General features: G+C 28.5%; 64 protein-coding genes (1 of these 64 running past the window's edge). 1 reads left to right on the forward strand and 63 read right to left on the reverse strand.

The window, feature by feature from the left end; all coding sequences use genetic code 11:
* Positions 1-24: 24 nt before the first annotated feature.
* From pnp to flgB, 59 genes are all read right to left on the reverse strand, one after another.
* Positions 25-2,145, reverse strand: coding sequence for a polyribonucleotide nucleotidyltransferase (gene pnp, locus N4A48_RS04180; RefSeq protein ID WP_293664548.1), 2,121 nt, complete (start codon positions 2,143-2,145; stop codon positions 25-27).
* Positions 2,146-2,296: 151 nt separating this feature from the next.
* Positions 2,297-2,563: a 30S ribosomal protein S15 gene (gene rpsO, locus N4A48_RS04185; RefSeq protein WP_293664549.1), complete on the reverse strand. Its 267-nt coding sequence runs from the start codon at positions 2,561-2,563 to the stop codon at positions 2,297-2,299.
* A gap of 128 nt (positions 2,564-2,691) precedes the next feature.
* Positions 2,692-3,606, reverse strand: coding sequence for a bifunctional riboflavin kinase/FAD synthetase (locus tag N4A48_RS04190; RefSeq protein WP_293664550.1), 915 nt, complete (start codon positions 3,604-3,606; stop codon positions 2,692-2,694).
* Between the two features lie 15 nt (positions 3,607-3,621).
* Entirely contained in the window at positions 3,622-4,524 is a 903-nt protein-coding gene (truB, locus tag N4A48_RS04195; RefSeq protein WP_293664551.1) for a tRNA pseudouridine(55) synthase TruB, read from the reverse strand.
* Positions 4,525-4,536: 12 nt separating this feature from the next.
* Entirely contained in the window at positions 4,537-5,487 is a 951-nt protein-coding gene (locus N4A48_RS04200) for a DHH family phosphoesterase (protein ID WP_293664552.1), read from the reverse strand.
* A complete protein-coding gene (rbfA, locus tag N4A48_RS04205; protein WP_293664553.1) occupies positions 5,480-5,845 on the reverse strand; it encodes a 30S ribosome-binding factor RbfA in 366 nt (121 codons plus the stop codon). The genes N4A48_RS04200 and rbfA overlap by 8 nt, the downstream gene beginning before the upstream one ends.
* Positions 5,846-5,861: 16 nt before the next feature.
* A complete protein-coding gene (infB, locus tag N4A48_RS04210) occupies positions 5,862-7,793 on the reverse strand; it encodes a translation initiation factor IF-2 (RefSeq protein ID WP_293664554.1) in 1,932 nt (643 codons plus the stop codon).
* 5 nt (positions 7,794-7,798) lie between these two features.
* Entirely contained in the window at positions 7,799-8,101 is a 303-nt protein-coding gene (locus N4A48_RS04215; protein WP_293664555.1) for a L7Ae/L30e/S12e/Gadd45 family ribosomal protein, read from the reverse strand.
* Positions 8,091-8,363 carry an RNase P modulator RnpM gene (gene rnpM, locus N4A48_RS04220; protein WP_293664556.1) on the reverse strand — a complete coding sequence of 91 codons (273 nt, stop codon included), beginning with the start codon at positions 8,361-8,363 and terminating at the stop codon, positions 8,091-8,093. The genes N4A48_RS04215 and rnpM overlap by 11 nt, the downstream gene beginning before the upstream one ends.
* A gap of 20 nt (positions 8,364-8,383) precedes the next feature.
* The gene (gene nusA, locus N4A48_RS04225) at positions 8,384-9,427 is read right to left on the reverse strand and encodes a transcription termination factor NusA (RefSeq protein WP_293664557.1); all 1,044 of its coding nucleotides are present in this window, start codon (positions 9,425-9,427) and stop codon (positions 8,384-8,386) included.
* Positions 9,428-9,442: 15 nt separating this feature from the next.
* Positions 9,443-9,904, reverse strand: a complete 462-nt coding sequence (gene rimP / locus N4A48_RS04230) for a ribosome maturation factor RimP (RefSeq protein ID WP_293664558.1) — start codon at positions 9,902-9,904, stop codon at positions 9,443-9,445.
* Between the two features lie 150 nt (positions 9,905-10,054).
* Positions 10,055-14,335, reverse strand: coding sequence for a PolC-type DNA polymerase III (locus N4A48_RS04235; protein WP_293664559.1), 4,281 nt, complete (start codon positions 14,333-14,335; stop codon positions 10,055-10,057).
* A gap of 77 nt (positions 14,336-14,412) precedes the next feature.
* Positions 14,413-15,459, reverse strand: a complete 1,047-nt coding sequence (gene ispG, locus N4A48_RS04240) for a flavodoxin-dependent (E)-4-hydroxy-3-methylbut-2-enyl-diphosphate synthase (protein WP_293664561.1) — start codon at positions 15,457-15,459, stop codon at positions 14,413-14,415.
* Positions 15,460-15,470: 11 nt separating this feature from the next.
* Positions 15,471-16,478: an RIP metalloprotease RseP gene (rseP, locus tag N4A48_RS04245; RefSeq protein WP_293664562.1), complete on the reverse strand. Its 1,008-nt coding sequence runs from the start codon at positions 16,476-16,478 to the stop codon at positions 15,471-15,473.
* Between the two features lie 136 nt (positions 16,479-16,614).
* Positions 16,615-17,781 (reverse strand): 1-deoxy-D-xylulose-5-phosphate reductoisomerase, encoded by a 1,167-nt coding sequence (locus N4A48_RS04250; protein WP_293664563.1) that lies wholly within the window; start codon positions 17,779-17,781, stop codon positions 16,615-16,617.
* Between the two features lie 158 nt (positions 17,782-17,939).
* On the reverse strand, positions 17,940-18,716 hold the full coding sequence (locus N4A48_RS04255; protein WP_293664564.1) for a phosphatidate cytidylyltransferase: 777 nt from the start codon (positions 18,714-18,716) through the stop codon (positions 17,940-17,942).
* A 10-nt stretch (positions 18,717-18,726) separates the two neighbouring features.
* Positions 18,727-19,461 carry an isoprenyl transferase gene (locus N4A48_RS04260; RefSeq protein ID WP_293664565.1) on the reverse strand — a complete coding sequence of 245 codons (735 nt, stop codon included), beginning with the start codon at positions 19,459-19,461 and terminating at the stop codon, positions 18,727-18,729.
* 32 nt (positions 19,462-19,493) lie between these two features.
* Complete coding sequence (locus N4A48_RS04265; RefSeq protein ID WP_293664566.1) at positions 19,494-19,694, reverse strand: hypothetical protein; 201 nt, start codon at positions 19,692-19,694, stop codon at positions 19,494-19,496.
* Position 19,695: 1 nt separating this feature from the next.
* Positions 19,696-20,253: a ribosome recycling factor gene (gene frr, locus N4A48_RS04270; protein WP_293664567.1), complete on the reverse strand. Its 558-nt coding sequence runs from the start codon at positions 20,251-20,253 to the stop codon at positions 19,696-19,698.
* Between the two features lie 2 nt (positions 20,254-20,255).
* Positions 20,256-20,969: a UMP kinase gene (pyrH, locus tag N4A48_RS04275; protein WP_293664568.1), complete on the reverse strand. Its 714-nt coding sequence runs from the start codon at positions 20,967-20,969 to the stop codon at positions 20,256-20,258.
* 63 nt (positions 20,970-21,032) lie between these two features.
* On the reverse strand, positions 21,033-21,947 hold the full coding sequence (gene tsf, locus N4A48_RS04280; RefSeq protein WP_293664569.1) for a translation elongation factor Ts: 915 nt from the start codon (positions 21,945-21,947) through the stop codon (positions 21,033-21,035).
* Positions 21,948-21,999: 52 nt separating this feature from the next.
* Positions 22,000-22,716, reverse strand: coding sequence for a 30S ribosomal protein S2 (gene rpsB, locus N4A48_RS04285; protein ID WP_293664570.1), 717 nt, complete (start codon positions 22,714-22,716; stop codon positions 22,000-22,002).
* 152 nt (positions 22,717-22,868) lie between these two features.
* A complete protein-coding gene (locus tag N4A48_RS04290) occupies positions 22,869-23,450 on the reverse strand; it encodes a hypothetical protein (RefSeq protein WP_293664571.1) in 582 nt (193 codons plus the stop codon).
* 4 nt (positions 23,451-23,454) lie between these two features.
* The gene (locus N4A48_RS04295; protein WP_293664573.1) at positions 23,455-23,808 is read right to left on the reverse strand and encodes a hypothetical protein; all 354 of its coding nucleotides are present in this window, start codon (positions 23,806-23,808) and stop codon (positions 23,455-23,457) included.
* 9 nt (positions 23,809-23,817) lie between these two features.
* Positions 23,818-24,567 carry a sigma-70 family RNA polymerase sigma factor gene (locus tag N4A48_RS04300; protein WP_293664574.1) on the reverse strand — a complete coding sequence of 250 codons (750 nt, stop codon included), beginning with the start codon at positions 24,565-24,567 and terminating at the stop codon, positions 23,818-23,820.
* A gap of 16 nt (positions 24,568-24,583) precedes the next feature.
* A complete protein-coding gene (locus N4A48_RS04305) occupies positions 24,584-24,916 on the reverse strand; it encodes a hypothetical protein (protein ID WP_293664575.1) in 333 nt (110 codons plus the stop codon).
* A gap of 17 nt (positions 24,917-24,933) precedes the next feature.
* Complete coding sequence (locus N4A48_RS04310) at positions 24,934-25,419, reverse strand: chemotaxis protein CheD (RefSeq protein ID WP_293664576.1); 486 nt, start codon at positions 25,417-25,419, stop codon at positions 24,934-24,936.
* A complete protein-coding gene (locus N4A48_RS04315) occupies positions 25,412-26,035 on the reverse strand; it encodes a chemotaxis protein CheC (RefSeq protein WP_293664577.1) in 624 nt (207 codons plus the stop codon). Before N4A48_RS04315 ends, N4A48_RS04310 begins: the two co-directional genes overlap by 8 nt.
* A 37-nt stretch (positions 26,036-26,072) precedes the next feature.
* Positions 26,073-26,504, reverse strand: coding sequence for a chemotaxis protein CheW (locus tag N4A48_RS04320; protein ID WP_293664578.1), 432 nt, complete (start codon positions 26,502-26,504; stop codon positions 26,073-26,075).
* Positions 26,505-26,516: 12 nt separating this feature from the next.
* Positions 26,517-28,559, reverse strand: coding sequence for a chemotaxis protein CheA (locus N4A48_RS04325; RefSeq protein WP_293664579.1), 2,043 nt, complete (start codon positions 28,557-28,559; stop codon positions 26,517-26,519).
* A 3-nt stretch (positions 28,560-28,562) separates the two neighbouring features.
* Positions 28,563-29,633: a protein-glutamate methylesterase/protein-glutamine glutaminase gene (locus N4A48_RS04330; RefSeq protein WP_293664580.1), complete on the reverse strand. Its 1,071-nt coding sequence runs from the start codon at positions 29,631-29,633 to the stop codon at positions 28,563-28,565.
* A 1-nt stretch (position 29,634) separates the two neighbouring features.
* Positions 29,635-30,282: a flagellar brake protein gene (locus tag N4A48_RS04335; protein WP_293664581.1), complete on the reverse strand. Its 648-nt coding sequence runs from the start codon at positions 30,280-30,282 to the stop codon at positions 29,635-29,637.
* A gap of 8 nt (positions 30,283-30,290) precedes the next feature.
* Entirely contained in the window at positions 30,291-31,178 is an 888-nt protein-coding gene (locus N4A48_RS04340) for a MinD/ParA family protein (RefSeq protein ID WP_293664582.1), read from the reverse strand.
* Positions 31,162-32,346: a flagellar biosynthesis protein FlhF gene (gene flhF / locus N4A48_RS04345; protein WP_293664583.1), complete on the reverse strand. Its 1,185-nt coding sequence runs from the start codon at positions 32,344-32,346 to the stop codon at positions 31,162-31,164. The genes N4A48_RS04340 and flhF overlap by 17 nt, the downstream gene beginning before the upstream one ends.
* Before the next feature lies 1 nt (position 32,347).
* Positions 32,348-34,339, reverse strand: a complete 1,992-nt coding sequence (flhA, locus tag N4A48_RS04350) for a flagellar biosynthesis protein FlhA (protein WP_443081744.1) — start codon at positions 34,337-34,339, stop codon at positions 32,348-32,350.
* A 64-nt stretch (positions 34,340-34,403) separates the two neighbouring features.
* Positions 34,404-35,492 carry a flagellar biosynthesis protein FlhB gene (gene flhB, locus N4A48_RS04355; protein WP_293664585.1) on the reverse strand — a complete coding sequence of 363 codons (1,089 nt, stop codon included), beginning with the start codon at positions 35,490-35,492 and terminating at the stop codon, positions 34,404-34,406.
* A gap of 5 nt (positions 35,493-35,497) precedes the next feature.
* Positions 35,498-36,283: a flagellar biosynthetic protein FliR gene (gene fliR / locus N4A48_RS04360; RefSeq protein ID WP_293664586.1), complete on the reverse strand. Its 786-nt coding sequence runs from the start codon at positions 36,281-36,283 to the stop codon at positions 35,498-35,500.
* 13 nt (positions 36,284-36,296) lie between these two features.
* Complete coding sequence (gene fliQ / locus N4A48_RS04365) at positions 36,297-36,566, reverse strand: flagellar biosynthesis protein FliQ (protein WP_293664587.1); 270 nt, start codon at positions 36,564-36,566, stop codon at positions 36,297-36,299.
* A gap of 15 nt (positions 36,567-36,581) precedes the next feature.
* Complete coding sequence (gene fliP, locus N4A48_RS04370) at positions 36,582-37,337, reverse strand: flagellar type III secretion system pore protein FliP (protein WP_293664588.1); 756 nt, start codon at positions 37,335-37,337, stop codon at positions 36,582-36,584.
* The gene (locus N4A48_RS04375) at positions 37,324-37,584 is read right to left on the reverse strand and encodes a flagellar biosynthetic protein FliO (RefSeq protein WP_293664589.1); all 261 of its coding nucleotides are present in this window, start codon (positions 37,582-37,584) and stop codon (positions 37,324-37,326) included. Before N4A48_RS04375 ends, fliP begins: the two co-directional genes overlap by 14 nt.
* Positions 37,585-37,610: 26 nt before the next feature.
* Positions 37,611-37,973, reverse strand: a complete 363-nt coding sequence (locus N4A48_RS04380) for a response regulator (protein WP_293664590.1) — start codon at positions 37,971-37,973, stop codon at positions 37,611-37,613.
* A 32-nt stretch (positions 37,974-38,005) separates the two neighbouring features.
* Positions 38,006-39,178, reverse strand: a complete 1,173-nt coding sequence (gene fliY, locus N4A48_RS04385) for a flagellar motor switch phosphatase FliY (RefSeq protein WP_293664591.1) — start codon at positions 39,176-39,178, stop codon at positions 38,006-38,008.
* The gene (gene fliM, locus N4A48_RS04390; RefSeq protein WP_293664592.1) at positions 39,168-40,172 is read right to left on the reverse strand and encodes a flagellar motor switch protein FliM; all 1,005 of its coding nucleotides are present in this window, start codon (positions 40,170-40,172) and stop codon (positions 39,168-39,170) included. The genes fliY and fliM overlap by 11 nt, the downstream gene beginning before the upstream one ends.
* Positions 40,173-40,187: 15 nt before the next feature.
* Positions 40,188-40,604, reverse strand: coding sequence for a flagellar basal body-associated FliL family protein (locus N4A48_RS04395; RefSeq protein ID WP_293664593.1), 417 nt, complete (start codon positions 40,602-40,604; stop codon positions 40,188-40,190).
* Positions 40,605-40,632: 28 nt separating this feature from the next.
* Complete coding sequence (locus N4A48_RS04400; protein WP_293664594.1) at positions 40,633-41,358, reverse strand: flagellar motor protein MotB; 726 nt, start codon at positions 41,356-41,358, stop codon at positions 40,633-40,635.
* A gap of 1 nt (position 41,359) precedes the next feature.
* Positions 41,360-42,133 (reverse strand): flagellar motor protein, encoded by a 774-nt coding sequence (locus N4A48_RS04405; protein ID WP_293664595.1) that lies wholly within the window; start codon positions 42,131-42,133, stop codon positions 41,360-41,362.
* Positions 42,134-42,136: 3 nt separating this feature from the next.
* Entirely contained in the window at positions 42,137-42,343 is a 207-nt protein-coding gene (locus tag N4A48_RS04410; protein ID WP_293664596.1) for a flagellar FlbD family protein, read from the reverse strand.
* Between the two features lie 10 nt (positions 42,344-42,353).
* A complete protein-coding gene (locus N4A48_RS04415) occupies positions 42,354-43,901 on the reverse strand; it encodes a flagellar hook protein FlgE (protein ID WP_293664598.1) in 1,548 nt (515 codons plus the stop codon).
* A 21-nt stretch (positions 43,902-43,922) separates the two neighbouring features.
* Positions 43,923-44,531 (reverse strand): flagellar hook assembly protein FlgD, encoded by a 609-nt coding sequence (locus N4A48_RS04420; RefSeq protein ID WP_293664599.1) that lies wholly within the window; start codon positions 44,529-44,531, stop codon positions 43,923-43,925.
* 10 nt (positions 44,532-44,541) lie between these two features.
* Positions 44,542-45,960, reverse strand: coding sequence for a flagellar hook-length control protein FliK (locus N4A48_RS04425; RefSeq protein WP_293664600.1), 1,419 nt, complete (start codon positions 45,958-45,960; stop codon positions 44,542-44,544).
* Between the two features lie 18 nt (positions 45,961-45,978).
* Complete coding sequence (locus N4A48_RS04430) at positions 45,979-47,217, reverse strand: hypothetical protein (protein ID WP_293664601.1); 1,239 nt, start codon at positions 47,215-47,217, stop codon at positions 45,979-45,981.
* Positions 47,218-47,226: 9 nt separating this feature from the next.
* The gene (gene fliJ / locus N4A48_RS04435; RefSeq protein ID WP_293664602.1) at positions 47,227-47,667 is read right to left on the reverse strand and encodes a flagellar export protein FliJ; all 441 of its coding nucleotides are present in this window, start codon (positions 47,665-47,667) and stop codon (positions 47,227-47,229) included.
* 11 nt (positions 47,668-47,678) lie between these two features.
* Entirely contained in the window at positions 47,679-48,995 is a 1,317-nt protein-coding gene (gene fliI / locus N4A48_RS04440) for a flagellar protein export ATPase FliI (protein WP_293664681.1), read from the reverse strand.
* A 13-nt stretch (positions 48,996-49,008) separates the two neighbouring features.
* Positions 49,009-49,788, reverse strand: a complete 780-nt coding sequence (locus N4A48_RS04445) for a FliH/SctL family protein (RefSeq protein WP_293664603.1) — start codon at positions 49,786-49,788, stop codon at positions 49,009-49,011.
* Positions 49,781-50,797 carry a flagellar motor switch protein FliG gene (gene fliG, locus N4A48_RS04450; RefSeq protein ID WP_293664604.1) on the reverse strand — a complete coding sequence of 339 codons (1,017 nt, stop codon included), beginning with the start codon at positions 50,795-50,797 and terminating at the stop codon, positions 49,781-49,783. The genes N4A48_RS04445 and fliG overlap by 8 nt, the downstream gene beginning before the upstream one ends.
* A gap of 13 nt (positions 50,798-50,810) precedes the next feature.
* On the reverse strand, positions 50,811-52,376 hold the full coding sequence (gene fliF / locus N4A48_RS04455; RefSeq protein ID WP_293664605.1) for a flagellar basal-body MS-ring/collar protein FliF: 1,566 nt from the start codon (positions 52,374-52,376) through the stop codon (positions 50,811-50,813).
* Positions 52,377-52,407: 31 nt separating this feature from the next.
* Positions 52,408-52,707 carry a flagellar hook-basal body complex protein FliE gene (gene fliE, locus N4A48_RS04460; protein ID WP_293664606.1) on the reverse strand — a complete coding sequence of 100 codons (300 nt, stop codon included), beginning with the start codon at positions 52,705-52,707 and terminating at the stop codon, positions 52,408-52,410.
* A gap of 14 nt (positions 52,708-52,721) precedes the next feature.
* Positions 52,722-53,171, reverse strand: a complete 450-nt coding sequence (gene flgC / locus N4A48_RS04465) for a flagellar basal body rod protein FlgC (protein WP_293664608.1) — start codon at positions 53,169-53,171, stop codon at positions 52,722-52,724.
* Between the two features lies 1 nt (position 53,172).
* Positions 53,173-53,574: a flagellar basal body rod protein FlgB gene (gene flgB, locus N4A48_RS04470; protein ID WP_293664609.1), complete on the reverse strand. Its 402-nt coding sequence runs from the start codon at positions 53,572-53,574 to the stop codon at positions 53,173-53,175.
* A 615-nt stretch (positions 53,575-54,189) separates the two neighbouring features.
* On the opposite strand from flgB, the gene N4A48_RS04475 reads away from it, so the two are divergent.
* Positions 54,190-55,341 (forward strand): MFS transporter, encoded by a 1,152-nt coding sequence (locus N4A48_RS04475; protein WP_293664610.1) that lies wholly within the window; start codon positions 54,190-54,192, stop codon positions 55,339-55,341.
* A gap of 8 nt (positions 55,342-55,349) precedes the next feature.
* Here N4A48_RS04475 and N4A48_RS04480 read toward each other — a convergent pair whose 3' ends face one another.
* The 4 genes from N4A48_RS04480 to N4A48_RS04495 form a co-directional block, all read right to left on the reverse strand.
* The gene (locus N4A48_RS04480) at positions 55,350-55,646 is read right to left on the reverse strand and encodes a YerC/YecD family TrpR-related protein (protein WP_293664611.1); all 297 of its coding nucleotides are present in this window, start codon (positions 55,644-55,646) and stop codon (positions 55,350-55,352) included.
* A 144-nt stretch (positions 55,647-55,790) separates the two neighbouring features.
* On the reverse strand, positions 55,791-56,720 hold the full coding sequence (locus N4A48_RS04485) for a M15 family metallopeptidase (RefSeq protein ID WP_293664612.1): 930 nt from the start codon (positions 56,718-56,720) through the stop codon (positions 55,791-55,793).
* Positions 56,721-56,726: 6 nt separating this feature from the next.
* Positions 56,727-56,849, reverse strand: coding sequence for a hypothetical protein (locus tag N4A48_RS04490; protein ID WP_293664613.1), 123 nt, complete (start codon positions 56,847-56,849; stop codon positions 56,727-56,729).
* A 47-nt stretch (positions 56,850-56,896) separates the two neighbouring features.
* A protein-coding gene (locus tag N4A48_RS04495; protein WP_293664614.1) for an MATE family efflux transporter crosses the window boundary here: on the reverse strand, positions 56,897-57,671 show its 3' portion. The gene runs 608 nt beyond the window's last position; 775 of the gene's 1,383 nt are visible here — the last part of the coding sequence; its start codon lies beyond the right edge, outside the window; the stop codon is at positions 56,897-56,899.

Below are 57,671 nucleotides of genomic sequence, written 5' to 3' on the forward strand. Positions count from 1 at the left end.
AAAAATAAGCACTTTATAAAGTGCTTATTTTTCTTCTGTATCTTTCTTTTCAGTTTCTTTCTTTACAGGCTTTTCAATCAATGCTTTTCTTGAAAGATTTATTCTTCCTTGCTTATCTATTTCAGTTACTTTAACTTTTACTATATCCCCTATTTTTAGAACATCTTCAACTTTTTCTACTCTTTCATGAGCTATATTAGATATATGAATTAAACCTTCTTTTTTAGGTAATATTTCTACAAAAGCACCAAAATTCATTATTCTAGTCACTTTCCCTTCATATATTTCCCCTTCTTCAACTTCTTTAACAATAGTTAATATCATATCTTTTGCTCTTTGTCCTAATTCTTTATCTGGAGACATTATAAATACTTCTCCATCTTTTTCTATATCTATTTTAACTCCTGTTTCTTCTATTATATTAGTTATAGTCTTTCCACCAGGTCCTATAACATCTCTAACCTTATCTGGGTGTATTGTTAATTTTACTATTCTAGGAGCATATTCAGACATCTCTTCTCTATGAGTATCTATTGTCTTTTTCATTTCATTTAATATATGGATTCTACCTTCTTTAGCTTGTGCAAGTGCAGTTTTTAGTATCTCTTTATCTATACCAGCTATTTTTATATCCATTTGTATAGCTGTTATTCCATTTGGAGTACCTGCTACTTTAAAGTCCATATCTCCTAAAAAATCTTCCATCCCTTGTATATCAGATAGAATTGCTATGTTTTCATTTTCTTTTATAAGACCCATTGCTATACCTGCTACCATGTCTTTTATAGGAACTCCTGCATCAAGTAATGATAATGTACTACCACAAACACTTGCTTGAGATGTAGATCCATTAGAGCTTAACACTTCTGATACTAATCTTATTGTATATGGGAACTCTTCTTTACTTGGAATCATAGGTTCTAATGCTCTTTCTGCAAGTGCTCCATGTCCTATCTCTCTTCTTCCAGGACCTCTTAATGGTCTTGTTTCTCCTACACTATAAGCAGGGAAATTATAATGATGCATATATCTTTTATCTTCTTCATCTTCAAGTCCATCTATTATTTGTACATCACCTAATGCTCCAAGAGTTGCTACAGTTAAAACTTGTGTTTGTCCTCTTGTGAAAAGTCCTGAACCATGAGTTCTTGGAAGAACTCCAGCCTCTGACCATATAGCTCTTATTTCATCTGATTTTCTATTATCAGGTCTTATTTTTTCATTTACAATCATATCTCTTACTAACTCTTTTATGATACTATGTAAAACAGCATCCACATCTTTAATATTCTCTGGATACATTTCTTCAAAATGAGACAAAGTATCTTCTTTAACTTTTGCCATATTTTCAGCTCTTTCAAGCTTTTCAACTGTTTTTATAGCTTGTCTCATATTTTCACAAGCATATTCTCTAACAGCTGCTTCAACAAGCTCATCTGGTTTATATAAAATAACATCTTGCTTTTCTTTGCCGACCTCTTCTACTATTTTTTCAATAAATGCAACTATCTCTTTTATCTGCTCGTGAGCAAACATAATAGCATCTAGCATTAAATCTTCGCTTACTTCATTAGATCCTGCTTCAACCATCATAATAGCATCTTTAGTTCCAGATACCACTAGATTTAATTGGCTTTCTTTTTTTTGCTCTACAGTAGGATTAACCACAAACTCACCATCTATTAATCCTATGCATATAGATCCAGTTGGCCCATTAAATGGTATATCTGATATCGAAAGAGCAACAGATGAACCAATCATTGCCACTATATCAGTTGGACAATTAGGGTCTGTAGACATTACAGTTGTTACAACTTGTACATCATTTCTGTATCCCTTTGGAAATAAAGGTCTAATAGGTCTATCTATTAATCTAGATGTTAAAATGGCCTTTTCTGATGGTCTTCCTTCTCTTTTTATAAATCCTCCAGGTATTTTACCTACCGAGTAAAGTCTTTCCTCATAATCAACGCTAAGTGGGAAAAAATCGATTCCCTCTCTTGGTTGAGAAGATGCACATGCATTTACAAGTACAACACTATCACCATACTTGATCATACAACTTCCATTTGACATTTCACATACTTTGCCTATCTCCACAGAAAGTTTTCTTCCTGCTAAATCCATTTCGAAATTTTTATACATAATTTGCCTCCTCTCATACGTAAAAGATACTACAAATTTTAATTTTAGTAAACAATTTTATTTAAAATATGCCATATATCTATCATTCCCTATTATAAATAAATTATAATTTATTATGTACTTAAAAAGAGCAGGTAAACCCTGCCCTTTATTATTTTCTTAATCCTAATTTTCCGATTAAAGTCTTATATCTGTCTAAATCTTTTCCTTTTAAGTACTTAAGTAAACGTCTTCTAGTTCCAACCATCTTTAAAAGACCTCTTCTTGAGTGGTGGTCCTTCTTGTGCATTTTTAAGTGATCATTTAACTCATTTATTCTAGTAGTAAGTAATGCTATTTGAACTTCTGGAGAACCAGTATCTCCCTCATGAGTTTTGTAAGTTTCGATTATTTCTTGTTTCTTAGTTCCTTGTAACATATTAAAAACACCTCCATATTTTTTATCACCTATTGCTAAGCATTCGTCGGTGAATCAAATGCCGAGCAATGGTTTTGACATTAATCATTGTAACATAAGTCGCTTTATAAGTAAACTAATTTTTGTAATCAATAAGAAATTATATTTTTTATATCCATATTCATTTGTTTTTTTAAATCCTGTATTGTATCAAACTTTATTTCATCTCTAATTCTTCTTGTAAAATTAATATATACTTCTTTTTTATATAAGTTTCCACTATATTCAAGTATATGTGTTTCAACTGTAAACTCGTTTTGTTTAACGGTTGGACTATATCCTACATTAGTTGCACCATCATATATTTTACCATCTATATTCACCTTTGTATGATACACTCCAGTCTTAGGAACTAATATATTTGAATCATACTTTAAATTAATAGTTGGAAATCCTAAATCTCTACCTATTTTTTTACCATGTACCACAATTCCTTTAATTTCATAATCTCTTCCCAAAACCTGTTTAACTTTATGCACATCACCAGTTTGTATTAAATTTCTTATGTAAGTACTGCTTATTCTTGTATTTTTTAAACAAATAGGATTCATAATTTTCACATCAAAACCATAAGTTTTTCCTATATTTTCTAGGAACCTAGCATTTCCACCTCGATTTTGACCAAATCTAAAATCATGACCTATAACGACTTGCTTTGCATGTAATTTATCCACAAGAATCTCTTGTATGTATTCTTGTGGATTTAAATTTATTATATATTCATTAAAAGGTACAGAAACTATTATATCTATTCCCATTTTGTTTATAATTTCATATTTTTCTTCTTTAGTAATTATGTTTTTAAGTTTATTTTTTTCAAAAAAATTAACAGGATGATTAGTAAATGTAAAAAGTACACTTTTCATTTTTTTATTTTTAGCTATTAATATAGTATCTTTTATTATTTTTTGATGTCCTTTATGTACTCCATCGAAATTTCCAATAGTTACAACAGTATCCTGTTTTATTTTTACATTTTTTAAATCTGTTATTATTTTCATCATACTCAGCTCCAATAATTAAATAAATAATTTATGGCTTTTTAACAACATATTATTATCTTGTATTTTTATTTTTCCAATTGCACAAAACTTATCATCTATATATACTTTCACAAGTTCTTCATCATTATATTTATGATTAATTATTAGACCTTTTTGATATATAGTATTTCCATTAGAAAATGCCTTGTATGCACTTTGCTTTACATCTATCCTCCTGTAATTTACAAGAGGATAGTCTATTCCTAATATATAGTATTGTAATTTAGATTCTTTAGATGCTTGTTCAAGTTCTTCTAGTGTATATGTATTTTTTATATCAAAATTCCCAGATTTAGTTCTAAGTAAAAAAGACATATGAGCACCAACTCCAAGTTCATCTCCTATATCCTTACAAAGACTTCTAATATATGTTCCTTTAGACACTGTTGCTTCAAATAACACTTTTTGATTATCTATGCTTTTTATTTTTATATCTTTTACTAATACTTTTCTTGATTTAATTTCAACATCAGTCTGTCCACTTCTTGCCAGTTCATATAACCTTTTACCATTAACCTTTATAGCCGAATATATAGGCGGTGTTTGAGTTATCTCGCCCTTAAACTTTTCAAATACACTGTATATATCTTCTTCTGTTATATGAGTTGGATCTTTTTTTTGTATAACTTTTCCAAAAGAATCATACGTGTCTGTTTGTATACCAAGTGTTAACTCTCCTATATAAGTTTTTTCCTTATTTAGTATAAGCTCAGCTATTTTTGTAGCCTTCCCAAGACATATAGGTAAAACACCAGATGCATTTGGATCTAATGTACCTGTATGTCCTACCTTTTTCATATTTGCAATTCTTCTAACCCTTGATACAACATCATGCGATGTCATACCTGTAGGCTTTAGTATATTAAGTATTCCATTCATATTATCACTCTCTTAAATATGCTTTATAACTTCTTTTATAATCATCTTTTTAGCATTCTCTAAAGAATCATTTATTGTGCATCCAGAAGCCCTTACGTGGCCTCCTCCTCCAAACACTTTTGCTATCTCACTTACATTAACATATGATTTTGACCTTAAACTTATTTTGATTTGATTAAATCTCTTTTGCTTAAATAAAATCCCAACTTCTACTCCACTTATATCTCTGGCATAATTTACAAATCCATCTACATCATTAAATGTTATATTATTGTTTTTAAACATTTGAGTAGTAAGTTCTATAGTTGCTATTTTATCTTTTATAACCTCTAATGTATTTAAAGATTCTCCTAGTATTTTAACATAGTTTACAGGATTATTTTGATATATACTTTGTATTATATCTTGTTTGTCTATTCCTATTGTTAGCAAGTTACCTGCCATTTCAAAACTACTAGGATTAGTATTTGAATACATAAAATTTCCTGTATCAGTTATAAGACCAGTATAAAGACAATTAGCTATTTTTTTGTCTATAATATTTTTATCTATTTTCATAAGCATTTCATATACAACTTCGCATGTAGATGAAGCTTTATCATCTACATAGTTTAAATCTGCATACAAATCATTACTTGCATGATGGTCTATATTTATTGTTACACTTGCTTTGTTTTTTATAGTATCATTACAGCAAAGTCTGTTCTTATCACCACAATCAAGTGATATAAGTATATAGTCTTTAGTATCTATTTCTTCTGATTTGTATATCTTAATGTCTTTGTATAAAAAAGATAAATTAGCTGGAAGATTATCATCTAATAAAAATACAGCTTCTTTATTCATACTTTTAAGTGCATAATATAACCCTATTGATGACCCTAAATTATCTCCATCTGGACTATAATGGGAAGTAATAATAAAATTATTACTTCCCATTATAGTATTTATTATATTATTCATTTATATCATCTTCTTTTTTTGAATTTACATCTTTGATTAAACTAGACATGTATACTCCTTTTTCAATTGAATCATCAAGTCTAAATATTATTTCAGGAGTATATCTTAGTTTAACTTGTTTTCCTATCTCTTTTCTAACAAATCCACTTGCACTTTTTAGTCCTTTTAGGGTTTCATCTTTATCTCCTGTAAGTACACTAATATATATATAAGCATACTTTAAATCAGAAGTTACATTAACATCTGTAATACTTACTAGAGAAGATATTCTAGGATCTTTTAGATCTTCTAAAAGTAATCTACTTACAACCTTTTTTATTTCTTCTCCTATTCTTCTTGTTCTAGAATATGATGCCATAGTATCTACAACCCTTCTATCTATTTTCTTTTTCCTTCATTATAAAGGCTTCTATTACATCGCCTTCTTTTAAATCATTAAAGTTATTTAATGCAAATCCACATTCATAACCTTTAGCTACTTCTTTAGCGTCATCTTTAAATCTCTTTAAAGAACTAAGTTCACCCTCATGCACAACTATTCCATCTCTTACTAGTCTTACTTGAGCATTTCTTGCTAATTTTCCTTGAGTCACATATGCACCAGCTATAGTTCCAACTCCAGACACTTTAAATGTAGCTCTAACTTCTGCTTTTCCTAATTCTTCCTCTACAAACTCAGGATCAAGCATGCCCTTCATTGCATCTTGTATATCTTCTATAGCTTTGTATATTACTCTATATGTTCTTAAATCAACTTTTTCTTTTTCAGCTACATCAGATGCAGCTCCAACTGGTCTTACATTAAATCCTATTATTATAGCATTAGAAGCACTAGCAAGCATTACATCAGATTCAGTTATTGCTCCAACAGCACCGTGAATAGCTCTTACAGTTACCTCTTCATTACTTAATTTTTCTAAAGACTGTTTTACAGCTTGAACTGAACCTTGAACATCTGCCTTTATTATTATATTAAGCTCTTTAACATCACCTTGTTCCATTTGTTTAAATAAATCATCTAGTGATACCTTTTGACTAGACTTCATTTGTTTTGCCCTAGCTTTATCTTTTCTCTTTTCTGCTATAGTTCTAGCCGTCTTATCATTTGCAACTACAACAAATTGATCTCCTGCTTGTGGAACTTCAGAAAGGCCAAGTATTTCAACTGGTATAGATGGTGATGCTTGTTTTACTCTTCTACCTAAATCATTTACCATTGCTCTTACTTTACCATGTGCACAACCAACTACAACTGCATCTCCAACTTTTAGTGTTCCATTTTTAACAAGCACAGTAGCTACCGGACCTCTTCCTTTATCAAGTTGAGCTTCTACAACAGTTCCTACTGCTTTTCTATTAGGATTAGCTTTTAATTCTTCCATTTCAGAAACTAATAAAACCATTTCTAATAATGTATCTATATTTTCATTTTTAAGAGCTGAAACTGGAACAGATATTATATCTCCTCCCCAGTCTTCAACTAAAAGTCCATGCTCAGTCAATTCTTGCTTTACTCTATCTTGGTTTGCTCCAACCTTATCTATTTTATTTATAGCTATTATTATAGGTACCTCTGCTGCTTTTGCATGATTTATAGCTTCTATTGTTTGAGGCATTATACCATCATCTGCCGCAACTACAAGTATAGCTACATCTGTAACCTGAGCCCCTCTTGCTCTCATAGATGTAAAGGCTTCATGACCAGGAGTATCTAAGAATACTATTTTCTTACCATCAACTTCTACTTCATAAGCTCCTATATGTTGAGTTATTCCTCCAGCTTCTTTATCTGTTACTCTAGTGTTTCTAATTGCATCAAGTAATGAAGTTTTACCGTGGTCAACATGTCCCATAACTGTTACAATAGGCGGTCTTGGCTTTAAATCTTCTGGTCTATCTTCTTCTATTACTATTTCATCTTCATCTTCTTCATCAGCATCTAATATAGCTTTAAATCCATAATCCATAGCTATACATTCTGCTGTGTCAAAATCCACCTCTTGATTTATGCTTGCCATTATTCCTAATTTTATAAGTTTAGTTATAACTTCTGTAGGGCTTTTCTCTATTAATTTTGATAAATCTTGAACTGTTATTTTATCTCCTATTTTAATTTCATCCATATTACTGTCTTCACTACTTACAGCTTCTTCACTTGAAAGTTCCATTATTAATTCTGCTTCTTCATCAGTTAAGGTACTCATATGATTTGCTACATTTATATCTAGCGATTCTAATTTTTCCATAATTTCCTTAGTTGACATTCCTAATTCTTGTGCTATTTGATAAACTCTTGTCTTTGACAAAAGCTTCACCCCCTACTAATTTCTTTTATTTTCATTGCAAATTGCTCACTTTTTATGCCTATTACTGCTCTACTACTTTTTCCTATACTTCTTCCTAATTCTTCCTTAGTAAAAGCTACTATATAAGGTACATCTCTATATTCAGATTTATCTTTAAAAAGCTTTTTCGTATTTTCCGATGCGTCATTTGCTATTATAATTAATTTTATTTTCCCTTTTTTAAGATCAGATAATGTAGTATCATCTCCAGAAACTAAGTTCCCACTTTTTAAGACAATTCCTAATAACGAAAGAATTTTATTGTTCATATTTTTCTATTTCCTCCGATAAATTATCATATACTTCTTTTGGTATTTCTAATTTAAAGGCTCTATTTAATGCCCTAGTTTTTATAGCCTTTTCTAAGCATTCTTTACTAGCACAAATATAAGCACCTCTACCATTAGCTTTACCTGTATTGTCTACAAATATTTCTCCATCTTTATTTTTTACTATTCTCATCAAGGCTTTTTTAGAATTTCTATCCTGACAACTTATACATTTACGCTGAGGTATTTTCTTTTTACTCAAGAATATCGCCTCCTCTTTTATTAATTATTAGCTTGACTTTCACTTTTTATATCTATTTTCCAGTTAGTAAGTTTTGCTGCAAGTCTAGCATTTTGTCCTTCTTTCCCTATAGCTAGCGATAATTGATAATCTGGAACTACAACCTTTGCACTCTTTTCCTGCTCATCTAATTCAACAGAAATTACTTTTGATGGGCTTAGTGCACTAGATATAAATTCAGCAGGGTTTTCACTGTATTTTATTATGTCTATTTTTTCTTCCTTTAACTCATCTACTATATTCTTTACTCTAGATCCTTTAGCACCAACACAAGCTCCTATTGAATCTACATTCTCATCTATAGAATGAACTGCCATTTTAGTTCTAGATCCGGCTTCTCTTGATATTGATTTTATTTGAACAACTCCATCATATATTTCAGGTACTTCTAATTCAAATAACCTTTTAATAAGTCCTGGATGACTTCTAGATAAAAGTATTTGAGGACCCTTTGTTGTCTTTTTAACTTCTAGTATATATGATTTTATTCTTTGACCAACTTCATACATTTCACCTGGTATCTGTTCAGTTTGATTTAATACTCCCTCTATCTTTCCAAGTGAAATATATACCAAGCCTTTGCTTACTCTAGCTACTATTCCTGTAACTATTTCAGTTTCTCTATTTATAAATTCTTCATATATAACGTCTCTTTCAGCCTCTCTAATTCTTTGAACAACAACCTGTTTAGCTGTTTGAGCCGCAATTCTTCCAAAGTTTTTAGGCGTAACTTCAAATTCAACCATATCCTCTAATTCATAATTTTTATTAAACTCTCTAGCCTCATCTATTGATATTTCTAAAAAATCGTCATATACATCATCAGATTCTACTACTCTTTTTTGAGAGTAAACTTTAACGTCACCATTATCCCTATCTATTTCTGTTCTAACATTTTGGCAAGAACCAAAATTTCTTTTATATGCCGAAACAAGTGCTGCTTCAATAGTGTCTATTAGTATCTCCTTAGAAACACCTTTTTCTTTTTCTAATTGCTCTAAAGCTTCTATGAATTCTAAATTCATTATTTCTCCTCCTTGTTAAAATTTTACAGACAATCTGATTATAGATACTTCTTTTTTATTGAATTCTAATATTTCATCTTTATCTGTTTTTATCTTTATTATTCCTTCAAATAACCCTTCAAGCTTTCCTTCAAATTGTTTTTGACCATTTATAGCTTTGTAAAGTTTTAGTTCAACATCTCTACCTTTATATCTATCAAAGTCTTTGTCCTTTTTTAATGGTCTATCAATTCCTGGTGATGAAACTTCTAAAAAATAGTTTTCTTTTATTGGATCTTTTTCATCTAATAACTCGCTCAGTTCTTCACTTACCATTTTGCAGTCATTTAATCCAATTCCGCCTTCTTTATCTATATACACTCTTAAATAATAATGTCCCGCTTCTTTAACGTACTCTACATCTATTAATTCAAAGTTATTTTTTTCAACTATTGGTAAGACTATTTCTTCTATTGTACTTTCAACGCTTCTTTTCATATATGTATACCTCCTTTATTTAGTTTTTAATATTTCCTATTTCTTGCTATAGTATAAAAGAAAGAGTGGGCATCATCCCCACTCTATATTTTAATAGTATATATATTTTTCTATAACAGTATACCATATAATGTTTTTTTGTGCAACTTATCACAAAAGAGAGAGCTGATTGGTTTCATCAAGATCTTTAATACACCCATGACCTTTTAATGTTTCAACTACAGTTTTTGAAATCTTAGTTCTTTTTCTCAAATCCTCTATAGAAAGAAATTCTTCCTTTTCTCTTTCTTTAGCTATATTAATAGCAGCATTAGCTCCAACTCCTTGAAGAGCTATTAGAGGTGGTAATAATTTTTCATCTATGATTTTAAACTTTTTAGCATCTGATTTGTAAAGATCTACTCTTGAAATTTCTATATTTCTTGCAAACATTTCTACAACAACCTCAAGCACTGTTAACATGCCTTTTTCCTTGGCAGTTACATTATTACCTAAACTTTCTATTTCTTTTATTTTATAAATAACCTCATCCTTACCTCTTATAACTAAATCTGCATCGAAATCTTCTGCTTTAGTAGTAAAGTAAGTAGCATAAAAGGAATGTGGATAATAAACCTTGCAATACGCTATTCTAAATGACATCATAACATAAGCTACCGCATGTGCTTTTGGAAACATATATTTAATCTTATTGCACGAATCTATATACCATTGGGGTACCTCATTATTCTTCATCTCTTCTTCGTCTTCTGAGGTTAATCCTTTACCTTTTCTAACCTTCTCCATTATCTTAAATGAAAGCTTTGGCTTTAAACCTTTAAATATAAGGTAGTTCATTATATCATCTCTTGTTGATATAACATCTTTTAGTGTAACAACCCCATCTCTAACTAAGTCCTGAGCATTATTAAGCCAAACATCTGTCCCATGTGATAATCCAGATATTCTTACAAGTTCTCCAAAGGTTGTAGGCTGAGTATCTGTAAGCATCTGTCTTACAAATTTAGTTCCAAATTCAGGTATACCAAGACTGCCTATAGTACAATTAATTTCTTCACTAGTAACTCCTAAAGCCTCTGTAGATGTAAATATAGACATTGTCTTTTGATCATCAAGAGGTATTTTAGTAGCATTAATTCCTGTTATATCCTCTATCATTCTTATTATAGTAGGAACGTCGTGCCCTAGTATATCAAGCTTTAGAATTCTTCCACTTATTGAGTGATAGTCAAAATGTGTCGTTATAACTCCTGATGTAGAATCATTAGCTGGATATTGAATAGGTGAAAAATCATATATTTCTTTATAATGAGGTACAACCATTACGCCACCAGGATGCTGACCAGATGTCCTTTTAATCCCAGTACATCCTTTAGATAATCTATTTATTTCAGCTGATGTAGTTTTTATCTCATTTTCTTCAATATACTTCTTTGCAAATCCATAAGCTGTTTTATCAGCTATTGTTCCTATTGTTCCAGCTCTATATACATATCCTTCCCCAAATAGTATTTCTGTATACTTATGTGCATTTGGCTGATATTCTCCAGCAAAGTTAAGGTCAATATCAGGTTCTTTATCTCCCTCAAAACCTAAAAAAACTTCAAAAGGTATATCATGTCCATCTTTTATATAAGGTATTTTGCAAATAGGACACTCTTTATCAGGTAAATCAGCTCCCGATGTATAACTCCCAGTTTCAAAAAATTCAGATCCTAAACATTTTTCACATCTATAATGAGCCGGTAAAGGATTAACCTCTGTTATATCACTCATTGTAGCTACAAATGACGAACCAACCGAACCTCTTGATCCAACTAAATATCCATCTTGTAAAGATTTTGTAACAAGTTTTTGTGATATTATATATAAGACTGCATATCCATTACTTATTATAGAATTTAGCTCTCTTTCTAGTCGTTTTTCAACAACCTCGGGAAGTTTTTCGCCATACATACCGTGAGCCTTTTTGTAACACATTTCTCTAAGATCTTCCTCTGACCCTTCTATAACAGGAGTACACGTTTCATCTGGTATAGGTTTTATTTCTTCTATTAAATCTGCTATTTTATTTGTATTAGTTATAACCACTTCTTTAGCTAATCCATCCCCTAGATAGCTAAATTCATCCAACATATTGTCTGTTGTTCTAAAGTAAAGAGGAACTTCCTCATTAGCACTTTTAAATCCTTGAGAATGCTTTAGTATTTTCCTATATACTTCATCATGCGGATCTATGAAATGAACATCTCCTGTTGCCACAACTAATTTATCATATTTTTTACCAAGTTCTATAATTTTTCTATTTATATCTTTAAGTTCATCATAATCTTTAACAATTTCTTTTTCTATCATGAACTTATTATTATCGAGTGGCATTATTTCTAGATAGTCATATAGTTCTAGTATTTCCTCTATTTCATATTCTTCTTTATTTTTAAGTATACTTTGATATACCTCTCCATTTTCACATGCAGATCCTATTAAAAGTCCTTCTCTATATTCTTTCAAGACACTCTTTGGTATTCTAGGAGTTTTATAAAAATATTCTATATGTGATTTTGATATTAGCTTATATAAATTTTTAAGACCTGTATAATTTTTAACCAATATAGTTATATGGTTACTTCTTATTTTCTTAAAATCAGCAACTTTGAATAATTCGTTAACTTGATGCAAATGAGTAGCACCTTTTTCTTTTAACATATCTAGAAATTTTATAAATATATTTGCAGTAGCTTCAGCATCATCTACTGCTCTATGATGATTTTCAAGAGAAACTTTAAGTGCCTTAGCCACGGTGTTTAGCTTGTACCTCTTGATATTTAAAAGTAATTCTTTAGCAAGATTTATAGTGTCAACATATATATTATTAAAATCTAAAGACATTCTTTTGCAATTTTCTCTTATAAAACCTATATCAAACTCAGCATTATGAGCAACTAGCACACTATCTTTTATAAAATCTAGAAAATCAGGCAATACTTGCTCAATTATTCTCTCATTCTTAACCATGTCATTAGTTATACCCGTAAGTTCTTGAACTTTATGTGGTATTGGCTTCTCAGGATTTACTAAGACACTAAATCTATCTATAATCTCATAATTTTCTATTTTAACAGCACCAATTTCTGTTATCTTATCATTTTTATTTGAAAAACCTGTTGTTTCAAGATCAAACACTACAAAAGTTTGACTTAAAGGTAATTTATTAGGATTTTTTATAACAGGCTTAGTATCATCTACTAAATATCCTTCTACACCATAAATAGCCTTAACACCATGCTTTTTAGATGCATCCATCGCTTCTGGAAAAGCTTGAACTATACCATGATCAGTAATGGCTATAGCTTTATGTCCCCATTTTGCAGCTCTTTGAATTACCTTTGATACTGATGTTACTGCATCCATTGCAGACATTTGAGAATGCAAGTGTAATTCAACCCTTTTCTTATCACTTCTATCACGTTTTTCTTTTTTCTTTGACTTTTGTATATCTGAAATATTCACAATCAATTCCTGAGAATAATTATCAAACAAAGCATTCCCTCTAATTTTTAAATAGGACCCTTTACTTATATTATCTACTACACCATCTTTATTATTTTCTCTTAAAAATAATTTACATTTTATAGAGCTTGTATAATCTGTTATAGAAATAGTTAATAGAGTTCTACCTCCCTTTAACTCTCTATTTTCAACATCAAATACTTCTCCTTTTATACATACTCTTCCCGTCTCTGGAGTTACATTTTTAATAATTTCAATAGAATCATTAATCCCTTTGCCATATATAAGGTCTGTTTCCTCTTTTTCGTACCTATCGTTACTACTTTTAGTTTCAATTGTTTCAGGTTTTGGACTTGATATAATCCTATTCGACAGTATATTATCTGTCTCTTCATCTTTTTTAGTTATATATTCTCTTAAATTCATATTAGATTTGTTCTTAAGATCAAATTTAACACTTAAATCAAAGCCTAATTCCTCATTTATCATAGTTTTTATAGAATACGCAGCCATCTTTGACTCTAATATTTTATGTATTATTTCATTTTCTATCTTTATAGCTAAGCATTTATCTATATATTTCCATTTAATTTTTTCATTAGATGTTATAGATGGCACCATAGACTTCATTATAAACTCTATATTATTCCAGTATTTATTTATAACAGTATTTACATCATCTTCAATATCCGTATATCTAATTTTGAATTTCACATCATTAAAAAAGGTAAGTTCATTCTTTATCTTATCTTCTATATCTCTAAGTTCAGATATTCTGAGTATTTTTTTTGATTCTAAATAAAAATATACAATCTTATCTTCTTTAAAATAAACTATATTTTTCAATAAAATGTGTTCATATTTCTTATCTAAGTTTTTATATACTCCTATTTTCTCTAGATATTTTTTTATACTATCCATAACTCCTCCTAGACAGTTTTAATCTTTTTTAAAGCTTCAATATATAGATTAACAATGAAAATTCTAGACTAAAAAGTCTAGAATTTTTCTATTTCACTTATTAATTCATTTACTAAATCATCACTCTTTATTTTTTTTACAATTTCACCTTTTTTAAATAAAATTGCATTTTCATTTCCACCAGCTATACCAATATCAGCTTCCCTTGCCTCTCCAGGTCCATTAACAGCACATCCCATTATAGCTACAGTCATCTTTTTATCTATATCTTTTATTTCTTCTTCAACCTTTGATGCTATATTTATTAAATCTATATTGCATCTTCCACAAGTTGGGCAAGATATAACCTTAATCCCTTCCTCTAATAGTCCTATAGATTTTAAAATTTCTTTACCTACAAATATTTCTTCTTTAGGATCTCCAGTTAAAGATACCCTTATAGTATCACCTATTCCTTCAAGTAATAAATATCCTATTCCTATAGATGATTTAATTGTTCCTTTTTTTATACTTCCAGATTCTGTTATACCAATATGAAGTGGATAATCTACCTTTTCAGACATAAGTTCATATGCCTTTATAGTGGTATGTATATCACTAGACTTTAAAGATATAACTATATTATAAAAATCCATACCCTCCAAAATTCTTATATGTCTCATTGCACTTTCTACTAAAGCATCTGGTGTAGCCTTTTTATACTTTTCAAGTAAATCTTTTTCTAAAGATCCTCCATTCACACCTATTCTTATTTTTATATTTTTTTCTTTAGCTTTTTCAACTACCATTCTTACTCTTTGAGTACTTCCTATATTTCCAGGATTTATTCTAAGTCCATCCACCCCTTGATTTATAGCTTCAAGGGCTAATCTATAATCAAAATGTATATCTGCTATAATAGGTATGTTTATAGTTTTTTTTATTTCACCCAACTTTAAAGCTGCATCCATATCAGGAACAGCAACTCTAACTATATCACAACCTACTTTTTCAAGGTCTTTTATTTGATTTATCGTAGCTTCTACATTTCTGGTATCCGTATTAGTCATTGACTGAATAGATATAGGATTATTTCCTCCTATCTTAACATCACCACAATAAACCTCTTTTGTTAATTTTCTCAAAAAATCACCTTCTATTTAATTATTCTAGATACATCGTTATAAATCGTAAATACCATTAAAAGCATCAATGCAACAAATCCTATAAAATGTATAGATCCTTCTTTTTCTGGATCCATTTTCTTTCCTCTAATAAGTTCTATAAGCAAGAATACAATTCGTCCTCCATCTAAAGCTGGTACAGGAAGTAAATTAAATAATCCTAAATTTATGCTTATAACAGCTGCTAAGAATATAACATTTACTACTCCCGCATCTGCGGCTTTTCCTACCACATTTATTATACCTACAGGACCTGCAACTTCATCTTTTGATACATTTCCCTTTATAGCTTTTCCCAGGAAATCTATCATTTGCCCTAATATAGAAAATGTTTGCTTTACAGCATATTTAAAAGATGATACTATATTTTTTTCATATCTAGGCTCTATACCTATCATTTTTTTGCCATCGTCATATTTAGGTGTAATATTATATTCCAGTACATCCCCATCTCTTTTTACATGAATTTTTATAGTATCGGTAGTAGAAGAGGATATTGTTTTTCTTATATCATACCAATTTTTTATACTAGAATTGTTTATTTTTAATATCTTATCTCCCTCTTTAATTCCAGCTTGCTGAGCTGGTAAGTTATCAATAGTGTTTTCTATAATAGTTCCTGGAACTCCCTTATACATAAACATTATTGTGAATAGTAATATAGCTAGCATAAAGTTCATTAAAGGCCCAGCAAATACTATACTTATCTTTTGAAATATATTTTTATTATTAAAACTTCTAGGATCACTAGATTCTTCATCTTCCCCTTCCATTCTAACGTATCCACCTATAGGTAATACTCTAAGTGAATATTCTGTTTCATAACCCTTATATGAATAAATTTTAGGTCCCATTCCTATAGCAAATTCATGTATCTTAACCCCTGATTTTTTAGCAACTATAAAATGACCAAACTCATGAAATAAAACAAGTATTCCAAATACTATAAGCGCTATAATAATAGATATTATCATATTCATATTTTCACCTTCCTATTTTATTACTTAAGGTATTAAAATTTTTTGTTTTGTGAATAACATTGATTGAACAAGTGTACTTACAACTATTTTTGAGCAACGGAGCCTGTAAGGATCGCTGGCGACATGAGTCACCGCGTTAGCGAGTAGACGAATTTTTTATACTCTCTTTTACAAATTCTCTACTCCAATCATCTATATATAATATTTCTTCTAATGTAGGTTCTTTTATGCTAGAATGCTTTTCCAACGCTTTTTCTATATACATAGGTATATCATAAAACTTAATTTTATCATTTAAAAATTCACTCACCAAAATTTCATTAGCTGCATTTAAAACAGTAGAATAAGTTCCACCTTTTTCTAAACATTCATAAGCAAGCTTTAAGCATGGGAAAGTATTAATATCTGGCTTTTCAAATGTTAAGGAACTTATATTTGCAAGGTCTAACCTTTCATAGTCATTATATATTCTATCAGGATATGAAAGTGCATACTGTATAGGAAGCTTCATATCAGGATTACCAAGTTGAGCTATAACTGACCCATCTATAAACTGTACCATAGAATGTACTATACTTTGAGGATGCACTAATACATCTATATCACTTGAATCAACTCCAAATAACCACTTTGCTTCTATAACTTCCAGCCCTTTATTCATCAAAGTAGCTGAATCTATGCTTATTTTTCTTCCCATACTCCAGTTAGGATGTTTTAAGGCTTCATTCTTAGTTACATTTATAAGTTGTTCTTTTGTTTTATTTCTAAAAGGTCCTCCTGAGGCTGTTAATATTATTTTTTCAATTTCTTTATTTTTTTCTCCATTTAAGCATTGGAATATAGCACAGTGTTCACTGTCAACCGGAAGAATATTAACTCCCATTTTTTTTGCTTCATTCATAACTAATCTACCTGCAGTCACAAGTGTTTCTTTATTTGCAAGTGCTATTGTTTTTCTGTATTTAATAGCTTCTAAAGTAGGAACCAGTCCTATCATTCCTACAAGAGCTGTTAAAACTATATCTACACCATCTAAAGATGCTATGGTTCTTAAACCCTCCATTCCTGAATATATATCTACTCCTAATTCCTTTGGTAAAATTTCTTTTAACTCATCAGCTTTATCTTTATTATAAACAGCAACTACTTTTGGTCTAAACTCTATTATTTGCTTTTTTAGCATATCTATACTAGTATTTACAGCCAAAGCCTCTATTTTAAATTTTTCCTTATTATTTCTAACAACATCTAAAGCCTGTGTACCTATAGATCCTGTTGATCCTAAAATAGATATTTTTTTCATATTTTTCACCCCTTATTAAACAGCGTAATATAATAGCCTCAGAAAACTCTGAAGCTCTAAATTTAAATTTATTCTTTTAGTTTATCCGAAAGCTAAGAGTTCTAACACTCCATCCTCTTCAGGTTAGAGATGAGAACTCTACAACTTCTGGATAAGTTTCACTTGATACAAAAGTATATATAATAATAAACAAAAGGAGCTGTTAAAATTATACTATCAAATCTATCTAATATACCTCCATGTCCAGGTATTAATTTTCCATAATCCTTAACTTCTAAAAACCTTTTTATTGAAGATGCAAATAAATCTCCAATTTGAGCTATCATACTTCCTATAAGTCCTATTATTCCCATATGTATCAAATCAAACCCAAATATATATCCAAATACAATACAAGATAAAGAACTTCCGATAACTCCTCCTATACTTCCCTCTATAGTCTTCTTAGGACTAACCTTAGGTATTAATTTATGCTTACCAAAGAAATAACCACTAAAATAAGCGAATGTATCCGTCATCCATGCTATTACAAAAATCAAATATATGTAATTATAATTTGAAAATTTCGAAATCAATATAATATGGTTCAAAAGATATGGTATGTATATTATCCCAAGAAAAGTTATACTCATATCAATAATATTATACTTTCTCATAACAAGTAATATACATAATATAAAAAAAACAATAAAAAAACTACATGCTATATATCTACTATCTATTTTTGAAATTGATCCAAAATAAATACTTAAAGTTGATAAATACCCTAACCAACTAACTGAATTCAAATTTTTTTCTCTAAAAGCATCGTAAAATTCTTTTATAGCAATTAATGAAATAACTGTAACCCCTAAATACAAAGGAATTCCTCCATTAATTAAGATAATTACTAAAACTGGCAGTAATATTATCGAAGATACTATTCTAACAAACATATAAATCCTCCTATTTAAGTCCTCCAAATCTTCTTTCCCTACTTTGATAGTCCAAAATAAGTTTATGTAAATTTTCTTTTCTAAAGTCTGGCCAGTATATATCAGAAAACCAAAATTCAGAATAAGCTATTTCCCACAATAAAAAGTTACTAACTCTATATTCTCCACTAGGTCTAACTAATATATCAGGATCTGGTAATGATTTGGTACTTAAATAATTTCTAATAAATTCTTCATCAACATCATCTATATCAATTCTATTATTTTTATAATCTTTAAGTATATTAACAATAGCATTTTTTATATCATTTCTACTTCCATAATTTAAAGCCAATGTAAGTGTCAGCCCTGTATTGTCTTTAGTAACTTCTTTTGATTTTTGAATTTCCTCAATAGCAGCATTGGGCAAATAACTTATATCTCCTATAGTATTAAAGATAACATTATTCTCATGTAACTCTTTTATTTCTTTTTTTAAATATTGTATTAATAAATTCATAAGTGCACTCACTTCATCTTTAGGTCTCTTCCAATTTTCTGTAGAAAAAGCATACAATGTCAAATACTTAATCCCTAAACTACTACATTCCTTAACAATTTCTCTTATTGTTTCAACTCCAGCCTTATGTCCAAACGTTCTAGGTAAAAACCTTTTCTTAGCCCATCGCCCGTTTCCATCCATTATAATAGCTATGTGATTTGGTATATTATTTTTATCTATATAGTTTAATGTATTTTTCTCCATGTTTTCCTCCAATCAAATATTTTTCTAACTCCTTATAATAAGGAGTTAGAAAAATATGTGACAACAAGTTCTATATAATTATTTGATTCTTTAATATTGACAACTCTAGGACATACTAATAACTCTTTATCCTTATGTCCATTAGTCTCTTTTATTATATACTTTATATTTTTATTTTCAAGTACTTGTTTTGCTTTTGAAAGTTCAATTCCAAATAAATCAAAATAATTCAAACTAAACCTCCATTATTTCCTTTTCTTTCTTAGCTAAAAGTTCATCTGCTAATTTTATATTTTTATCAGTTATTTTTTGAACTTCATCTTGTGCCTTTTTCAAATCATCTTCTGTTATTTCAGAATCCTTTTGCATTTTCTTTAATTTATCATTAGCATCTCTTCTTTCATTTCTAAGAGCTACTTTAGCATTTTCTGATGTTTTACTAGCAAGTTTAAATAAATCTTTTCTTCTTTCTTCTGTAAGTTGAGGAATTACTATTCTTATCATCTTACCATCATTAGTAGGGTTAAATCCTAAATCAGCAAGTTGAATAGCCTTTTCAATACTTCCAAGAGCAGACATATCCCAAGGCTGTATAACTAAACATCTAGGTTCTGGAGCAGATACTGTAGCTACTTGTTTAAGTGGAGTCTGAGCTCCATAATAATCAACCATAACTCTATCAAGCATTCCAGGGTTAGCTCTTCCAGCTCTTATTACTCCTAATTCTTCTTTTAAAACAGACATTGTTTTTCCCATTTTTTCTTCTAAAACCTTATGAACTTCTAATTTCATTATTATTCCTCCTCTACTATAGTTCCTATCTTCTTTCCTTGAACCACATCAATTATATTTTTAGAATTATTTAATCCAAATACCCTTATAGGTATTTTATTATCCATACATAAAGAAGTTGCAGTTGAATCCATAACTTTAAGGCCTCTTTTAAGCACTTCCATATATGAAAGCGTATCAAACTTTTTAGCTTCTGGATTTATCATAGGATCACTATCGTATACACCATCTACTTTTTTTGCTAAAAGTATAACTTCTGCTTCTATTTCTGCTGCTCTTAATGCCGCTGCCGTATCAGTTGAAAAATAAGGATTTCCAGTTCCAGATGCAAATATAACAACTCTACCTTTTTCCAAATGTCTCATAGCTTTTCTTCTTATGTATGGTTCTGCAATTTGTCTCATCTCGATAGCATTTTGGACTCTAGTTAAAACCCCTATATTTTCTAGTGCATCTTGCATAGCTAAAGAATTCATAACAGTAGCAAGCATTCCTATATGATCAGCAGTAGTTCTATCCATACCTTCACTAGTTCTACCTCTCCAGAAATTACCACCTCCTACAACAATAGCAACTTCAACTCCCATTTCATGTAATTCCTTTATAGATAATGCTATTTCATTTACAACTTCATTATTTATTCCAGTTTTCATTTCTCCAGCTAAAGCTTCTCCACTTAACTTTAATAGTACCCTTTTATATATAGGTTTATCCATAAACAAAGTCCCCCATTCAATATTCTTCTAAAAAAGAGAACACAAAAGTGTTCTCTTTTTATATTATTTAAGTTGCTTAGCAACCTCTTCTGCAAAGTTTTCTTCTTTCTTTTCTATACCTTCTCCAACTTCAAATCTCATAACGTTAGCTACTTTAATTTCAGTACTTAATTTAGTAGCAACCTCTTTAATAAGCTTTTCAACTGTTAAATCAGGATTCTTTACGAATGTTTGATTAAGTAGGCATACTTCTTGTAATTGCTTATTTAATCTTCCAACTACCATTTTTTCAACTATTTGAGCTGGTTTTCCTTCATTTAAAGCTTGTTGCTTTAATATTTCTGTTTCATGAGCTATGTAAGCTTCATCAACATCATCTCTTGATATATATTTAGGATTCATAGCAGCAACTTGCATAGCTATGTCTTTTCCTAAAGTTATAACTTCTTCAGAATCAGATGCTGTTTCTAGAGCAACTAATACTCCTATTTTTCCACCACCATGAATATATCCTGCAATTTGTCCGTTCTCAACTTCAAACTTTTCAAATCTTCTTACATTCATGTTTTCTCCGATAGTCGCTATCTTAGAGTTAAGTGCTTCTTGAACTGTTTCTTCTGAATCTATATATTTTTGAGTCATTAAAGATTCAATATCAGTATTATCTGTTTTTAATACAGTAACAGCAACATCCTTAACAAACTTTTTAAAATCATCGTTTTTAGCAACGAAATCTGTTTCTGAGTTAACTTCAACTATAGATGCTACTTTATTGTCATCAGACATACACATATCTACTAAACCTTCAGCAGCTACTCTTCCTGATTTTTTAGCAGCTTTAGCAAGTCCCTTTTCTCTTAATAAATCTATCGCTTTTTCCATATCTCCATCAACTTCAGTTAAAGCCTTTTTACAATCCATCATTCCTGCACCAGTTTTTACTCTGATTTCTTTTACCATTGCAGCTGTAATTGCCATAAAATCGCCTCCCATATATTATTAAAGGTAAGGAACCAAGTTCCTTACCAGTTTATTGTTCTTGTACTTCTTCTTGCTCTTCCTCTATAACTTGTCTTCCTTCTACTATTGCATTAGCCATTGCAGCAGTTATCAATTTAACGGCTCTTATAGCATCATCATTACCTGGAATTGCATAGTCTACTTCTTCTGGATCACAGTTAGTATCAACTATAGCAACAACTGGAATACCTAATCTATGAGCTTCTTGTATAGCTATTTTTTCTTTTCTTGGATCAACTATAAATAAAGCTCCTGGTAATTCAGGCATTTCTTTGATTCCATTTAAGTATTTTTCTAGTTTTTCTTTTTCATGCTTTAACTTTATAACTTCTTTTTTAGGAAGAACTTCAAATACTCCTTCTTCTTCCATTTTTTCTAATTCTACTAATTTTTTGATTCTGTTTTTGATAGTTTTGTGGTTTGTTAACATTCCACCTAACCATCTCTCATTTACATAGTACATTCCAACTCTTTCTGCTTCATCTTTTATAGCATCTTGAGCTTGTTTCTTAGTTCCAACAAATAATATTGGCTTCCCAGTCTCAGCAACTTCTTTAACAAACTTATAAGCTTCCTCAACCTTTTTAACTGTCTTTTGTAAATCGATGATGTATATTCCATTTCTCTCAGTAAATATATACTTAGACATCTTAGGATTCCATCTTCTTGTTTGGTGTCCAAAGTGTACACCAGCTTCTAATAATTGTTTCATTGATATAACTGCCATTTACAGCACCTCCTATGGTTTTTTCCTCCGATTTAGTCATTTTCTTAAAAAACCCAAATAGGCACCTTCTTAAGAATTCTAAATCGTGTGTAATATTTTCGCCTCTGATAGTATAGCATATAGTAATTTCATTTACAATATGTTTTTCTAGTTTATTTTGTTAATATATCTATAATTTCTATATTAGATGACCCTTTTTTTATCTTTTTTTCACCATAAACTATTTTTTTGTTAGAATTAACAGAGTTTAAAATAGTATCAAGTCCATATTTATCATCTACTAATCCATCTTTATATAATATATCTACAACTTTATTTCTTTTAGATAAAATAATCTCAGTTAAAGTTTTTATTTTCCATCCTTTGCTTACAATTCCTTTTTCAGTCAATGAATCTCCTGCCCCGTATACATCAAACAACATAATATTATAAATTATTTTAAAATCTTCTTTATTAGATATTAATTCTTTTTGATAAAGAAGATCTGTAATTTCATTACAAGTATATCCACTTTTTATATTTATATTCACAAATTCATTTTCAATAGTATCTTCCTGTACTAATATTTGTTCTATATTCTCTTTTTTTTCTATTTTTTTTTCATTTTCTAAAATACTAACTTCTTTTGTTTTATTAAAATTTATATTAATTAAAGAAGATGTTATAAGCCCTATTGAAATTCCCATAAATAGTGTAAAAAAAATAATTTTTTGTATTTCATTATGCTTTTCCATGTTATTATCCTCTTTTTAGTCTTAAAATTAGTTCAACTTCACGAATACTTTTATTAGTTTTTTTTGCAATTTCTTCTTTTGAAAATCCTAGAGATTCAAGTTTTTCTACTTCATTTGAATATTCTATATTTTTTTTATAGGATTCATTTCTATAATCACTTGGCTTTTTCATATTATCCATTAACTCTTTTGTATTTTTATCAATTTTTTGCATATAGTTCATAATAGAATCATACTCTTTTAACTTTTCAACGTTACTCTGGCGTTGTACAAACTGTTTTAAAACTCTAAATAGCAAAATCATACTAACTATACACGTAATCAAAGCTATTATTATAATTACGTAATTTATGTTCATTTTTCCCTCCTAAGTTTGCAGAAATTCCAATTTTGATTTCATTTTTAATATTGACTTGCTATGAATTTGAGATATTCTAGATTCAGATATATTCAACACCTTACCTATTTCCTTATATGTTAATTCTTCATAATAATATAAATTAACTATTAACTGTTCTCTATCATTTAAAGTATCAAGTGCTAATTTCAAATTTTTTATTGTATCTTTTTTTAACAGCGATTCTTCAGGACTGATTTCAGTAGAAATGTCCTTTATTTGTATCTTTAAATTTTCATTTAATTCTTCTTCTAAAGAAACTAAATTATATATATTCGTTTCTTCTAACATTTTTAATACTTCTTTATCATCTTTTCCAAGTTCATTACTAATTTCTTTTATAGATGGCTCTCTTCCTAATTTATTCTCTAATTTAGAATAAGTATCTTTCAGAAGCTTTGATTTTTGTCTTATAGATCTTGGTATCCAATCTAAATTTCTTATTTCATCGATTATAGCACCTCTTATTCTAACAGATGCATATGTTTGAAATTTGATATTTTTTGTATAGTCATATTTTTCTATAGCATCTATAAGACCTATAACCCCATAGCTCATCAAGTCATCATATTCAATATTAGCTCCATAATAATTATAGAGTCTGCCCGAAATTATTTTAACTAAATTAATATATTCTAATATAATTTCTTTTTTCAATTCGCTTTTTTCTTCAAAATTTTTCGAGTTTTTGTATCTAACCCACACATCTTCTCTAACCATCTAAATACACCCCTATTTAACTGTTTAGATTTTCAAAATTTACTTCTTTAAATTCCTCATCTTCTATTTCATCTTCTAATTCATCTTCAGTCTGGTTATTTAACAAGTCTTTCAATTCTGATTCCATAGGAGGTATAGATATCTCTATACTTTGTTCTTTTTTATTAATATTTTTTAGTATAAGATTAAAAAATATTAATAGTATTGCATTTATTGCTACTGCCAGAGTTAAATATCTACTTATAAATTTGAAAAAACTAATGCGACTAATCAATACATATATTCCACACGTAAACAAGATAAAATAATTTATTATTAAAAATACATGCAATTTCTTAATTTTTTTCATATAATCACACCTTTAGATTATATTATTTTTTTGCCTTTTCCTATTGTCTTTATAGATAATTCTCCATTGATGCAATTAAATTCTATAGTTCTACCATGATTTCCTAATACATCTTCAGATATAATGTTTATTCTATATTCAGATAATATTCTTTTTACTGCTTCAACATTTCTTTTTCCTATATTTAATGTATCACTTTTTATTGATATATTAAACATCTGTGCTCCTCCTGCTATTTTAGCTACCATTCTATTTTTTGAAGCACCCTGTCTAATCATATCATTTAACATTTCTTCTAATGCAGTATCAGCAAACTTGGCTTTATTTGAATTGTTTTTTATATCCTTACTGTTCGGAAGCATTATATGTGCCATTCCTGCTATTTTTTTAAATTTATCGTATAGAATAATTCCAACACAAGATCCTAATCCTAAGGTTATTAAGGAATCATCATTTTTTCCTATTTTATAATCAGCCATACCAACTTTTATAAGATTATTCATCATTTAACACTCCTAGACTCTTAAATAACACCTTAAAAGAATCCATATCTGGCATCAAGAAAAAATTACCTACAATTTCATTTTTCCCTTCTTTTAACCTATTTTCTATTAAAATTATTTTATCACTAACTTGTCCATATTCTATAGCTGGAACACTAAGTATAGACCCTGCCATATCTATACTGACAGATGGTACTGATATATTGACCTTTAGATTAGAAAAAGCTGATATAGAGTTTATATATGAGCTAGCCAATATATTCCCAATTTCTTGAAGTGCCGACAATTCCATATCATTATAAAACTCACCCTCGCATGGTTTTTTAAATAACATACTCAATAAATTATCACTGGATAATTTGTCTAATATTAAAAGCATAGTTCCATTTATATCTCCATGAAACTCTATATAAACTCCTGCTACTATTAATTCTTCGCCACCTAAAATTTCAACTGTTTTTTCTATTTCTAATATTTCAATAGCAGGAACTTCCATATCTATTTTAGAACTAACCATTTTAGAAAGAGAAGTAGCAGCATTTCCTGCACCTATATTTCCAATTTCTTTAAGAATATCTATATATAAATCTTGTAAATTTTCCAATTTGAAATTCATTTTTTAGATTTTCCTCCTCCACCCCTAATATTAACTTTTAACTATTATCTAACACTTTATTAATATCTATTAATATTATTATTTGTTCTTCTATTTTACCAATTCCTTTAATAAATCCATCATTAAATCCTTCATCGACTATAGAATAATCTATATCTTCTTTGTATATTTCTTTTACCTCTGTTGCTGAATCTACTACAAATCCTACTAACATATCATCTATTTTGTTTACTATTATTCTAGAATCTTTATCATAACTTGAACTTTCTATATTGAACCTTTTTCTCAAATCTATTACTGGTACAATTTCTCCTCTTAAGTTTATAACTCCCTTTACATATGCATTTGCTTTAGGTACCCTTGTTATTTCAATCATCTTCTCTATGGTTTGAACATAATTTATATTAATTCCATAAAATTCACTTTTTAATTTAAAAATAACATATCTTTCTTGAGTATTTTCTACCATTTTTACCCCCCCTTAAAATAGAGAATTTGTATCTATTATAAGCGCTACGCTACCATTTCCTAAAATTGTAGCACCTGCTATAAAATTAATCCCACTTAAATATTTCCCTAATGATTTTATTACTATTTCTTGTTGTCCTATAAGCTGATCAACTATTACACCTAAATCTTTATCTCCTTTTTTTACAACTACAACAGTAGATTCTTCCGAATGTTCTATATCTTCCTTTTCTAACTCTATTACATTTGCTAAATCTACAAGTGGAAGAGTTTTTTCTCTATATAAAACAATATCTTTTCCTTCTACCTTTCTTATATCATTTCTGTCTATATTAGTTATTTCTTTTATGTTATTTAATGGTATTGCATATTTTTCTTCTCCAACCATAACTAATAAAGCTTGAATTATTGCTAATGTCAACGGTAGTCTGATTATAAATCTAGTACCCATATTAATTTGAGTCTCTAGCTCTACAATACCTCCTAATGCTTCTATTTTTGTTTTAACCACATCCAGACCTACACCACGTCCAGATATATCAGATATTTTATCTGCTGTACTAAATCCAGGAGAAAAAATTAAGTTTGCTGCATCTTTATCATCCATTAAAAGAGATTGTTCTTTAGTTACTACACCTTTTTCTATAGCTTTATTTTTTACTTTTTCAACATTTATTCCTGCTCCATCATCACAAATCTCTATAACAACATTGTTTCCATCTGGATAAGAAGATAATTTAACTGTCCCAAATTCGCTTTTATTTAAAGATTTTCTAATCTCAGGCGTTTCTATTCCATGATCTATACAGTTTCTTAAAAGATGTATAAGAGGATCTCCAATTTCATCTATTACAGTTCTATCTACTTCGGTCTCCTCACCCTCCATTATCAAATTAATTTCTTTATTTAATTCTTTTGATAAATCTCTTATCATTCTTGGAAATCTATTAAAAACTCTTTCTATAGGAACCATTCTAACTTTAGTTACAGCGTCGTGAAGACTTGTAGTTATAGTCTCTAAATACTCTATCGCTTCATTCATATTTTGAGTTTTAGAAGATATATCTGTATCTTCTAATCTAGTTTTTACTATTATAAGTTCACTGACTAGATTCATCAAATTATCTAATCTATCAATATCTACTCTTACTGTTTTTCCTGTCTTTCCTGACTTTCCAGCTTTAGCCGACTTTCCTGACTTTCCTGACTTTTCTGTTTTCGATTTATTTTGTATTTGTTTATCATTATTTATATTTTTCCCATTAGTTTCATTTTTATCATTTATGTCATCATTTACAATTTGCTCATTATCTTCATCTAAATCACTGATTTTTACATCTGTCACTTCTTCTATTTCAACTAAACTAACTTCAGATATATTTTTAATTTTATCTGCTAAAATATTTTCGTTCAATTTTGTAATAACTGTTATATCAAAAGAATTTGAAAACTTTTCATCTTCTATATCTTCAACAGATGGATTTGAATATATTATTTCACCATCTTCTTCAACTGATTTAAATACTAAAAATGCTCTAGCTGATTTTAGCATACAACTTTCGTCTAAAGTTACTTTTACATCATATACATTTAAACCACCAGCTTTTGCTTTACCTATTACATCATTTATATAGTTCCATTCACCATCAGCTTCTTCATCTTCTTCATCTTCTTCATTTTCTATGTTTTCTAATCTATTTAGTATACTTTCTATAGATTTATCTGATTCAGAACCTTCGTTTTCAATACTCTTTACAAATCCTTCTAATATATCCAATCCTTCAAATAGTATGTCTATTATATTTGTATTTATACTTAATTTATTACCTCTTATATCATCAAGTACATTTTCCATTTTATGTGTAAGGTTAGCCATTTTTGTAAATCCCATAGTAGAAGACATTCCTTTTAACGTATGGGCTATTCTAAATATTTCATTCACTATCTCCATATTGGAAGCATCATTTTCCAAATCTAATAATCTTTGATTCAAATTATCCAAATGTTCCTTTGATTCATCTAAAAACATATCTATATATTGTTCTAAATCAAACATAATCTAAAACCTCCCCATTAATTTATTAATTTCTTTTCCTATATAATTAATTGGAATTACTTTGTCTGCCAAACCTAAGTTTATAACACTCTTTGGCATCCCAAATACTACACAAGTAGACTCATCCTCGGCAATGGATATAATATTATTTTTTGATTCTTTTAGTTTTTTTAAACCTTTAGAGCCATCACTTCCCATTCCCGTCATTACTACGGCTATTATTTTTTTTATATCTATTTCACTTAATGAATAAAACATTGCATCTGCAGATGGTTTATGTCCAGATATTTTTTCCCCATCATCTAAAATTATTCTTATACTAGTTCTCTCTTTTTTAAACTTCATATGTCTATTCCCAGGTGCTATATATATCGTATTATTTCTTAATAATTCACCATCTTCAGCTTCCTTAACATGTAGGCTTGACATATTGTCTAATCTGTTAGCTAGTGACTTTGTAAACCCAGCAGGCATATGCTGAACTATAACTACTGGAGAATTAATATCGCTAGATAAATCAGTTACTACATTTTGTAAGGCTCTAGGACCTCCTGTTGATGTAGCTATAGCTACTATACTATCTATATTATCTTTTTTACTAAAACTCTTATTTATATTATTTTTAACCTTATCAATAGTTTTTATTTTTTTAGTATAATTTTTATTGTATGATTTAACAGTAGATGCTACCTTCACTTTATCTATAACCAAATTCTTCATGTCATCATTATTTATTTTGAAAATATTTGATGGTTTAGTTATGAAATCAACAGCACCTAATTCTAATGCCTTTATAGTTAAGTCTGCTCCATTTTTTGTAAGACTACTTAACATTACAACAGATGTGGGTTTTTTTATCATAATCTGCTTTAATGTATCAATTCCATCCATAAGTGGCATCTCAACATCTAGTGTTACAACATCAATTTCATTTTTCATTAATTTTTCAATGGCTTCTTTTCCATTTTTTGCAAAATCCACAACTTCTATCTCTTCATCTGAAGACAAAATATCTTTTATAAGTTTTCTTATAAAAGCTGAGTCATCAACTATCAATACTTTTATTTTTTTCATATTAAATCAATCCTTTTTGCCTTAATATTCTTTGCTGCTTAAATATATAAGAAACTATATAATCTCTGATACTTTTAGATAATTCAATAAATCTAAGGCTAATCTCAAAATGTTCTAAATTTTTTTCATATACATTACACCTAATGACTTCTGATTTTATATTTAATTTTTTATCATCTATACAAATATTACAGATTACTACTTTATTTAAATCTAATTTAACGTCAGATATGAATCTAAGCCCACCTTCACTTAGATTTTTTGTATATCCATCAGCAATAAAATCTTCTTCATCGTAAATAGAAATTTTATTACTAATAGGTAGTCTATAATAATTTCTTCTTTGCTTTATTTTGGTTTCATCAATTTGTTTTATTTTTATATACGGAATGTTATCATTATTTCTATATATAACCTTTGCATCAAAGTAATAAACTCCTTTTTCCTTTATGCTATAAATAATTCTCACCTTGCTACCCTTAGGTATATTTATTACCTTACCTTTATATATCGGCATAGCTACTATATATTCATCATTAGATATTTTTTCCATCAATTGACTTACCAGCTCTTTATTCACATCTACATAACCATCTATTACTTTAATTTCTAGTTTATCTCCTATCTCAAAAAAATTTTTATATTCCATAAAAATATTTACCCCCCTAAAAATAAATTAGACAGTTTGTTTATAAAATTATTGAATTTATTTCCATCTTCTACACTACCTAATATTGAATCACAAATATTTTCTAGATTTTTACTTGCTAAACAATTAGGTGAATTCAACATAAAAGGAATTTGTTTTTTTACTGAATTTCTAACACTTTTATCATCACTTATATATCCTAAATACTTTATTGGCTTATTTAAAAATCGTTTTGATACCATTTCCATTTTTTTAAATGTAATTTCTGCTTCTTTTTTGTTATCAGCTCTATTTATAACCATATTTATTGCTTTTTCATTCGTTTTCTTTGTAATCACTTTTATTAGTGCATATGAATCTGCTATTGATGTAGGTTCAGGTGTAGTTACTACAATAACTTCTTGAGCTGCTAGTATGAATGACATTACAGATTTTGATATTCCAGCTCCTGTATCTATTAATATAAAATCCACATGTTCTTTTAAATAAATCATATTATTTAGTATTTTATTAATCTTATATATCGGTAAATCAGCAACTTCACTAATTCCAGCTCCACCAGAAATTATTTTTATTCCGAGTGGTCCATCTACCATAATATCTTCTATTTTTATATTATCCTCTACCAAATCTATAAATCCATATTTTATATCTATTCCTAATAAAATTTCTATATTAGCAAGACCTAAATCAGCATCAATTACTAATACTCTATTTTCCTTTTTCCTTAATGCTAAAGCCAAATTTAATGTGAAATTTGTCTTACCTACTCCACCTTTTCCACTAGATACACATATAACTCTAGGATTTGAATCTAAATTTTTGTTACTTTCAGGCGAATAATTATATCTATTTTTTTTCAAAATAGCACTTCTAAGTTTAGAGGCTTGATCCACTGTCTCCCCCCCCTAAAATATAATCAACTATTTTTTCAATATGAAATTCTTCTATATCATCAGGAACGTTTTGTCCATAGGTTACATATTTTATTTCTTTCCCAAAATTATATATTATATCCAATATAACCCCAACTCTAGATGTTTCATCTATTTTTGTTATTATAATTTTGTAATCATCTAAAAAACTATAATTTTGTACAATTTCCTTTATATCTTCTATATGCCAATTAGCATTTAAAACCAAAAAAATATTTTTTTGGTTAAAACAATTTATAAACTGTTTTAATTCTTTCATATGTTCTTTATTTTTATGGCTTCTTCCAGCTGTATCTACAAATATTGTATCTCTATTCTTTAATCTTTGTATAGAATATGAAACATCATCTAAATCATATGCCACTTCTAGAGGAGCATTTAATATATCTGCATATATTTTCAGTTGGTCAACCGCAGAAATTCTATAAGTATCAAGCGTTAGAAATCCTACCTTTTTATCATTCTTCAATACTTGGTGAGAAGCAAGCTTTGCTAGAGTTGTAGTCTTACCAACACCTGTTGTCCCTACAAATATGTTAACTTTCCCATCAAAATCTACACTTTCGGAATCGTATTTTTTAAATCTTTCAATAAAGTATTTTTTTATATGTTTTATAAAATCTTCATAATCAAAATAGTTATCTTCTATATTGCTAAATATATCTTCAATTAAATCTTTAGATAACCCTATCCTCTCTAATAATTCATAATTTTCTTTAAAACCATGTTTACTATTAATATCATTATTAAAGTTAATATTTACTTTATTGTTTATTTTCATCATCATATTTTTTAATTCTTGTATTTGTTCATTTATTTCACTTACATCCTTACTTCTATTATAACTATTATAACTATCTATTGTATATTCTTTTTTAGGTTTATTTGGTATTTTTGTACTTTTATTTAATTCTTCTGTTTGTGTTTTTTGAGGTATAGAGTTTTTATTATCTACGTCTTCTTGTTCTAACGCAGCCAATACTTCTACTTTTTCCTTACTAGAAATTCCAAATATGCCTTTTGTTTTTATTTTTTTAGTGTGTATTATTACAGCATTATCACCCAATTCATCTCTTACCTTCTTTATTGCTTCTTGGGCATTATCTGCAACGAATTTCTTTATCTGCATATTATATACTCACCGTCCCAACAGATTGTATTTTGACTTTAGGGTCTATTTCATTATACGAAAGAACTATTATGTCATCACTAATTTGATCTATAAATCTTTTAAAGTATATTCTGATAATAGGAGCAGTTACTATTATAGGCTGTTCTCCTATTGATAGTAATTTTTCTACTTCTTTACTTAAGCTCTCTATCAAACTTTGAGAAATATGAGGATCTAAAGCTAAATAATTTCCCGTCTCTGTTTGCTGTATAGAATCCATTATTACTTGTTCTAAATTAGGATCTAAGTTTATAACTTTAGCTTGATTATTAGGTATAAATTGCTTTGTAATAGACCTAAATAAAGACTGTCTTACATATTCTGTTAATGTATCTGAATCTTTAGTTAAAACACCATAATCCCCTAATGTTTCTAAAATTGTAGGTAAATTCCTTATAGATATGCCTTCTTTTAATAAATTTGATAAAACCTTTTGAAGTTCCCCTAGCGAGAATAAATTTGGTATAACTTCATCCACTAAGGCCGCATTAGTTTCCTTTAGATTATCTATTAACATTTTGACTTCTTCTCTTCCTAATAATTCATATGTGTATTTCTTTATAACCTCTGTCAAATGAGTAGATATTATCGATGGAGGATCTACAACTGTATATCCAAATATTTCTGCCTTTTCTCTTTCCTTTTCATCTATCCATTTTGCAGGAAGTCCAAATGCAGGTTCTACTGTGTCAATACCAACTACATCACCTTCTGCAACTCCTGAATTCATAGCAAGATAGTGATCAAACATTATTTCACCTCTAGCCATTTCTATACCTTTTATTTTTATAATATATTCATTGGCCTCAAGTTGTATATTATCTCTTAATCTTATCATAGGAACAATAATTCCCATTTCAAGAGCACATTGTCTTCTAATCATAACCAATCTATCAAATAAATCTCCTCCTTGAGATTTATCTGCAAGAGGTATTATTCCATAACCAAATTCCAGTTCAATAGAATCAACTTGTAGAAGTGGCAGTACATTTTCAGGTTTTCTTATATCCTCTATTTCTTCACTAACTTCATCTCCTTGTTTTTGAGAATCTTCATTATCTTCTTCTATACTTTCATTCGTCTTCTTTAAACTAATTCCTATAAATATAAATAATATAGATAAAGTGAAATATGGAATAAATGGTAGAGGTGTTAAACTTAAAGAAAATAGAACACCTGCTATTATATACATTATTTTAGGTTCTCTAAAAAGCTGACTTATAATATCTTTTCCAAGATTGGATTCAGATGCAGCTCTAGTAACAACTATACCTGTAGCTGTTGAAATTAATAAAGCTGGTACCTGAGATACAAGTCCATCTCCAACAGTTAATAGCGTATACCTAACTACAGCTTCTTGAATTGAAAGTTTCTGAAAAACTACTCCCATAACAAATCCAGCTAGTATATTAATACCTGCTATCATTATACCTGCAATGGCATCTCCTTTTACAAACTTAGATGCACCATCCATAGCTCCATAAAAATTTGCTTCCATTTGTATCTTTTTTCTTCTATCTCTAGCATCTCTTTCATCTATAAGACCTGAATTTAAATCTGCATCTATTGCCATTTGTTTTCCTGGCATAGCATCAAGTGTAAATCTTGCTCCTACCTCAGATACTCTCTCTGCTCCTTTAGTTATTACCATAAATTGAATTATAACTATTATAATAAATACTATAAAACCAACTAATGCGTTTCCTCCCATTACAAAGTTACCAAACGCTTCTATTACATTACCAGCACTACCTGTCCATAATATATATCTAGTAGTAGTTATATTAAGTGCTAGCCTAAACATCGTTGTAATTAATAGCAAGGATGGAAATACTGAAAATTCCAAAGCTTCTTTATTATATATAGCAATCAAAAGTATTAGTAACGATAAAGATATATTTAAACTTAAAAGTATATCAAGCATAAACAAAGGTACAGGTATTATTATCATTAAAATTATACCTATAATACCTAAGGTAACTATAATATCTCCTGATTTTTTCACTTTAACCACCCTATCTAGTCACATTTTTTAACGAATATACATAAGCAAGTATTTCTGCTATAGCTTCATACAGCTCAGGAGGTATTATATCTCCTATATTTACGGTTGCATATAACTGCCTTGCTAGCGGTTTATTCTCTATTATTGGCACATCACTTTCTCTAGCTTTTTCTTTTATTTTTAAAGCCACCATATTTTTGCCCTTTGCAACTATATATGGGGCATCACTTTGAGTTTCATCATATTTTATAGCAACAGCAAAATGAGTAGGGTTTGTTATTATAACATCCGCCTTTGGAACATCTTGCATCATTCTCTTCATTGCAGATTCTCTCTGCTTTTCTTTTATTTTTGATTTTATTTGTGGATCTCCTTCTGATTGCTTATACTCTTCTTTAATTTCTTGTTTTGACATTTTTAAGTTTTTGTTGTGTTCATATAATTGGTATGCATAATCAAATATAGATAGTATCAAAAGATATAACGATAATTTTATTCCTAAACTAAGAGTTAAATCTAAGAGATTGTATGAAATCTGAAATTTGTTTAGATTAATGCTTTTGAAAATATACACTATATTTTTTTTCATATAATAATAAGCTATTGAGGCTAAAATTATTATTTTAAAACTTGATTTGGCAAATTCAAATAAAGCTTTTGCAGAAAACATCCTTTTAAAACCTTCTATAGGATTTAACTTATCAAACTTAAATTTCAAATTTTCAGTTGTGAATAAATTTCCAACTTGAACTTTGCTACTTATAAATGCTATACTAGCATTTATAAGTACTATTATAAGTCCTATTTTTAATGCAAAATAAAAAATATATATTAATACTCTATATCCTATTAATGTATTATCAAATTCAATGTCAAAAAAATTATTTTTAAAAAATAAAACACATTCATAAAAATTAGATACTATATATTTACCCAAATATTTTAAACTTAATAAAGAAAATAACAATGTAATAGCTGAAGTTATTTCTTTACTTTGGACTACCTGTCCTTTTTTTCTAGCTTCCTGTTTTTTCTTAGGAGTAGCTTCTTCTGATTTTTCTCCTGAAAAAAGCTGTAGATTTATATTTATATAACTCATTTATATCACCCTTGGAGTATTTTTGTAATATTAAATATGAATTTATACATATCCTTAAATATAGTTTCCATTATAGGTTCATAATATGGAAATACAATAGAAAGTATCAATAATCCTAATATTACTTTAATGGGCATCCCAACAACAAAAACATTCATCTGAGGCATAGTTCTAGCTAATATACCTAATATTAGATTTGTAGATAATATTATTATAGTTATCGGTATTGATATTTTAATTGCCATAACAAATATATAATTAAATATGTCTATTGTAAACTTCAGTATATTAGAATTTAAAATTATCTCATTATTGATAGGTACTATATAAAAACTGTTAATTAAAGCTTTTATTAAATAATGGTGCCCATCAACTATTAAAAATATTAGTGTAGCTATTATATAAATCAAATTTCCAGTAATAGGTACTTGAAATCCATATTGAGGATCTACTACATTTGCCATACTAAATCCTAATTCTCTATCTATAAAAGATCCTGTCATAAAAAAACTAGAAAAAACTATAAAAGCTATGAACCCTATAACCAAGCCTATCATTAATTCCTTTATTGCTAAAAATAATATCTGTAAAAATGTCATATATTCAAAATTAGAACTATCTATAAATGGTAGTACTATATACGCTAATATTACTGAAAATCCCAATTTAAAAATATTCGGAAGGTTTTTCCTTCCGAATACAGGTGATGCTATAAATAAACCTATACACCTTGCTAATATAAGCATGTACACATTTACATAATTTAATATTTGGTTTAAAACTTCATTCATATTATCATCTCTTTTATTTCATAAACTTATCAAAATTTAAAAATAAATTTTGAGTGAAATTAACAATAGTGTTTATCATCCAGTGTCCAAACAAAACTAGTGACAAAAATGTAACAACAATTTTAGGTACAAATGACAAGGTAGCTTCCTGTATTTGCGTTGTAGCTTGAAATATACTTACCAACAAACCTACTACAAGACTTAATATCAATATTGGAGATGCTAACATTAAAATCATAGTTAGAGCTTGTTGCCCTAAATTAACAGCAGAGCTTACATCCACTTTTTCACTTCCCTTTTATTTAAAACCTAATACTATAGATTTAACAACTAAATTCCAACCATCTACTAGTATAAATAATAATACTTTGAATGGAAGAGATATCATTACAGGAGGTAGCATCATCATACCCATAGACATTAATGTACTTGCAACAACCATATCTACAATTATAAAAGGTATAAATAGAACAAACCCCATTTGGAATCCTGTTTTAAGTTCACTTATCAAAAAAGATGGAATAAGAACTCTATTTGGAATATCATTCAATTTCAAATCCTCATTTGTTTTTATTTTCGCTATTTCAGTAAAAAGCAAAATATCTTTTTGTCTAGTTTGCCTAAACATAAAATTTCTTACAGGTTCCATACCTTTTGTAAAAGCTTCTTCTTGAGTTATCTGTTGATTAAAATAAGGATTTAACGCATTATCGTAAATTTCAGTTCCTACAGGAGCCATTATAAAAAATGTTAAAAATAAAGCAAGTCCAATTAAAACTTGAGTAGGTGGATTTTGTTGAGTAGCTAGAGCATTTCTCAAAAAAGATAGAACTATTATTATTCTGGTAAACGAAGTCATCATTATTATTATTGTAGGTAATAATGAAAGAACAGCAAATAATAATATTATTTCCACAGTATTACTCAAATTCCCAGGATCTGTACTTCCATTTACCTGTAGTGAAATATTAGGTACCTCTGGTTGACCCCATGTTAAACTCGTTGTACATAAAAAAGCCATAACAACAAAAAAAATTTTTCTAAATTTCTTCACTTATATCATCCTTATTATCAAAAGTATCTATTTTAGTGAACTTATCTTGAGAAATTCCTATCAAATATTCTCTATTCCTATACATAATTAAAATCAACTCTTTATCTTTATTTATCAAAAGTCTTTCTTTTATTTTAATACTCTTATTTTTATTAATAAGCTCATTTTTTTTTGCTAAATATTTAGATGTAATATGAGCCAAATAAAGTATTATTATAAAAATACATGTATACCCTAGTATTTTCATAATTAGGTTGATTATATGCATAATTTCTACCCTAAAACCTTTTTTACCGCTTCTAATACTCTATCTGCTTGGAAAGGCTTAACTATAAAATCTTTAGCTCCTGATTGAATAGCTTCAATTACCATCCCTTGTTGACCCATAGCAGAACACATTATTACACAAGCTGCTGGATCTATTTTTTTAATTTCTTTAACAGCTTCTATACCATCTAATTCAGGCATTGTGATATCCATTATCACAAGATTTGGTTTTAATTCCTTATACTTTTCAACTGCCTTCAATCCATTTTCAGCTTCCCCAACAACATCGTAACCATTTTTAACTAATATATCCTTAATCATCATTCTCATAAAAGCTGCATCATCTACTAATAATATACTTTTTGACATTTCAAAATTCCTCCTTATTTCACTTTTATTTATTATATTGATCTTAATCTTTTTTCAGGTTTTATAATATCAGTTATTCTTATACCATAATTTTCATCTATTACTACAACTTCTCCTTTTGCCACTTTTTTAGAATTAACTAATATATCTAATGGTTCGCCTACCAATCTATCTAATTCTATTATTGTACCTGGAGAAAATTCTAATATATCATCTATACTTTTTTTAGTTCTTCCTAACTCTACAGTTACATTTAATAATACATCTTTAATTATATCTATATTCTCAGGCATGTTATTTGAATTAACATTTTGAGATTCAAAGCTTTCAAATTTTACTGGTTGAACATTTACCGGCTGAACATTTACTGGTTGAGCATTTACTTGTGATTCAATAGGTTGTGTATTTTGATTATAAGTACTTTGTTGAGCCATATTAGATACTTCTTGAACATGCTTATTGCTAACAGGAGCAGGTTCACTATTACTATTGTTGCTATTTGTCTGATTTAATGATACATTTCCAGAATCCCCATATAACATATTATCAACCAAACTCTTAGCAAAGTCAATAGGTAGCAATTGCATTATATTACTATCTACTAAATCACCTATAGTCATTTTAAATGAAATCCTTGCTATCTTTTCATCATTTTTCATGAATTTGAAATCATAATCTTTATTAGATAGATTAACTTTATACACTTTAGGTGGATTTATATCTATTTTCTTTGATATCATATCAGATAGTGCAGTGGCAGAGGAACCTATCATTTGGTTCATAGCCTCACTTATAGCACTTAAATGTATTTCATCTAATTCTTCTGGAAGATTTGATTTTCCATCTCCCCCCATCATAAGCGAAGTAATAACCTTAACATCATCCTCTTTTAAAACCAACAAATTACTTCCCGTTAGTCCTTCTTTATATCCTACTTCAACAGCAACAAATGGCAATGGATATCTACTTGCCATTTCATTTAAAGTAACGATATCTACAGTTGGAGTAGTTATATTTACTTTTTGTCCTAGCAAGGTAAATAATGTGGTAGCAGAAGTTCCCATGCTTATATTTCCAATTTCTCCAACAGCATCTTTTTCTATATCATTTAATAAAACTTCATCTGTATCTTCAGAAGAAGTTTCTTCCAAACTACCCTTTAAAAGAGCATTGATTTCTTCTTGTGATAGCATATCATTCATCATAATTATCATCACCCTTTTCAATGACTTGTATTATCTTTATAGCATACTTATTTTTCTTGGTACCAGGAGAACCTTTAAATTTAAATTTATCTGAGACTTTTATATCCAACTGTTCATTAACTTCTTTTCCTAAACTTATAATATCGCCTATTTGAAGATTTAGAAAATCACCTACGGTTATATTTGTTTGAGCCAATTCAGCAACTACATTTAAATCTGATTTTTTTATTTTTTTCTCTAATACTACTTTTTCTTCTGGAGTTATTTTTTTATTGTTGGAAGAGGTTGAAAACCAAAACTTAGTACTCAACTTTGGTAAAATAGGCTCTAAAACAATATGTGGAATACAAATATTTATAAGCCCTTCAACTTCTCCAATTTTAGCTTTTAAAGTTATTAACGCTACCGTTTCATTAGGGGAAACAATTTGTGCAAATTGCGAATTAGTCTCGATTTTGTCAACTTTCGGAAAAAGTTCTATTACATTTTCCCAAGGTTCAATAAAAAGTTTTATAATTTGTTTAAGCATCTTAGTTAGTATAGTTGTTTCAATTTCTGTAAAACCTCTTATTTCTCCTTGATAGTTTCCATCTCCGCCTAATATTCTATCTATAATACAGAATGAAAGCCCTGTAGATATTTCATATAACATTTGTCCCGGTAAAGGATTAAAATCTACCGTAGTCAACATAGCTGGATTAGATATTGAGTTGCTAAATTCATAATATGATAGCTCTTCTACGGAAAGCACATCTACTTGAATAAAGCTTCTTAAATATCCAGATAAAAAAGTATTTAACAACCTAGAATAGTTATCATGTATTATATGAAGAGTTCGCAATTGATCTTTTGCTAGTTTTTTAGGACTCTTAAAATCATATTTTTTTATCTTTTTTTCTTTCGTATCTTCCTGAATCTCTTCAACATCTACTTCTCCTGTATTTAAAGCATCCAGTAATGCATCTATTTCACTTTGCGATAATATTTCAGACAACTACTCCACCTGCCTTTATTGAACTATATAATCTGTAAAATATACATTTTTTATAGATTTTAAATTTAATTTTGTGGATAAATCGGATATCAATTCACGTTCTAATTTATCTAAACCTTCGTTACTAGTCATTTTTTCAGGATCTTGAGATATTATTACTTTTAATATAGTATCCCTTATTATAACACTTTTCTCCGTCATTACCTCTATTTCTTTTTCATCAGTAGATTCTATCACAATATTTCCTTTAAAATAATGGTTTGAATCTCCCATATTAGTAGAAAACTGACCCGCATCATAATTAAATGCTTCTAAGTTTTGTCTGGATCCGTCTGAATTTTTGAAATATACAAAATATAAAGTAGCTCCAAATATTAATAAAGATATTATAAATCCTATAATTGAAAATATCATTATTTTTTTTGTATCCATATTATAAGCCTCCAATCTTACTGGCTGATTAATTTTTTTGTATAAGTATGTCTACTCTTCTATTTTTAGCTTTATTTTCATTTGAAGTATTTGGTACAACAGGATGATATTCACTATAACCAGATGCTGATATACGTTCAGGATTAATACCTGTTTCTTCAACTAAAAATCTAACTACATTACTAGATCTACCCACAGATAATTCCCAATTAGTAGGGTATTTTGAGCTATATTTTATAGGATCATTATCTGTATGTCCTTCTATACTTATAAATTTATTATTGAATTCTTCTTTATTTAAAAGTTCCGATATATATCTTAATGTAGTTTTCGATTTTGATTTTAATTCTGCTTTTCCAGAACTAAACAATACATTATCTTGAAAGCTTAAAAGTAAGCCTGAATTCTCATTTACAACTTTTACATCTTGATCTAACTTGTTATCTTTTAAATATTTTTTAATTTCCTTTTCCAAATTACTAAAATTTTCCAGCTCTTTTCTTTCATTTGTGCTTTTATCATCCTTGAGACCCCTATCTATATACTGCTCCTCAGACAGTGTCTTTCCTCCTTCTAAAAATCCTAAAGAACCACTGAAAGATTGTACTATAGACTGAAATTTTTGAGCATCTACTGAGGACATAGAAAAAAGCAAAACAAAAAAACAAAGTAATAAAGTTACCATATCTCCATAAGTAGCCATCCATTCAGGAGCTCCTTCTTTTGTTTCTTCTTGCTTTTTCTTTCTTCCCATATTAAGCTTCTCCTTCCTGTAATTCTTTTCTCATCGAAGGAGGCAAGAATGCCTTTAATTTTTCTTCTATTATTCTTGGATTTTCTCCAGCTTGTATTGATAAAAGTCCTTCAACTATAATTTCTCTTTCAAGAGTTTCCTCTCTACTCTTAACTTTTAATTTATTAGCTATTGGTATAAATATCATATTAGCCAAAAATGATCCATAAAGAGTTGTAAGAAGTGCAACAGACATAGCTGGTCCAATAGCTGATGGATCATCTAGCTTTTTAAGCATATTTATAAGACCTATAAGTGTTCCTACCATACCAAATGCTGGTGCAAAACTTCCCATAGTTTCAAATAATCCCTGTCCTGATTTATGCCTTTCCTCTAAAAAGTCCAGCTCAGTTTCCAATAATGTTCTAACAAGGTCTGGGTCAGTACCATCTACAACTAACATAACTCCTTTTTTTATAAAATCATCATCGATTCCAGAAGATGACTCTTCAAGAGCTAATAATCCTTCTTTTCTAGCCTTATTTGCAAGTTCAATCATACTTTCTATAACTTCATTTGGGTTACTTCCTCTATCTTTAAATGCTTTTTGAGTAAGCTTGATTATCTCTTTAACCTTAGGAAGAGGATAAGCAACTAAAGTAGCTGCTATCGTTCCTCCTACAACTATCATTACAGATGGAATATCAATAAATGCTCCTAAACTTCCACCTAACAAAATACTAACTATAATCAAACCAAATCCTGACACTATTCCTATGAGTGTTCCTAAATCCAAATGCTACACCCCATTTCTGCCATCTACTATTTTTGCAATATCTCTTTTAAAAGTTTTTACTTTTTGAATTATAGTATCTACATCCTCTTTTACTATATATTTATGTCCATTAACCAAAGTTATTACTGTATCTGGTGTATTTTCTACTGTTTCTATCAAATCACAATTTATTACAAACTCTTCTTCATTAAGCCTTCTTACCTTTATCATTTTTTAGCCTCTATCTCTTTAAGTTTACAAGTTCTTCAATCATAGCATCAGTTGTTGTTATAACTCTTGAATTAGCCTGAAAACCTCTTTGAGTAGTAATCATATTAGTAAACTCTTGTCCCAAATCAACATTTGACATTTCAAGAGAACCAGGATTAAGCTCCGGAAATCCATCTTGACTAGGCTTACCTATATTTGCTCTTCCTGAGTTTCTAGTCTCTAAGTACATATTTGACTGAAACTTCTGAAGTGCTGAAGAGTTTTTAAAGTTTGCTACTGCAACTCTCCCAAGAACTCTTCTTTGTCCATTATCAAAAGCTCCTATAACCTCTCCATTTGGAGCTATTGCATACTCACTTAAGGCTCCTTGCTTATATCCTTTTATATAAGTTGCTCTTGCATTAGACTTGTCTGAAAACTGAGTTAATTTACTTAAACTTATTTCAAAATTAAGTGCATCTGCACCTTTAGTTAAATCTTTTCCTATTTTTAGTTGCATTTTATCAGAATTAACCATTTTCCCATGTTTATCAAACTTAATAGAAAATCCACCAGGTTTATAACTAAATCCCTCTTTACTTGCACCTTCATCGTCTGCTTCTCCAGTGCTAGTATTGTATTTATTCGTTTTCCCATTTGTTATCATAGCTCCATCAGGATTCATATATATAGCATCAACCAACCATTCAGTTTCTCCTGTTGGAGTAAGAGGTGATCCAGATTTAAGTATTTCTTTTTTAGTGAACAATAGTTTAACTTGATGAACATTCCCAAAATCATCAAATACCTCTATTGTAGTTTCTCTTCCTAAAGATTTACTAAGATTTTCATTTTCCTGAGTATATATAGGCTTTCCTGCCGCTGCTGATCTTTCTTCATTAAAGCTATATATAGAAGGAGTGGGAGTACTACCAGAAGCTACTTTTTCTCCTATAACAGATCCCTTTAGCACTGCTGGTGATTTTGTATCATCCATTAATTGCTCTGTCTTAGAATCCACATTCCCTCCAAATGTAACTATCTCCTCACCTGGAATAGGTGGAACTGATGGTTTTGTAGCTTGAGGTGGATATACTATTGATTTATCTATCTTTAATCCCTCTATACTACTTTTTAATCTTCCTGTATCATCAGCCATATATCCAAGTACCTTATATCCATCTTGAGTAACTAAATTTCCACCACCATCTACTTTAAAGTTTCCTGCTCTTGTATAATATCTATTTAAAAAGTTAGTATCATCAGATACCATGAAATAACCATCTCCATTTATCATAAGGTCTGTAACATTATCAGTTCTCTCAACAGCACCTCTTTTTTGAAGTACATCAATTGATGCAACATCTGCTCCAAGTCCTATTTGCATAGGATTAGTTCCTCCACGTCCGTCTTGTGCTCCACCTGCACCCTTCACTGTTTGAGCGAAGGTTTCCTTAAATGTAACTCTTGAACCTTTAAATGCCACAGTATTTACATTTGCTATATTATTACCTATAACGTCCATCTTTGTTTGATGTGCCTTCAAACTCGATACTGCAGAGTACATACATCTCATCATAGTTAATTACCTCCCCAAAATTTATTTCTTTTTGTTCACATAAATTCTATATTCTTTTTCTGTATCTTTTCCATTCTTATCCTTAGCTGTTATCATCAATTTCATTTCAGAAGTTAACTCTTCATTATCTGCTACATAACCTCCATCTTTATCATATATCTTCGCTGTTGCCTTATTTGTTATTGTTAATGCATCAATTAATTGTTTTTTTGTTACACCAGCTGGAATATTCTCTATACGCTTATCTTTTAGAATACCTATTGACGTATTTATTATATCACATTCATTACCATTTAACTCTTTCATTTCCTTTATAAGTGAATCTACTTGCTGCTCTACATTTTTGTTTGCAGTTACAAAATTGTTATTAAGTGACTTTATTCCTTCAAATACACCATCAAAGGATTTATTTAAATTTTGCATTTGTTCAAGTGAACTAAACTGTGCCATTTGAGCTATAAAATCTTTATCCTCCATAGGCTTTAGAGGATCTTGATATTTAAGCTGAGTTGTTAGTAATTTTAAAAAATCATCTTTTCCAAGTTGTGATTTTTTGTCACTAGTTGTTTTTGTAGATTGAGTTGAATTTATAGATGACATTTTTAAATTAGTTCCTGCTATATCTGACATTATATCCCCCCTATACTAATCCATTGAAGTTATCATCTTCAAAAAGATATGGATTTTCTATTTTATTTTGCTCTTCATCTAATACAGATTGATTCGTGCCTACATTTTTACTTATTTTTTTATTATAAGCCATAGCCTCTAGTATGTTTTTATGCTTATTAAGATCTCCTTGACTATCTACAGATACACTTAAGCTTTGTATAGTTATTCCTTGTTCAGAAAGGCTATTTTTAAGTTCTTCCATATTTTCTTCTATAGCTGTTTTTACCTCTTCATTTTCTGCCATAAATTTAGCACTTAAAATTCCTCTTTCTAATACAACCTTAAGTGTTAGCTTTCCTAAATGTTCTGGCTCTAACTGCATCTGTATAGTTGAATTATCTTTATTTATGATTATCTTACTTTTTTTTGTAATTTGCTCAATTATATTATAAGAATCTATATTGCTTAGCTTATTGTTATTTAAATTACCTGTAATTCCTTTTATTGTATTTGTTGTTTTAGATATATTTGAATTTTGAAAGTTAAAGTTTTCTTGTGTTTCATCTTGTGCCTCGTTTACTAAGAAATTTTTATTTATATTGTCTAAATCTTCATTTTGGTTATAGCTTGTATTTTGTTGTAAATTTTCGTTAGCTTGAGTTAGACTTGAAACTTTACTTTGCGAATAATCTTGTTTTATTTCACTTTCCTCAGTCATTTTTACTTTAGAATTTTCTTTTACTTTACTGTTCTCTATTATATTTTTGTCTATATTTGTATTATCTATTTCTAAGTACTTTGAGTTACTATTCTCTTGATTAATCATTAATTCCAATTTATTTAATATTTCTGATTTAACTTCCTTAGGTATAAATTCAGCCTCTTCTAACTTTGTAAATAATTTTTTTAATTCATCAGTATTTATTTCGCCATTTTCCATTTTCTGAATAAATTCACCAATATTCTTTTGAATATCTTCAACTTGTTTTTCATTTTCAACTTCTACATTAATAGTTTGCAATATAGACATTATAGATTCTAAATCTTCCTTAGTTATTATTTCGTCAGCTTGTATATCTTTAATTTCAACCACTTCAGACTCGTTGATATTATTAGTTTCAACATTTATATCTTCGTTTTGTTTTTCAAATTCTTTGTCATGCTTTTCAACTTCTTTATTATACTTTTCAACTTCTTTGTCATGTTTTTCAACTTCTTTATTGTGCTTTTCAACTTCTTTGTCCTGCTTTTTTATATCTCTAGTTTCAGTAATTGTTTTTTCTTTTTGTTTTTTTGTGTTTTTTCTCACATCTTTAATATCATTTTTTTTAGAATAAGAATCTAATTTTTTTCTAAAATCTAATCTATCACTTATGCTATCCTTTTTAGTGAATTTCCCCATATTATTTTTTTTAAAATTCAAGTTTATAGGCATTAAATTGTTCAATAGATTCTTCCCCCCTTTTTATTGTTGTGGTAATCCTATTTTTCTACTTATTTCTGCTGATTTTTGATTTTCTAAATTGGATATAACTTCTGATAATAGTTTAGGTTTTAATTGTTTTAAAACTTCTACCATAAGGTCTTCTTCTGTTATTTTAAAACTCTTTTCTTCATCTATCTTATATTGCTTATACTTTGGTTTACTTGATGTCATTTCATTTACTAAATCGGATAAGTCTTTTGAATCCATCTTTTCATAAGATAATTTTAGTGTTTTTAAATCTCTTTTATATATTTCTAATACCTTTAATGTATTATTTATATCTTCTGATATACCTTTGATGCTTTCTTCTTCATTTAGCTCTTCAAAGATCTTTACTTCTTTTAAAACATTATCTAAATAGTCACTATCTTCAAATTCACAAAGTATCTTACTTGCCATCAAGTAATCCATATTAGCAAATATAGTACCTAAATCTTGTGATGAATACGTATCTTTATTCTGTAGTTGTACACTTGCTTCTTCTATTTTCTTATTTGAATATATATCGGATAAAGTTTTCATATCATGTATATATTTTTCATATATTTGAGTTTGATTTTGTATATTTTTCAAATAATTTTGTGATATATTTTCTTTTATACTTTGTGATACATTTTGATCCATATAATACAATATTTTTGCACTATAATTTGGTTTTAAATTTTCAATAATTTTTGCAGCTTCTTCAAAGTTCAAATTCAAATCTATTATTTTTTGCTCTAGATCTTTAATAGTTCCTAATAGTCCTAGCTTTGTATAATTTTTAGAAAGTTCTTCTGCATATAATGCTTTTTCTTGTTCTATTGAATCTATTTCTCTTTGAAGAATGTCTTTTTTAATTTTTTGATTTCTTATTTTTTGAACCAATTCATTAGTAGAGGTTAAATCATATTTTTTCATTTTTAAAATTATATCTTCATATAATTTTTTATCTTCTTTCTCCATAATTATCAATTTATCTATAGCTCTATCTTGGTCTAATGACAGATAATATCTTGCCAGTTTATTTTTTCTCTCTTCCTGTTCTTTAATAGATGGTGCTTGTTCAAAACGTTCACCGATAATAGGTACTTTCTTTAACATATTATTAGTCATTTTGCTTACATTAGCATTTGTATAATAAAGAATTGTAAAAGTTGTAACCAACACTCCTATTAGTATTAATGGTATTCTTTTTTTCTTTTTAGGTTTGTCCATCTCTTGTATATTTTCTTCCATATTGCCCTCCTAGTTACTCATACTGTGTTTAAATGTAACTATCTGATCTACAAACTTTTCCTCTTCTTTTTTTATTTTTTCATTAAATTTAATAATATCTTTTTCTTTTATTTTTTCAAAAGTCTTTTTTTCTCTCATAACTTGTATATATTCACCTTTTTTTATGTCCAATATATCTTCAGCAGATTTTAAATCTTTAAATAAGTTTTTGATTTTAATGTTTGTCAAATTTATAAATTCATTCATTCGTTTAATTTCATTAATGCTGGTTCCAGCACTCATATTTTCTTGAATTTGAGAATTTTTAGTTTCCTTTATTTCATTTAGTTCTTCTATTTGAAATTTAATATTATCAATAGTATTATTAATTTCACTTATTTCCATTTTTTTGTTTTCTTCTAGTTTTTCCTTTATTTCTAATATTTTTGCAAATCTAAACTTATATTTCAAGAAACACACCTCTATTCTTTAAATATATTAAGTAAAGTTCCTATAACATCGTCATATTCAAATTTATCGTGTGTCCACTGTTTCAGAAAAGAATCAATTTCATCTATTTTTTGTATAGCCATATCAATTTTTTTATTAGACCCTGGTGCATAAGCACCTATATTTATAAGGTCTTCTGCTTCTCTATAGGTAGCCAAAAGGTCTTTGAGTTTATTAGCTGCTTGTATATGTTCTTTATTTGTTATATTACCCATAACCCTACTTGCACTTGCTAAAACTTCTATAGCTGGGTAATGATTTTTATTAGCAAGACTTCTTGACAGCACTACATGACCATCAAGTATCCCTCTTACAGCATCAGCTATAGGTTCATTCATATCATCTCCATCTACAAGAACAGTATATAAGCCTGTGATAGAACCTTTATCCGAGTTTCCTGCTCTTTCTAAAAGCTTAGGTAATACCGCAAAAACAGAAGGCGTATACCCTTTTGTAACAGGTGGCTCGCCTATAGCAAGTCCAACTTCTCTTTGTGCCATAGAAAAACGAGTTAAAGAATCCATCATCAGTATTACATTTTTACCCATATCTCTAAAATACTCTGCTATAGAAGTTGCAAGTAATGCCCCTTTCATTCTAACCAATGGTGGTTGATCAGAAGTCGCAATTACCAATACTGATCTTTTTAATCCTTCTTCTTGCAAATCATTTTCTATGAATTCTCTTACTTCTCTTCCTCTTTCTCCTATTAATGCTATTACATTTATATCTGCCTTTGTATTTCTAGCAATCATCCCTAAAAGAGTTGATTTACCTACTCCAGAACCAGCAAATATACCTATCCTCTGCCCTTTACCACATGTTAATATACCATCTAAAGCTTTAACCCCTAAAGGCAGAGGAGTATCTATTTTTTCTCTTTTTAGAGGGTTAGGTGGTTGATTCATTACAGGATAGTTGAGCTTGAGATTTAATTTATTTTTATCATCTATAGGATTTCCTAGACCATCTAGAACTCTTCCTAATAGCTCTTCTCCAACTTTCACCTCAAGCCCATGCCCACTCGCTATAACCTTACTTCCTGGACCTATCCCATCCATTTCTCCAAGAGGCATTAATAGAACCGTCTCTGATTTAAACCCTACAACTTCAGCTAATATAGGTTGTTCAGATTTTATAGGATATATAAAACATAATTCTCCAAGTTTTACAGCAGGTCCTTTTGACTCTATAGTAAGACCTACTACTTGAGATACTCTTCCTGTATACTGAATCAAGTTGATTTCTTCCAGTTTTTGAAAATATTTAGATACATCTATCGATTTCATCATTATCATCATCCTAAACTAGATTTAAAAATTCTTCTTTTATTATTTCAAACTGCTTTTTTATACTTGGATTAATACTTCCTGAATTAGTATCTATTATTAAATCTCCTTTTTCAAGAGACTTATCTATTTTTATTTCGATGTCATCTATATGACCCGCCATAGCAAGTATCTTATCTCTTGATGAATTAACTTTTTCAAAATCATCATCATTCACTCTTACTACCAATTTTTCAGTAAAAGTTAATTTTTTCAAAGCTTCTTTTATGAGATTTAATATTACCTCGTCATTTTCATCTAATTTTAATTTAATAATCTTATCAACTGAATTTATTACTAAATTTATAACATCTTCTTCTATTTTCTCTATCTCATCTTTTTTCCATTTAATAACATCATTTTTTATACTTATAGCTTCATTTATTTCTAATTTATACTTATCTATACTCTTTTGTTGTCCTTCTTCAAAACCTTCATTATAACCACTTTGATATCCTTCTTGCTTATATTTATCCAATTCTAATTTTGCTTTTTCATTAGCTTCTTTTATAATATTTTCATATTCTTCATAAGCTGTTTTTATTATATTATCTTTTTCTTTTATAGAGTCTTCTTTTATCGATTCCATTTCTTTTAAAAGTTCATTTTTTTTTAAAACTAAATCATTTATTTCATTTTCTATTTTTAACTTTTTTTCATCTGCTTCATTATCTATAGTGGTATTCTTAGAATCACTTCCAATAATTTTTTCTTGACTAATATTAACCTGGTTATACTTTATAATTCTAGCCAATCAGTTCATCTCCTCCACCTCTTGAGATTACTATTTCTCCAGATTCTTCCAGTTTTCTTATATTACTAACTATCTTTTGTTGTGCCTCTTCTACGTCTTTTAATCTTACAGGACCCATAAATTCCATGTCCTCTCTTATCATATCCGCTAGACGTTTTGACATATTAGAGAATATAAGCTCTGCAACCTCTTGAGTTGCACCTTTTAGAGCAACTGCAAGTTCACTATTATCAATTTCTCTAATAAACCTTTGTATAGATACATTATCAAGTGTAATAATATCCTCAAATACAAACATTCTCTTTTTAATATCTTCTGCAAGTTCAGGATCAGACATTTCCAGATCTTCCATGATATATTTTTCAGTTCCCCTATCTACAGAATTTAATATATCCACAATAGACTGAACTCCACCTACAGTTGTATAATCTTCTGTGACAAGATTTGATAACTTATTTTCAAGAACTAGCTCTATCTCTTTTATAACCTCTGGATATGTTCTATCCATAGTAGCAATTCTTCTAGCCACTTCAGATTGCTTATCAGCAGAAAGATTAGAGAGTATTTGTCCTGATTTTTCAGAATCTAAATAAGATAGTATTAATGCTATAGTTTGAGGATGTTCGTTTTGTATGAAATTGACAATTTGGCCAGGGTCAGCCTTTCTTGCGAAATCAAACGGTTTAACCTGTAATGATGCTGTTAATCTGTTAATAATTTCTATAGCTTTATCTTGACCTAAGGCCTTTTCTAATACATCCTTTGCATATCCTATTCCACCCTCTGATATAACTTCCTGTGCTAAACAAACCTCGTAAAATTCTTGTAATATTCTTTCTTTTTCTTCTGATTCTACTTTTTTCATGTTAGCAATTTCTAGTGTTATTTCTTCGATTTCTTCCTCAGATAAATATTTAAACATTTTAGCAGAATATTCAGGTCCAAGTGTTATTAAGAGTATAGCTGCTTTTTGCTTACCACTTATCTCATTTTTACTCTTTTTTGCCAAACTCAATCACCTCTTATTCCTCATCTATCCAGCTTTTTAGTAGCTGAGCCACTATTTCAGGATTTTTGTTAACCAGATTCTCTATGCTCTTCTTATGTCCAGACTCTTTTATATCTAATTCCAATTCCTCTATTTCGTCTTCCATCATATTTATATTTATATTTTGAGATTCTGCTTTCTTCTTCGCTTCTCTTTCTTCTTTTTCCTTTTTTTCCTTTTTAAGCTTAATAATATATAATACGCATATTAATATAGGTATCAATATAATAATTAGTATTAATATAATAGTCCACATAGGCATATTCAACATTCCTTCATCGACTTCATCTACATTTTCATTTGAACTGTTATTAAATGATTGTGCATACACCTCTACTCTTTTAGTATCTATCCCTGCTGCACTAGTGACTGTTTTGACTATCTCTTTCTTCTTATCATCAGTCAATTCTTTATCAGGTAATATTTCACTATTAAGCACTACTGCTACTGTTATATCTTGTATTTGTCCTTTAGCTTTTTCAACTTTTCTAACTATTTCATTCAATTCATAATTAATAGTCTTATCAAAGTTATCATATGCAGAATTTCCATTTTCTTCTTGTTGATACTGAGTAATTTCTTCAGTATTAGTATCTGTTCCTGGTATTCCTCCATTTTGGGAATTCTTAAGAGATTCCTTTTTTTCTGTTACACTTCTTATAAGACCATTTTCTTCTCCTTCTATAGGAGTATTATATTCTTTTGTTTCCGTTATATCAGTATCAAAATTCAACTTAACACTGGCCATAACAGATACATTTCCATACCCATATATAGTAGATAAAAATTCAACCAAATTATCTTCTATATCCTCTTTTACTTTATTTTGAATCTCTAGTTGATTTGAAGATTCATAAGATTCTTCGTTATCTTTTTTATTAAGAACTCTTCCAGTAGAATCATGAATAGTTATATTATCAACATTTAATCCTTGAACAGAGTTTGATACCAAAAATGCTATTCCTTCTATGCTTTCCTTATTTAAAGTAAAGCCTTCATTTAACTCTATAACTACAGAAGCTTTAGCTTTTTCCTTATTTTCATCTAATATAAATGTAGAATCTTTTGGTATGCTTAAATTAACATCTGCATTTTTTATAGCTGGCATTTCCTCTATAACGGTTTCTATTTGATTTTGAAGAGCGTAGTTAAAAACTTTATCCTTTTCATCCTCACTCATAAACATTGTGTTTTTATCTAATAAATCATCATATGAAAACTTAGTACTAGGTATACCTTTCGTTGATAAATCCATTTTTATTTTATTTATTTGTTCTTTCTTAACTAGTATAGTTCCTTCATCAGTTATCTTATAATCAATTTTAAGTTCATCTAGGTTTTTAGTTATATTTGCAGCTTCTTTTATATCTAAATCTTTATACAAAACACTATATTCAGGTTTTGTAATATTCAGTATAGCTAATGTACTTATAATTAATATCAATATAAATCCGACAAATACATTTATTTTTTGTTTTTTAGTATATTTGTTCAAAAAATTTGATACAGTTTCTTTTAATTTCAAAAAATTTTCACCCATTTATACACCTCATTCCAAGCTAGGTATATTGCTATATTTGTATTCTCATAATTTCTTTATATGCATCTAACATTTTACTTTTAACTTCTGTAAATGCTTGTATTGCTATATCTGCTTTTTGAGTTGCAATCATTACCTCGTGAATGTTGTCAACTTTTCCACTCATAAATTTCAAATTCATTTCATCTGACTTTTTTTCCATATCACTTACAGAATAAACCGCTTTATTTAAAAATTCCTTAAATCCTAAATTTGAATCAACAGGCTTTTTGCTGTTACTTTCTGTACTACCGATAGTTAGGCTGTGAATTTTTCCACCCTGAACTTGCACACTATTCCCCCCCTTTATCTACCAATTTCTAACGCCTTCATCATCATACTTTTACTTGAATTTAACGCAGTAACATTTGCTTCATAAGCTCTAGTAGCAGAAATCATATTTATCATTTCAGTTACTATATTGACATTTGGCATCAGAACATATCCATTTTTATCAGCATCTGGATGACCAGGATCATAAATTCTTTTAAACGAGCTCTCATCTTCTTTTATACCAGTTACCTCCACTCCATTCCCTATATTATCATTTTCATTTTTGTTCATGTGTTTACTTAAATGTGATTTAAAGGACCCTGTTTCAGCAGCCTTAAACGTTACTACTTGTCTTCTATATGGAGTTCCATTTGCTGTTCTTGTCGTGTTAGCATTGGCTATATTCTTAGATATTATATCCATTCTTAATCTTTCTGCTGTCAACCCTGAAGAACTTATATTTATAGATCCAAATAATGACATATTATCTACCTCCTCCACTTATTGCGCTTTTGTATCTTTTAAATGCACTCGTTATCTGTTGGCTAGCTACATTGTACTTTATATAATTTTTACTCAACTCTGCCATTTCGACATCTATATCTACATTATTTCCATCAAGTCTAGATTTTGTATTTTTATCAACAATAACTTTTGGCTCTAAATCTACTTTTCCATTATTATTTCCTATATGTTTAGAATGAGTTGTTTTTATATTCATTCCATTTTCAATTGTTATTTTTCTTAGTATTTCTTCAAATTTAATATCCTTCCTCTTATAATTAGGAGTATTAGAATTCGATATATTATTATTTATAAGTTTTTGTCTAATTGAATACGCATCAAGGCTTTTACTCAATAAGTTTATATTATCATTAAGTCTCATATTTCCCCCTCTAATATTTTTTATCTTTATATTTAAAAACATTTTCATTAATTTAACAAAACTATATACATACATTTTACCTAACCATTGAACTATTAACAATATAGTTTTAATAAAATACTACTAATTTACTAATTATTCCACAGTATACCAATCTATATTGCCTATTTTTATCAAGTTCAACATAAATAAATTGAATATTATAATGCACAAGACTATTTTCTACATGAAATTATATCATTTTTTATATGTCTTTGTCTATTTTTCAATTTAATAATTACTTACTTTAATTATTTACTTTAATTATTTACTTTAATTATACACTTTTTCTAATATAAAATCCAAAAAAACACATCATTTTAATATTAATTTTACATTTCATATTTAACAATTAAATTAAACAATACCTAATATGGACTTTGTGTCAAATTTATGTTAATCTATTTTTATTTCGTATTAAAGTTAAACTTAATTCAGATGGAGTTTTTATTCCAACTGAATTTCTAGTTAAACCAATCCAGAAGCTGTAGAGTTCTTATCTCTATCCCTAAGAGGATGGAGTTTTAGAATTCTTAGCTTTCGGATAAACTAACAAATTTAGAAAGGACAATAATTATGACAAAGAATTTAAAGTACAAACCAGCAATATTTTTTATTTTTCTAAATATGCTTATTATAGGTTTTTGTGAAAGTATGAAAGGAGTATTTGTTTCTCAATTTAAGGAAGTATTCCAAATTCCCGATTCCTCAATAGGACTTATGTTCTCTCTTTCCGTATTTGGATACATAATTTCAACATATGTAGGAGGTATACTTTGTTCTAAATTCGGCCAAAAAAAAATCCTTATTTTTTCTACTATAATAACAGGAATATCTTATCTAATAACATCCATTGCTCCTACGTTCACCATATTGTTAATTTCTGTGTTTACAACAAACATAGGTACAGGTCTTCAAGCTATATCAGTAAATTCTATATCGCCGATTTTATTTGTTACTTATAGTACAATACTTATAAATCTTACTCACTTTTTTTACGGTTTTGGAGTTAGTATAAGTCAAAAATTTTCTGGAAACATGATTTTAAAAGGTTTCACTTTTAGAGACGTATTTTTGATAAATAGTGGATTAATGTTATTATCTATATTTTTAATATTATTTATTAGCTTTCCAAAAATAGAGAGTATAAGTACAAAATCGAACATATATAAAACTTTAAAAAATAAACTAGTTTTATTATTTATACTTGCACAAGGTTTATATGTTTTTTCTGAAGTAGGATTTTTAAATTGGTTTGTCAACTTTGCACAAACTTCATATAATTTCACAGTAGATAAAGCAACTCACTATTCCGCTATTTTCTTTCTAGTATTTACTTTCGGAAGATTAACAGGAGGCTTCGTAGTCCATAGGTTAGGTACAAAAAAATCTATGATAACTTATTTATCAATGTCATTAATATTATTTTGGAGTGGATATTTGTTAAAGTCTAATTTTGTAGTATTAATATCACTTTCAGGATTTTTCTTTTCAATAATTTTCCCAACAACAATAACTATAATAGGAGAAGTATTTAAGGAAAATACTTCATATGTAATGGGATTAATATTATCATTTGTTTCCATTGTAAACATGCTGATGAATAGCTTAATGGGTATGTTATCCACTTCTTTATCACCATATACAGCTTTTTGTCTAATACCTATAGCTCTAAGCTTGTCTTTATTTTTCTATACTAATATATTCAAAAAAATAGAAACCCTATAATAGGGTTCCTATTTTTTTTGAGTTCTATCAAGCATCATATTATATCCATTTGCTCCATAATTCAGGCATCTGCTAACCCTGCTTATAGTAGCTGTACTAGCTCCTGTATTTTCTTCTATTTCTGTATAGGTTTTATTATTTCTTAACATTTTAGCAACTTGCAATCTTTGTGATAGAGATTTCAATTCTTTTACAGTACATATATCTTCAAAAAACATGTAACATTCCTCTATAGTATTAATTTTCAATATAATCTCAAATAAATCGTCTATATTCTTCTCTTTTAATTTCGACTTATAATTCATTTTAATTCTCATCTCCTCATAAATAAGTTTACCATATATATCCTAAATCATATTAATCAAAAATATATTTCTTCTCTATATACTATCATTTTTATGAGTAGATAACAATTTTTATATATTTGTATTTGAAGCTATATTCTAAGATTATTTTATTTTATTATTTATTAGCTCTATATAATGTTTTGTTCTTTTATCCTTTATATCAGCCCCCTCATACCAAGATTGTAAACTATCTATATCCTCATAAAGATATTTTGCTTTATATATAAATTCTGGCCTATATTCGAAATGTAATATATCAAAATGTTTCCATTTTCCTCCCCATATAAAGTTATTATTTTCAAATATTTTTACAATGTTTTTGGGATAAGAGTTTAATCTTTTTTTTCCTGCTTCTTTTGATGCCCATTTCCAATAATCACTTTTATTACTCGCCAAATCAATTGCTATTCCAAATGAATGTGGACTTAGTCTATTAGTCCCAGATATAACTCTATAATTAAAAGTTCCACTTATAGGATATATATATTTATATACTGTATTATCCACCTTACAGATATTTATGACTTCATTCATAGATTTATTTAAATTTTCATAAGCATTATTTTTACTATTAAATGCATAATATTTATTCCCAAATTTCAAATTTTTTAAATTTGCTTCAATCTCTTTTTTTGTATTTCCATACACTTCTTTTAGTAATTGATAATGCCTTATCCTACCCGGATCTTCATTTGCTATATCATTTATATTTTTTAGATTGTATTGTTGTTCCATCATATCCTGTAAATCTGGATTATTTATTTTTTCTTGTATGGTTTTATTTTTTTTATCATCATAAAGTATTCTATTCCCAGATTTCATTATTAAATATACTTTATTATCATATGTTTCAATATCTACAACCGCTCCACTATATCCCATCATTATTGATAGTATATTTCTTTTCATATTTATACTATATTCTTTATCCTCTTGATTTTTGAAAGCTGTATAGTCTTCGTCTTTTGTGAATAAAAAAAATGCACTTATAAATAATATCCCTATTGTAGCAAATACACATATCTTTTTCACTTAAATCTATACCTCCTTTATATCTTTATTTAAATTCACATTATTAGTATTATCTTTAATTTCATGTATATTTAGACCAATTTCAACCTTTTTATTTACATATATTTCAAAATCAATAATTTGTATCAATAATAAAAAAAATCTTCCTTTAAAATATTTTCAAAGGAAGACTTTTTTTATATGTGTTTAACAATATTTTTTATCCATCTATCAGATTTCAATCTCTTATAGCCTATCATAAACTTGGCTATTTCTTCAATAGTAACTAATGCATAAACATAGTGTACAGGTAATTTAAATACAAATGCTCCTAAAAATGCAATTGGAACTCCTATCATCCACATAGTAAAAGCTTCTATATATAATGAGTATTTGGAATCTCCTCCACCTCTTAGAACACCCACTACTAATAATATGTTGAATACTCTTATTACTAATATTGTACAAATTGTATATATCATCATCAAACAATAATAGGTAACTGTATCTGAAATATTGAAAAACGATAATATATAAGAAGACATATTGTATAATAGTATAGAAATAAAGAAACCCACCAAACAACCTACTATTAGAATTTTTTTAGCATAAACCTTAGCCTCTTCTTCTTTACCTGAACCTACTTTATTTCCTATCATTACAACCGTAGCGCTTGCCATAGAAAAAATAACTACCATAAATAAATTATGTATAGTATTACATATTTGAACAGCAGCCATAGCTTGTGTACCTATTCTTCCATAAACAATAGAATATACAACAAATCCTGCCCCCCAACATGCTTCATTCAATACAACAGGTATAACTGTTTTATATATTTTATTTATAAATAATTTATTAAAATCAAAAATTTGTTTAAATTTTGCATACAATACTCCTTTTTTACAATATATAAGTCCTATTAGTAAAATCATTTCTATTATTCTAGATATTAAAGTCGCAATAGCAGCA

Source organism: Tepidibacter sp., assembly GCF_025210165.1.
GTDB lineage: Bacteria > Bacillota > Clostridia > Peptostreptococcales > Peptostreptococcaceae > Tepidibacter_A.

Excerpts from the sequence above, each read along its gene's own strand:
- pnp (WP_293664548.1), bottom strand. The coding sequence starts at position 2,145 with ATGTATAAAAATTTCGAAATGGATTTAGCAGGAAGAAAACTTTCTGTG.
- rpsO (WP_293664549.1), bottom strand. The coding sequence starts at position 2,563 with ATGTTACAAGGAACTAAGAAACAAGAAATAATCGAAACTTACAAAACT.
- N4A48_RS04190 (WP_293664550.1), bottom strand. The coding sequence starts at position 3,606 with ATGATGAAAATAATAACAGATTTAAAAAATGTAAAAATAAAACAGGAT.
- truB (WP_293664551.1), bottom strand. The coding sequence starts at position 4,524 with ATGAATGGAATACTTAATATACTAAAGCCTACAGGTATGACATCGCAT.
- N4A48_RS04200 (WP_293664552.1), bottom strand. The coding sequence starts at position 5,487 with ATGAATAATATAATAAATACTATAATGGGAAGTAATAATTTTATTATT.
- rbfA (WP_293664553.1), bottom strand. The coding sequence starts at position 5,845 with ATGGCATCATATTCTAGAACAAGAAGAATAGGAGAAGAAATAAAAAAG.
- N4A48_RS04215 (WP_293664555.1), bottom strand. The coding sequence starts at position 8,101 with ATGAACAATAAAATTCTTTCGTTATTAGGAATTGTCTTAAAAAGTGGG.
- nusA (WP_293664557.1), bottom strand. The coding sequence starts at position 9,427 with ATGAATTTAGAATTCATAGAAGCTTTAGAGCAATTAGAAAAAGAAAAA.
- rimP (WP_293664558.1), bottom strand. The coding sequence starts at position 9,904 with ATGAAAAGAAGCGTTGAAAGTACAATAGAAGAAATAGTCTTACCAATA.
- N4A48_RS04235 (WP_293664559.1), bottom strand. The coding sequence starts at position 14,335 with ATGGATAGTATAAAAAAATATCTAGAGAAAATAGGAGTATATAAAAAC.
- rseP (WP_293664562.1), bottom strand. The coding sequence starts at position 16,478 with ATGAATATGATAATATCTATTATTATAGCGCTTATAGTATTTGGAATA.
- N4A48_RS04250 (WP_293664563.1), bottom strand. The coding sequence starts at position 17,781 with ATGAAAAAAATATCTATTTTAGGATCAACAGGATCTATAGGTACACAG.
- N4A48_RS04255 (WP_293664564.1), bottom strand. The coding sequence starts at position 18,716 with ATGTTTGTTAGAATAGTATCTTCGATAATATTACTGCCAGTTTTAGTA.
- N4A48_RS04260 (WP_293664565.1), bottom strand. The coding sequence starts at position 19,461 with ATGGAGAAAAATACATTAAACTATATAGATAAAAATAATATACCAAAT.
- frr (WP_293664567.1), bottom strand. The coding sequence starts at position 20,253 with ATGAAATTAGAAGTTCATAAGGTTTTAGAAGAAAAAATGGGAAAAACA.
- pyrH (WP_293664568.1), bottom strand. The coding sequence starts at position 20,969 with ATGGATAAACCTATATATAAAAGGGTACTATTAAAGTTAAGTGGAGAA.
- tsf (WP_293664569.1), bottom strand. The coding sequence starts at position 21,947 with ATGGCAATTACAGCTGCAATGGTAAAAGAAATCAGAGTAAAAACTGGT.
- rpsB (WP_293664570.1), bottom strand. The coding sequence starts at position 22,716 with ATGGCAGTTATATCAATGAAACAATTATTAGAAGCTGGTGTACACTTT.
- N4A48_RS04290 (WP_293664571.1), bottom strand. The coding sequence starts at position 23,450 with ATGGAAAAGCATAATGAAATACAAAAAATTATTTTTTTTACACTATTT.
- N4A48_RS04295 (WP_293664573.1), bottom strand. The coding sequence starts at position 23,808 with ATGAACATAAATTACGTAATTATAATAATAGCTTTGATTACGTGTATA.
- N4A48_RS04300 (WP_293664574.1), bottom strand. The coding sequence starts at position 24,567 with ATGGTTAGAGAAGATGTGTGGGTTAGATACAAAAACTCGAAAAATTTT.
- N4A48_RS04305 (WP_293664575.1), bottom strand. The coding sequence starts at position 24,916 with ATGAAAAAAATTAAGAAATTGCATGTATTTTTAATAATAAATTATTTT.
- N4A48_RS04310 (WP_293664576.1), bottom strand. The coding sequence starts at position 25,419 with ATGAATAATCTTATAAAAGTTGGTATGGCTGATTATAAAATAGGAAAA.
- N4A48_RS04315 (WP_293664577.1), bottom strand. The coding sequence starts at position 26,035 with ATGAATTTCAAATTGGAAAATTTACAAGATTTATATATAGATATTCTT.
- N4A48_RS04320 (WP_293664578.1), bottom strand. The coding sequence starts at position 26,504 with ATGGTAGAAAATACTCAAGAAAGATATGTTATTTTTAAATTAAAAAGT.
- N4A48_RS04325 (WP_293664579.1), bottom strand. The coding sequence starts at position 28,559 with ATGTTTGATTTAGAACAATATATAGATATGTTTTTAGATGAATCAAAG.
- N4A48_RS04330 (WP_293664580.1), bottom strand. The coding sequence starts at position 29,633 with ATGAAAAAAATAAAAGTATTGATAGTTGATGACTCAGCTTTTATAAGA.
- N4A48_RS04335 (WP_293664581.1), bottom strand. The coding sequence starts at position 30,282 with ATGGAATATAAAAATTTTTTTGAGATAGGAGATAAACTAGAAATTAAA.
- flhF (WP_293664583.1), bottom strand. The coding sequence starts at position 32,346 with ATGCAGATAAAGAAATTCGTTGCAGATAATGCCCAAGAAGCAATAAAG.
- flhA (WP_443081744.1), bottom strand. The coding sequence starts at position 34,339 with ATGATAATAATACCTGTACCTTTGTTTATGCTTGATATACTTTTAAGT.
- flhB (WP_293664585.1), bottom strand. The coding sequence starts at position 35,492 with ATGAGTTATATAAATATAAATCTACAGCTTTTTTCAGGAGAAAAATCA.
- fliR (WP_293664586.1), bottom strand. The coding sequence starts at position 36,283 with ATGAATGAAGTTTTAAACCAAATATTAAATTATGTAAATGTGTACATG.
- N4A48_RS04375 (WP_293664589.1), bottom strand. The coding sequence starts at position 37,584 with ATGAAAATACTAGGGTATACATGTATTTTTATAATAATACTTTATTTG.
- N4A48_RS04380 (WP_293664590.1), bottom strand. The coding sequence starts at position 37,973 with ATGTCAAAAAGTATATTATTAGTAGATGATGCAGCTTTTATGAGAATG.
- fliY (WP_293664591.1), bottom strand. The coding sequence starts at position 39,178 with ATGATGAATGATATGCTATCACAAGAAGAAATCAATGCTCTTTTAAAG.
- N4A48_RS04395 (WP_293664593.1), bottom strand. The coding sequence starts at position 40,604 with ATGGATACAAAAAAAATAATGATATTTTCAATTATAGGATTTATAATA.
- N4A48_RS04400 (WP_293664594.1), bottom strand. The coding sequence starts at position 41,358 with ATGGGAAGAAAGAAAAAGCAAGAAGAAACAAAAGAAGGAGCTCCTGAA.
- N4A48_RS04410 (WP_293664596.1), bottom strand. The coding sequence starts at position 42,343 with ATGATAAAGGTAAGAAGGCTTAATGAAGAAGAGTTTGTAATAAATTGT.
- N4A48_RS04415 (WP_293664598.1), bottom strand. The coding sequence starts at position 43,901 with ATGATGAGATGTATGTACTCTGCAGTATCGAGTTTGAAGGCACATCAA.
- N4A48_RS04420 (WP_293664599.1), bottom strand. The coding sequence starts at position 44,531 with ATGTCAGATATAGCAGGAACTAATTTAAAAATGTCATCTATAAATTCA.
- N4A48_RS04430 (WP_293664601.1), bottom strand. The coding sequence starts at position 47,217 with ATGGAAGAAAATATACAAGAGATGGACAAACCTAAAAAGAAAAAAAGA.
- fliI (WP_293664681.1), bottom strand. The coding sequence starts at position 48,995 with ATGAAATCGATAGATGTATCTAAATATTTTCAAAAACTGGAAGAAATC.
- fliF (WP_293664605.1), bottom strand. The coding sequence starts at position 52,376 with ATGGGTGAAAATTTTTTGAAATTAAAAGAAACTGTATCAAATTTTTTG.
- flgC (WP_293664608.1), bottom strand. The coding sequence starts at position 53,171 with ATGTCATTATTTGGATCTATAAATATAAGTTCTTCAGGGTTGACAGCA.
- flgB (WP_293664609.1), bottom strand. The coding sequence starts at position 53,574 with ATGAGACTTAATGATAATATAAACTTATTGAGTAAAAGCCTTGATGCG.
- N4A48_RS04475 (WP_293664610.1), top strand. The coding sequence starts at position 54,190 with ATGACAAAGAATTTAAAGTACAAACCAGCAATATTTTTTATTTTTCTA.
- N4A48_RS04480 (WP_293664611.1), bottom strand. The coding sequence starts at position 55,646 with ATGAATTATAAGTCGAAATTAAAAGAGAAGAATATAGACGATTTATTT.